Genomic DNA, 48,283 nt, shown 5'->3' on the forward strand with positions numbered 1-48,283 from the left:
GACTGCTTCTGTGAAATGTTCTGCGTTGCCAAATGCTCGGCGCTGCACATGTGAAATGTTTCTGCGTCAGAAAGAGCTGCACCTGCACAAGTCCGCTCCGTCTCGCAGACCGTAAGTTCCATCCGTTCTATAGTTTGCACCTGCAGCGAATGGCGGCTCTGACGGGCCGCGCTGCAGCATCTTGACCTATTGGCTAACGGCAGGAATGGGCCGCTCTTTTCCGACTGGACTTCTACGACACGGGAAGCGTGTTTGGGGGTATGGAAAGCACAGATCGCGAGAAGGTGGCCGAAGCGTTTGCAGAGTTAACTGCCATGCTTGAGGATGCAACGGTGCTTGCGGTGGATGGGCAATCCAACGACCGGTCGCCTAACAGTATAAGAACGAACATTGGTCGCTTGCGCTCTTTGCTAAGCGCCAGCACTGATCAACTGGCAGGCATCGAAAATCTCGTCGGTGACTACGACGGCGTTTGAAACCGGTATCAGCGGATCCCTCCAAATGGCCCGGAAGCCCGGGCTCCACTCGGTAGCAGGCATCGGATGGGCCGATGCTGCACAAGTGGAGACTAAGATGACCAAAGGTACAAATACAGGTACTGCAGCTGTCGGCAGGCAAGACCAGCTGCGCAAACTGTTGAGACGCAAGAACGGCGCGACCATTGCGCAGATTCAGTCGGCATATGGTTGGCAGGCTCATTCTGCAAGGGCAGCGATCTCAAACCTGCGTAGGGCGGGTGAACTGATCGACCGTCAACCAGCTTCCAAAGGTTCCGTCTATCGGATTGTAGTGGCGGAGTTGGAGCGGGTTGATGAGCGCTGAAGTCCGGATACTGAACCGCTGGGATGAATTGTCGGTTTTGGACCGCGTCGCGTTGCGGAAGGAATGGCTCGAGATCTTTGGAGCGCCGCCGGCTCAATTCCTGAGTCTGATTTTCATGCGCAAGGCTCTCATCTGGCAGGCACAGGCTGACGCATATGGCGGGCTCAGGCAGAACTCCAAAAGGATGCTGGCCGCCGCAGCAGATGGTGGGAAGATCAGACCTCCGAAGATGCATTTGCCACCCGGTACCCAGTTGGTGCGCGAATGGAACGGTCGCCGGTATCTGGTCAATGTGACCCAGCCCGGGTTCGAACTCGACGGTTCCGAGTACGCATCGCTCACGGCCGTTGCGCGTCACATCACCGGGGCGAACTGGTCAGGGCCAAGGTTCTTTGGCCTGACATCTGCGAAGCGTAAGGCGGCATGACCCGAACCCGCTGTGCCATCTACACCAGAAAGAGCTCCGAAGATGGTCTCGAACAGGAGTTCAATTCCCTGGATGCGCAGCGCGAAGCCTGTGAGGCCTACATTCTAAGCCAGAAGCATGAGGGCTGGATCTGCCTCGCGGAGAATTATGACGACGGGGGTCTCTCTGGTGGCGCTCTGGATCGACCGGCTCTCAAGCGCCTCCTCACGGATGTTCGTACCGGCAAGGTTGATCAGATTGTTGTCTATAAAATCGACCGGCTGACACGGTCACTGGCAGACTTCTCAAAGATCGTCGATGTGCTGGATGCCGCTGACGCGTCCTTCGTCTCTGTCACACAATCGTTCAATACCGCAACGAGTATGGGGCGTCTGACGCTCAATATGCTGCTCAGCTTTGCACAGTTCGAGCGCGAAGTGACGGCGGAACGCATCAGAGACAAGATCTCCGCCTCAAAACGCAAAGGCCTCTGGATGGGAGGCAACGTCCCGCTCGGATACCGTCCCGATGGACGCACGCTCACCATCCATGAGCCCGAAGCAGATACAGTGCGGCAACTCTACAGTCTGTATCAGGAACACAAGCGGATCCGGCTTGTGAAGAAGCACGCGGATCGCAGGAAGCTTCGCACCGGGATCAGGCACAAAGCGGATGGCACAAATCGAGGTGGTGGCCCGTTCAGTTTTGGTCATATCCATCACATTCTCACGAACCCCATCTATGCGGGACGCATCCGGCACAAGACAAAGGTTTACGATGGCCAACACCCTTCGCTGATCGAGCCTGAACTCTGGGCTGCCCTCCAGGTTGATCTTCAGGCCAACGCGAGATCGTCTCGTCAGGGACGACTACGCAGTCGGGGTGGCCGTAAGACGACCGCCTCTCCACTGATCGGCAAGCTCTTCGATGAGACCGGGGATCGTCTCACGCCCAGTCACACAAAGACGGGCAAAGGGAAACGGTTAAGGTACTATATCTCCCACCGTTTGACGCGTGACCCACGATCTCAGCATCCTTCAGCCTGGCGTTTGCCGGCCCCGGAACTTGAGGCAGCGATAGGTCAGGCGATCTGCGGACATCTGTTGAATCCAGAGACGGTCGCGAACACACTGACGGAGGCTGACGCCTCTAGGATCGCGCGAACGCAAACGCTCTTCGATCAGTACCTGAGCACAGTAGATCATCTTGCTATTTTGGGACTGGTCGCCCGCGTCGATCTGCAAGCGGGCTTTCTTGTGATCGCTTTGGATCGCGCAGCGCTTGCTGAAATGCTTGAAACGCAGCCAGACGCGTTTGTCTCAAATAGCCTACTGTTCACAGCGCCGTTCCAGATGCGTCGCCGCGGAGTTGAGACAAAGCTCGTGATTGGCGGTCAGCAGAAACACCGCGATGAGACGCTTCTGCGCAATCTTGCGAAGGGGCATCGATACTTCGGAATGATCATGACCGGACAAAGCTATGCCCAGATTGCCGAGGCAGAGAATACATCGAAACGTATGGTTCAGCACCTCACGGAGTTGGCCTTCCTGGCTCCGGAAATCGTCGAGCAAATTTGTGAAGGCATCCAACCTCCCGGGCTCACAACCGAATGGCTGAAGCGGCACAAGATCCCGGTGCTGTGGTTCGAACAGTGCGCGCTGATCACACAGCTCTGAACCTGAAGCTTCTCCACCACCCAACCTGCTAGCGTCGAAAGCGCAAAGAGAGACGCGCGGCCATTTGGGCATGGATTCCGGCCCAATGCGTGTCTCGGTACAAAATCCCGCAGGGTAACCGACCGAAAACACGGGAAGAATTACGAAAGTCTCCACCGGGAGGCAAATTCAAGGAAGGTTGGCTGGGATGGTAGGATTCGAACCTACGGTACACTGTACCAAAAACAGTTGCCTTACCACTTGGCTACATCCCAGCAGCGTTGCGCTAGATACTGCGATGATCGGCGCGTATCAAGTACCGATTGTCAAAAATCTCATTCTTTTGGGGCGTCCTCGGACAACAGATCACCGGTTTCGTCGCCTTGGCGTTCGGCATCGATCATTTCTTCCAGTTGCTCATCGCCGGTTGCCGCAACATCGCCGGGTTTCGATGGTTTTGCGGCCTTGGGTGCCGGAGCAACAGGCCGCTCTTCCGTTTCGGTGATCTGAGCCGTCTGCGCCCCCAGCATCTGGATCCGATAGGTCGTGTCAGGCACCTCGACGCCCGCTGCTTCGATCGCTTCCTTTACAAGGCGCAGTGTTTCGCCCCGCGCGCGCAAAAGGTCGGTTTCACGCTGATCAATCCAGCCGGTGACTGTCAGGAAAATGGCACCGTCGCCGATCCGATTGATCCAGACCGCCGGTCCAGGTGCCTCGACCACAAAGGGCTGTGCGGCAACCGTTTCCGCCGCCAAGTCCCGGACCGCCCCCAGATCGGCGTCTGAGGCGACCCCGATCTCGAAATCGAACCGCCGTTCGGGGTTGCGCGAATAGTTGATGATCCGGCTTTTGAAAACGGTCGCGTTGGGGATGCGGATGTGGTTGCCGTCGAATGACAAAAGGATCGTCGCCCGGCTCGTCAGCTTGATCACCTTTCCCGTGTCACCGTTGATTTCCACCGCATCGTTGGGGCTGAACGGTTGCCGGATCGACAGCATGACCGACGCGATATAGTTTTCGACCGTGTCACGGACGGCAAAACCCAGCGCCAGACCAATGATTCCTGCCGCACCAAGGATCGTGCTGAGCAGGGCCGTCGCGTTCAACACATCAAGTGCAACCACAATGCCGATAATGACAAAGGCGATGCGGATGAACTGGCGGTATAGTTCGGCGATAAACGCATTTGGGGCCAACCGGTTCCAGGGTTGGCGCATGCGGGCGATCAGCACACCCACAAAGACGATGGCGATAAAGACGCAAAGGGCGATCAGGGCCAGTGGCAGGAACGCGATCAACTGATCCAGACGCGCCCGGAAACGGTCAACCGCCGGGTCCAGCCGGGCGCCGATATCAGCGGTTTCAACCACATTGTTGCGGACAGCCACGACCCCTTCGACCCGGTTCGCCAGCGGTTCCAGTGCGGCGGCCTCGGCCGCGGAGGTTGTCGTGCCACGCATGGTTACGACGCCCTCGTTCACGATGACGGTCACATCGTCGTAATTTCCCAATTCACGTAGAATCTCCCGCAGTCTTTCGGCGATGGCGGCATCCTGGCTGGCAGAATTTTCAGTCTCAATCATGCCGCCGGCCTCTTGGGCGGCGACAGGCAGGGTAAGAGTCAGCAAAAGGGCGAAAAGGGCAATAAGGCGCATTGGAAACTCAGGCGAATGGCATTGCGCCAACCCTAGTGGCTGGCGGCAGCCTGTCCAAGCCCTAAACCCGCAGCGGGTCGGCCTTTGCCAGCGCATCAAACTTCATCAGGCTTTGCACCAGCGCACCCATCTGATCAAGCGGGATCATGTTCGGCCCATCGGACGGGGCAGTATCCGGATCCTCATGGGTTTCGATGAACACCGCTGCAATGCCAAGCGACACCGCTGCCCGCGCCATGACTGGCGCAAACTCGCGCTGCCCGCCCGAGCTGCTGCCCAAACCGCCCGGCTGCTGTATCGAATGGGTGGCATCCATCACCACCGGATAGCCGGTGCGCGCCATCGTGGGCAAGCTGCGCATATCGGCAACCCAAGTGTTATAGCCGAATGACACCCCCCGCTCCGTCAGCAAAATCCGCTTGTTTCCAGTACTTTCGATTTTGGCTACCACGTTGGGCATGTCCCATGGTGCCAGCCACTGCCCCTTCTTGACGTTGATCACAGCACCGGTTTCGCCCGCAGCCAGCAAGAGATCGGTTTGGCGACAAAGGAACGCCGGGATCTGCATGACATCGCAAACGGATGCGACCGTTGCGCAATGATCGGGCGCATGAATATCAGTCAGCACCGGGCAACCGATACTGTCCTTGACTGATTGCATGACTTTCAGACCCTCATCCATTCCAAGGCCGCGTTTGCCCTCCAGCGAGGTCCGATTGGCCTTGTCATAACTGCCTTTGAACACAAACTGCGCACCGGCAGCGGCACAAACCTCGGCCATATGGCCTGCAATCATCTGGGCGTGATCAGTCCCCTCCAACTGGCAGGGTCCAGCGATCACCAAGAGCGGGCGGTCATTGCTGACCGTCAGCGCGCCAATCTGCACGTCGTGCATCAGGAACTGACCTGTTCGCGCAGGATAGAGGCGGTGAGTGAAATCATCAGATAAATCCCCGAAAAGATAAGAAACGCCAGGATCGTGTTTTCAAAAGCGCGCGGATAGGTCGCCTCGTCCGGGGCGATGGGTCGCACGCTTTGCGACAGGTAGCGGACTTGCCGGTTGGCTTCAATCCGGGCGGTTTCCATCTGTTCCAGGGCCTGCTGGACCAGCACAGTGCGGAAGGCATAGTTTTCCTCGGCCGTGCGTAACTCGGTGTTGCGGGCGGCCAGCGACGTTTCCGATGAGGTCCCGGTGGTCATTTCCGTGCGCTTCTGGGCGATCAGTTCATCGATATTGGCGATCTGATCACGCAGGCTTTGCACCTGCAATTCGCTGGGCCGCGCCACATTCAGGCGTGATTGCAGGATCAGGTTCAACCGCTGCCGTTCGGTTTCAAGCGACGTAATCTGCGCCATCCGGGCCGAGGTTTCGCTGGCCACATCAATCTGCTGAAAATCCTCCTGAATGCGCAAAAGATCACTCAGCGCTTCGGCCCGTTGGCGTTCGGCATCCTCAAAACTTTCGCGCGCCCCGGCCATCTGATCGTCGCGCAGGCGGCTGGTCAGCTGGTCCACCTGTTCTTCGGCATAGCCGATCAGGGCATTGGCAAATTCCACGCTTTTGTCGGGATCAGCGGCAATGACCTCCATCCGGATAATGCCTTCGGTCGGATCATAGCTGATCTTGACGTGGTTGGTGTACAGGTCAAAGGCACTTTCGTTTGTAGCGTCGGCAGGCAGCCGCTGGATTTCGTCGATATCGCCATCCGAAAAATGTGCTTTGAACCCGTGATCCTCGTCCAGACGCAACATGGCCTCGCGTGAGGCCAGATAGGATTGCACCGCAATGCTGTCCTGCTGGGTCGCCATGGATGTCCCTTGAAACAGGCTGGCAAAGCCGCCGACCGGCTTTTGCGACTGGGCCTGCTGAATGACGATTTCGGAATTGGTGGCATACATGGGCGTCGCCATTGTGAAATAATACCAACCAACCAGAAACGTGGGCAGGAAGACGAAAAACGACAGACGGGTGAACAGCAGGGCCAGCTTGCGGCGGCGGCGGCGGGCAATGTCGCGCTGGATTGCAGCCACTTCCGAGATTGGCGCATTCGGGGCCTTCGACGTCACCACCGGCATGGTGCTCTGGTCTTTTTTCAGGGCCTCGGGCAGTTGCGGTTGATCTGGTGCCGCAGTCTTGCCGTCCTTGCCTTCGGTGACAAGCTCGAGCACGGAATTGCGCTGGAACGGATCAATGCCCGCCTTGCGCAGCTGATAGACCGCATCAAAATCCGAACTGACCGCCAGCCCGTTTTTCTGGGCCACACGGCGGGCCATACGCAATTGTCGGGCGGTCAGACCTTCCTTGGTGATCGCCTCGATCTCTGCTTCTTCGGCTGGGGTTGGCGGGGCTTCGGCCTCGGTCACTGTGACATCATCATCCTTCCCGGTCCCGGTCGGGTCGAGCATATTCAACAACCGGCTGCGCCGCTGTATCCGAAATTTCTTAACCCTCGGTTTCGTAGTCATAGAGCCGTTTCGCCTCTTCCAAGGTGTCAAACATATGCAGCTGGCCGTTCTTCAGCACAGCCGCCGAGCGCGCAAATCTTTCTAGTGTCCCAGGCTGGTGCGACACAATGATGATTGTGGTCTTTTCCAGCCGTTCACGCAAAATCTGGCCCGCTTTGCGGTTGAATTCGGCATCCGTCGATGCGGGCATGCCTTCGTCGATCAAGTAAATCTCGAAATCCAGCGCCAGCATCAAGGCAAAGGAAAACCGGGCCGCCATGCCAGCGGAATAGGTGCCGACAGGCATGTCGAAGTATTCTTCCAAACCACAAAGCCAGCGACAGAAGGCTTCGACGTAATCAGGATCAAGCCCGTATAGCCGGGCGATATAGCGGCTGTTTTCCATGGCGGAATGCTTTTGGGTCACGCCGCCCATAAACCCCAGCGGGAATGATATCTTGCTGGTCCGGGTGATGGTGCCCTCATCCGGTTTTTCCAGACCGGCCATCATCTTGATCAGGGTCGTCTTGCCTGTGCCATTGGGCGCCAGAATGCCCAGTGAATTGCCCAGCTCAACCCGAAAGGACACGCGGTCAAGGATCACCTTGCGCTGCGTGCCGGTCCAGAACGACTTGCTGACATTTGCGAACTCTATCATCTTGGTCCAGCTTTGGGCAGTTTCGTCATGACGACAATAGGTTAATACCCTATCACAATCAGCGCATTATCCCTAAAATACGGCAGTAATACAGCGACAATGGCGTGATACGGGGTTTTCGGTGGGACGCCCGGCTGTCTCAGCGCCGCACTACGGTCAGAACCGCGGCGACCGTTCTCTGTAATTCGGGAACCAATTCTGCCTCAAACCAGGGATGTTTGCGCAGCCAGGTATTGTTGCGCCATGACGGGTGGGGCAGCACGAAAGTGCCCGGCGCATGGGCCCGCCAATCGGCGACGATATCTGACAAGGCACCGCGTTTGCCCAGATGCCGCGTAATGGCATATTTTCCTATGATCAGGCGTAGTTGTGGCGGACCGATTTGATCCAGACAGGTCTCATGCCATGTGTCCCAACACACCGGAGGCGGGGGCAAATCGGCGCCCTTGGCGTTGTATCCCGGAAAGCAGAATGCGGTTGGCAGGATCGAGACAAGATCCTCATCATAAAACGTATCGCGATCTACCCCCATCCAGTCGCGCAAGCGGTCCCCGGACCGGTCCCAGAATGATTTGCCTTCGTTATGGACCCGAAGCCCGGGGGCCTGGCTGGCAATCAAGATAGGCGGCTGGCGCTGAAACCAGACAATCGGGCGGGGCCGGTGGCGCGTGGCGGTCTGGGCAAACCGGTCCGCGCAGATCGTGCAATTGCGGATCCGGGATTTCAGCGCATCAAAGCTGTGATCTTCTGTCATGCTTGCTTGTCTTTCACTTGCCTTGCCCATCCCGCCGCCATAGGTCACGGAACATGACCGATCTTGATATAGCCCATGCCGCCATGGAAGCAGCCCCCGAAGACGATACCGCGCGGCTGCGGTTTTATGAACGGCTTGCCGATACGGAACTTTTTATGCTTCTGGGGGCCGAAGCAGCCGGCGACCAGATCACCCCAGAGCTTTTTGAGATTGAAGATCAACGCTTTACACTTGTCTTCGACCGCGAGGAACGGCTGTCGCAATTTGTAGGCCGCGTCGCCCCTTATGCGGGCCTGCCTGGCCGCGCGCTCGCCGAAATGCTGGCCGGGCAGGGCATCGGCCTTGCCCTCAACCTTGAGGTCGCACCATCATCCATGCTGATCCCGGCAGAGGCGGTGGACTGGCTGGTGGCCACCCTTGCCAACGCCCCCGATGAGACCGAGGCGCGGCTGACCGAAGTCGCGGCCCCACATGTGCCAGAGGCGGTCGTGACCGGCCTTGACCGCAAGCTTGCCATTGCCGCAGGGCTGTCGCGCTTTGCCTATTTGGCAGCGGCGACATACGAGAATGGCACGCGCGGGCATGTGCTGGCGTTCATCGACGCAATCCCGGGCGCGGAAACGGCACTGGCGTCAGCCGCCAGTGAAGCGCTGACATTTTCCGGGATCGAGGCCGGGGTGATGGATGTGCTGTTTGTCCGCGCGTCCGATCCGATGGCGGCGCATCTGGCCAAGGTTGGTTTACGGTTCGACCTGCCGGAACCGATCGTGGCGCAACCGCCGGGTGCGCCGGGGATGGACCCTGAAAAGCCGCCGAAACTGCGTTGATAGATGCCTGTCGCGATGCTTCAAGACAAAGTGGCCGGCACCTGCATACTTGGTCCGGTCACCCCAAACCCGGAGCATCCTCATGATTTTCAGATACACCATCCTGTACGTAGCCGATGTCGCGGCCTCGCTTGATTTCTTCGAACGCGCCTTTGGGTTGGAACGTTTGTTTCTGCATGAAAGCGGGGATTACGGTGAACTGGCGACGGGCCAGACCAAGCTTGCCTTTTCATCACAGGCACTGATGCAGCAGTTGGAAAAGACACCAGCCAAGGCGGATCCGGCGGCCCCCACCTTTGAAATTGCCTTTGAAACGGCGGATGTGCCCAAGGCGTTGGCACGGGCGGTAAAGGCGGGTGCCAAGCTCGTTCAGGACGCAAAAGACGAACCGTGGGGGCAGGTCACATCCTATGTCAGCGATCCTGACGGCTACCTGATCGAAATCTGCTCGCCGGTCCAGATCCCCAGCGCAGGCTGACGAAACTCCGCCATCAGGGCAGGGTCGCGGGCGATACGGGCAGGTGTCAGGCCAAACCAGTACCGAAAGGCACGGGTCATATGCGGCTGATCGCTATAGCCGGCATCACTGGCGATACCGGCAAGCGTGTCCCCATTGTGCAAGGCCAGAGCCGCACGCCGCGCCCGCCCAAGAAGCTGCCAGAACAGCGGCGGCGGATAATCATACGCCCGGAACCAGCGTTGCAAGCTGCGTGGCGTGACACCTGCGGATCTGGCGACGCTGGCGACGGTCCCGTCCGGCGCGGCGAGGGCGCTGACAAGATCGCCAAAATCACTGGTTGTCTCGGGCCAAAGGTCCTCCAATCGGCCGCCGCTGGCGATGCATTCCTGCATCGTCTCAGGACGGATCGTGGTACCCGGTCTCAGGCGATAGCCAGTGATAGATGTCCCGGCCGCCAGCAGAGTTTGACGCGGGCGCAGGTCCCAATCGGTCAGCTGCAACGCCTGCCTGCCATTGGGGTCCGTCATGATCAACAGATCGCGGCAACCATCAGGATAGATCACTGCGTGATCAGCGGCCGAAGTGTGAAAATCCCAGCGATGATAGGAGGCGGTGTTCATGGCATTATCAGTCTTGAATAATGCAGGTTGGATTATATGCGTGCGTCAAGACGGTGCTCAATACCCCAGACGCCGATCCACTACATAGAGGAATGGTTGACCGGTCTCACCCCGCAGGATGTTATCGGCGATGACCTGTGATGCGGTTTCCGGTCGCGTGCTGGATGCAATATGCGGTGTCACCGTAACCTGCGAATGCGCCCAGTAAGGGTGGTCGGGGGGCAGCGGTTCGACCCGGAACACATCCAGTGTGGCATGTTCCACCTGTCCGCTATCGAGGGCGGCCAGCAACGCATCGTCGTCGATCAGCGGGCCGCGCCCTGGGTTGATGACAAAGGCCCCCTTGGCCATGAGCGCTAGCGTTTCAGCGTTCAGTATGTTTTCGGTCTGCGGGGTCTGCGGCAGCAGCAGGATCACGATCTGTGCGTCGGTCAGCGCCTGTTTCAGCCCATCGGCCCCATGCAGGCTGCGGATATTGGGCACGGATTTCGGCGACCGGCTCCACCCCGTGACGGGAAAGCCAAGGTTTTGCAGCGCCTGACCGCAGGCCGCCCCGAGCGCCCCGATGCCAAGGATCGTCACCGGGCGCTGGGCGGCGACGGGCGGATAGATCGTGTTGCGCCACACACCGTCCTGCTGGAGAATATGGGCATCCATCCGCAGATGATGACGCAGGGCATGGCCCGTGACCCATTCGACCATGCCATCGGTCAGGCTGTGATCGACCATCCGGCACAGGGGCTGGGTCAGGGTGGCATTGTCCACCACGGTTTCGACACCCGCCCAAAGGCTCATGATCGCCTTGGTGCGCGTGTAGGGCCGGAAATCGGTGACCGGGCCGTTGGGCGCAAAGACAATATAGTCCACGGTCTCGGGCGCATGATCCCGGCGCAGATCGACCTCCAGCCCGCGCGTGGTAAATGCATCCTGCAACGGGGCACGGTATTCATCCCAGCGGTCAGGCTGGGCAGAGAAGAGGACGTTCAGCATCAGCGTGGTTTATGCACATGGGCGCTTTGCACCAGCCCGAAGGCCACGAGCAGCACGAGCATGGCTGATCCGCCATAGCTGACCAGCGGAAGGGGCACGCCCACAACCGGGGCAAGGCCCGTCACCATGGCCATGTTGACCGCGAAGAACAGGAAAAACGTCATCGCAATGCCGAGCGTGAGGAGAGATGCAAACCTGTCCCGGTTGCTGAGGGCAGAGACGACGCAGAATCCCACGATAAGCAAATAAAGCACCAGAAGACCAAATGCTCCGACAAAGCCGAACTCCTCCGCCAATGTGGTGAAGATGAAGTCAGTGTGCTTTTCAGGCAGAAAGTTCAGGCGGCTTTGTGTGCCTTGCATAAACCCGCGGCCCGTCCAGCCGCCGGACCCCAGCGCGATCTTCGCCTGCGTGATGTGATAGCCCGCACCCAGCGGGTCATTGGCGGGGTCCAGAAACGTGTCGATACGGCGGTATTGATAGTCCTTCAGCAATTGCCACGGCGTGCCCCGGCTTTGGAACACAGCGACAATACCGCCGACGCCAGCCCCGATCACCGTGGCGAAATAGGCCCAGTGGACACCGGCCAGAAACATCACAGTCGCCCCGCCCATCAGCAGGAGAAGAGCGGTCCCGAGGTCGGGCTGGTTGAGCACCAGGACTGTGGGTGCGAGGATGAATAAGACGGGCAACGCGACCCAGAACGGGTGCGAGGTTTTGTTATTTGGGAGCCAGTCGTAATAGGCCGCCAGAAACATCACCATGGTGATCTTGGTCAGCTCTGACGGTTGCAAGCGCATGAAACCAAGGTTGATCCAGCGCTGGGCGCCCATATTGACCTCGCCGAAAAACTCCACCGCCAGAAGCAGCAGAAGCGAGCCGCCAAAGGCGACAAAGGCCATGTTGCGCCAGAACCAGATCGGCACCATGGCCACCACGATCATCAGCACCATGCCGGCCGCAAATCGCTTCATCTGCGGTTCCATCCATGGGTTGGTGGACCCGCCAGCAACGGAATAAAGCATCAGGAAACCGGCACAGGCGACCGCTGTCAGCAGCATGATCACTGGCCAGTTAAGATACCAAAGCTTGCGCAGCCCTGTGGGCACAAACTTGGTATTATACTCAAGATAACTCATGCGCGGCCAAGACCCTTTGATCCGGGCGGGATGCGCGCATTGATGCGTTCCTGCTGGGCCGCGATCCGATCACGCACCGAAGACGGATAGGCTTCCAGCGGGGGCGGGCCGCCATATTGCGCCTGCAGGATGATATCGCGGGCGATAGGGGCTGCGGCACGCGATCCGCCGCCGCCATGTTCGACCACGACCGACACGGCATAGCGCGGGTTGTCGAACGGCGCGTAGCCGACAAACAGCGCGTGGTCCCGGCGTTCCCATGGCAGGTCTTCGTTCTTGGTGACCCCGGCCGCCCGTTCCTCTGGCGTGATCCGGCGCACCTGGCTGGTGCCGGTCTTGCCCGCCATCTTGTATTCATCCGCCGTGATGCGTGACCCATAGGCGGTACCACGACGGTGGTTGCACACATCATTCATTGAGGCGCGAATGCGGCGCAGGGTGTTTTCGTTTAGCCCAAGGCTTTCCCCACGACCGCTGGGTTGTTCCACCCCGTCGATCAGGCGGACCAGCCGCGGCTTGATCTCGTGCCCGGTGGCGATACGCGCGGTCATCACAGCCAGTTGCAAGGGCGAGGCCAGCACGTAACCCTGCCCGATGGAGGCATTGACCGTATCCCCGATCCGCCAATCCTCGCCCCGGACGCTGGATTTCCATTCCTTGTCAGGGGCCAGACCCGCTGCAACCGCGGATAGGGGCAGATCATGCTTGATGCCCAGCCCCAGCTTGCGCGCCATGACGGCCATCTTGTCGATGCCCACGCGCTGGGCGATTTCGTAATAATAGCAATCGCAGGACTGTTTCAGGCTTTCATGCAGGTTGATATTGCCATGCCCGCCGCCTTTCCAGCAATGGAAGCGGATGTTGAAAACATCCGTGAAGCCGGGGCAATACACCGTTTCGTCAGAGGCAACGACGCCGTCTTCCATCGCTGCCAGCGCGGCGACCATCTTGAAAGTCGATCCGGGCGGGTAGGTGCCTTGCACGGCCTTTGCGGCCAGCGGGCGGTATTTATCCTCGTTCAAGGCGGTCCAGTCCTTGGTCGAAATGCCGCGTACAAACAGATTTGGGTCAAACGCAGGGGCAGAGGCGACAGCGCGCAAATCCCCGTTTTCAAGATCGATCACGACCGCGCCTGCGCTTTCGCCATCCAGCCGGGCCTGCACATAGGATTGCAAGCGGCTGTCGATGGTCAATTGCACATCCTCGCCGGGCGTGCCTTCGCGCCGGTCCAGTTCGCGCATGATCCGGCCTGCGGCATTCACCTCAATCCGGCGGTCGCCGGCGCTGCCGCGCAATGTGTGCTCCAGTTTGTTTTCGGCCCCGGTCTTGCCAATCTGAAATCTCGGGATTTGCAGCAGCGGATCGGCGTCATCAATCCGGCTGAGATCGTAGCTGCTGACCGGGCCGACATATCCCACCACATGGGCAAGGTCCGCACCCCAGGGGTAAACCCGGCTCAGCCCTACCTCGGCTGAAACGCCGGGCAGGGTAGGGGTATTCAGGTTGATCCGCGCCACATCTTCCCACGACAGCCGGTCCGCAATGGTAACGGGGACGAAGGGTGAGCCGCGTTGCATTTGGGTTTGCATTTCATCCATCGCGCGGGTCAGATCGGCAGGGTCGATCTCTACCAGTTGGGTCAGCTTGGCCAGCACCTCGCCAATGTCACCAGCATCCTCGCTGACCATGACGACCCGGTAGTTCTGCTCATTGGCCGCAATCGGAATACCGTTGCGATCAAAAATAAGACCACGGGCCGGGGGCAGCAGGCGGATATTGATCCGGTTTTCCTCGGCAAGTAGCCGAAACTGGTCGGCCTGCTCGACCTGCATCGCTTGCAGGCGAAGCCCCAGCGCGCCGATGACACCCAGTTGGACACCCCCCATGACAAGCGCGCGGCGGCTGATGGTGCGGGCGCTTTCGGCAACATCTTTGGGGCTGCGTTTCATAGGCGCTGCCCTCTGCTGTCTAATTGACCGGGGGCAGGGCGGCTGATGCCGAACACAAAATGTGCGACCAGCACGACGAGCGGATAGACCAAAATAGTCGATATCATCTGGATCAGTGTCAGGCCCAGGGCCGGTTGCGGCGTCACAACAATGGCGAGCACCAGCCGGTTGGCAAGGGTGATCGCCACGATGCCGACGGCAATCGTGCCCCATTCCAGAAGCAGGGGCATGTTGCGAATTCCGTTGGAGCGTTTGCGCACCCATTCGGTCAGCATAACTACCAGTGCAGCCCAAAGACCCGGCGGACGCTGAAACAGAAGATCGGTCATCAGGAACAACGCCGCCACAACCAGTACCGGCAGATAGGCCGGCCTGCGGGCGACCCAGACCAATGTCGCCACAAGCAATACATCAGGTGCGGCCCAGATGGCGGGGCGCATATCCAGCGGCACCAGTTGAATGACGATGATCACGAAGGCGAGGGCGACAAACACGAGACGGTTCATCCAGACCTTGGTGCTGGCGATCTCAGCCATCGGTGCCCCCCAGACTGGTCAGGGCGGCGGGGCCGAAGAACTCTGTCTCTGGTGTCAGCAAGCTGCCGGGGTCGTTGATTTCTTCATGCGGCTGGGCGCGCAGGACGCGCAGGAACTCCAGCCGCTGATAATCAGCCGCCAGCCGGACCCGCAGGCGCCGATTGTTATCCAGTGCTACCTGACCGACCAACAGATCGGCCGGGAACACGCCGCCATCGCCGGAGGATACAACCCTATCGCCCGGACGGATCAGCGACGTGTCTTCCAGAAATTCCAGCGGCGGCGTCAGGGTGTTGTCGCCCGCCAGGATTGCCTTTTGACCTGATGGCTGGATGGTCACCGGGATACGGCTGGATGTATCTGTCAGCAGCATCACGCGGCTGGTTTCCTGCCCGACGCCAGCAATCCGTCCCACCAGACCGATCCCGTCCATCGTCGGCCAGCCATCAATGATCCCGTCACGCGAACCCACATTGATCAGCACCGACTGGCGAAAAGGCGATCCGCTATCGGTGATCACCACGCCGGTCACATAGGTCAGTTGCGGATCAAGGCTGACATTGTTCAGGCCCAGCAGTTTGGCGTTTTCCTGCTCCAGCTGCAATGCGGCCTCTTTCCAGGCTTTCATCTGCTGCAATTCGCGGCGCAGATCCTGGTTCTGTTCCGACAATTGCTGATAGCTTTGAAAATCGCTGATCAGGTTCGCGATGCCGGTGATCGGCGCCATGGCCCAGTCAAAGGACGGAACGATCTTGTCGATGGCGGCAGCGCGGAACCGCTCGACCCGTGGGCTGTCAATCCGCCAGATCAGGAACAGACCCATCAGCGCAAGGATCAAAACCCCGACCAGCAGGCGGCGGATCGGGCCAAAATAGTCTTCGCTGTTGCGGTCCTTTGCCAAGGCGCTCCTCGGGTCGTTTAGCTGTCGTAGTCTATCACGTGCCGCAGCTGTTTTTCGTACTCTAGCGCCCGACCGGTGCCCAAAGCCACACAATTGAGTGACTCGTCGGCCACAGAAATCGCCAGACCCGTCTGTTCGCGCAAGGCCAGATCAAGCTGGCCGAGGAGCGCGCCGCCACCGGTCAGCATCACGCCACGGTCGACGATATCAGCCGCCAGATCGGGTGGGGTCGCCTCGAGGGCTGTCATCACAGCCTCGCAAATGGATTGGACCGGTTCGGCCAGCGCCTCGGCCACCTGGGCCTGGCTAATCTCGGTTTCCTTGGGCACGCCGTTCAGCAGATCACGACCACGGATATGCATGGATTGTCCGCGCCCGTCGTCCGGCATCCGTGCGGTGCCGATGGAGGTCTTGATCCGTTCAGCAGTGCTTTCCCCGATCAGCAGGTTATGCTGGCGGCGCAGATAGTTGATGATCGCCTCGTCCATGCGGTCACCACCGACGCGGACGGACCGGGCATAGACGATATCGCCAAGCGACAGCACGGCGACCTCGGTCGTCCCGCCACCAATATCGACAACCATGTTGCCGGTGGGGTCAGTGATCGGCATGCCGGCCCCGATAGCGGCTGCGATGGGTTCGGCGATCAAGCCCGCGCGGCGGGCACCAGCGGACAGAACCGACTGACGGATCGCTCGCTTTTCGACAGGCGTGGCACCATGTGGCACGCAGACGATGATCTTGGGTTTCGAGAAGGTGGAGCGGCGATGCACCTTGCGGATGAAGTGTTTGATCATCTCTTCGGCCACGTCGAAATCGGCGATGACACCGTCGCGCATCGGGCGGATGGCCTCGATACTACCGGGGGTCCGGCCCAGCATCAGTTTGGCGTCCTCGCCGACGGCCAGCACTTTCTTCTGGCCATCCTTGACGTGGTACGCGACCACCGAAGGTTCCGACAAAATGATACCGCGCCCTTTGACATAGACCAGCGTGTTCGCCGTGCCCAAATCAATTGCCATGTCAGATGAAAACAACCCGCCGAAGCCTGCCATGCCCTTGGCCTTCCCACTACTCAATTCGAAATTCCGGCGCCGTCCCTCAGCACTGGTTCACGATGCTTATAAAGAAGGCCGGTAAGGGATAGAACCCCTAGTTTTCCAGAACGCGGCGGCATGTTGCCACTTTTACTTTTTCAACCTTTTTGTGATCTTTTTCGCTTTAAACACGAGCTGTTGTATCAATTTTTCGATATTGCGGTCGTCAAGGGCGACATGCGTCATGCCGGGGTCATTCGTACGGCGCCAATTTGGCGTTCAAATCAACAATCGGGACGCGCCGGTTCAGATGCGGATTATTCGAAGGCGATGCCGGAAAACCAGAAGCTGTCTTTGGGGGTGCCGTCCTGATTCAATGGCGTTCGGCCAAGGACAAGACCAAGGTCTGGGGCGTAGTGCACATCCTGAAACAGCAGGGTCTGTCCGCCGACCTGCAATTGGGTCCGGTAGGAAAAAGTATCGTAGCTGCATGACCCAATCACCTGCGGCGATTGGACGGATTTGCCAAGGTACGTGACGTTAATCACACCGTCCGATTTGTTCCAGAACGCCATACCAAACATCCGCCAACTGCCCTGATCGACCGAAATGTCGAATGTGCGTATCTGGCCTTCGATCATGCTGGACAGCAGATCATCAAATAGTGCGTTCACTTGAAAGACGGGATCGTAACCACTGCTGGTGTCGGCATAGAAGCTGTCCATGTAGTAGGTGACGGTCGCATGGCCCTTTGGCCCGTCGAAAACCCCGGGCAAAATGGCGTGTGGTGCGTTCACCGTTAGCCATGAAAGTTCTTCAAAATGCGACGGCTGACCGTCCGCATCGACCGGGCGTTCCGACACACCATAGGCATTCTGCGTAAAGATGCGGGTATGTTGCGGATCGTCTGCGATCAGCCGCAGACCGCGATCAAGATCAATGCGCAGCGGGCAACGGTCTTGCGCGGCAACAGGGTTTGTCATGATGATTAATCCTATTGCCGCACAAAACAGTTTCATCAGGCAGAGTCCTTGTAGCTCACACCCTTCACATCGTACCCCGGCTCGGATTGTTCGCGCCGCACCAGCAGACGGTTGAGCGCGTTGATATAGGCCTTGGCACTCGCCACCACGGTATCGGTATCGGCAGACTGACCAGTGGCGATGCGGCCCTCTTCCTCCATCCGCACGCTGACGGTGGCCTGCGCATCGGTGCCCTCGGTCACCGCACTGACCTGATAAAGCTGCAGACGCGCGCCATGGGGGAACAGCGCCTTGACCGCGTTAAATGTCGCATCGACCGGCCCGTCACCGGTGGCGGATGTGTTCACATCCTTGCCGTCAATGGTCATCACCATCTCGGCCGTTTGTGGGCCTTCGGTGCCGCAGACCACGCGCAGCCATTTCAATTTCAGCCGGTCATCGCCGCTGTCGTTTTGATAGACCAGCGCCATCAGGTCGTCGTCATAGACTTCCTTTTTGCGGTCGGCCAGATCCTTGAACCGGACAAAGACGTCGTTCAGCTGATTATCCGCCAGATCGAATCCCAGCTCAGACAGTTTGGCGCGCAGCGCGGCGCGGCCCGAGTGTTTGCCCAACGGCAGAGAGGTTCCAGCCAGCCCCACATCCTCTGGGCGCATAATCTCGAACGTCTCGCTGTTTTTCAGCATGCCGTCCTGATGAATGCCGCTTTCGTGGGCAAAGGCGTTCTTGCCGACGATGGCCTTGTTGAACTGCACGGGGAAACCGGACACGGTGGCGACCCGGCGCGAGATGTTCATGATCTTGCGGGTGTCGATGCCGGTTGTGTAGGGCATGATGTCGCCGCGCACCTTCAGGGCCATCACGACCTCTTCCAATGCTGTGTTGCCAGCCCGTTCGCCCAGCCCGTTGATGGTGCATTCGATCTGGCGCGCGCCGCCTTCGACGGCGGCCAGTGAATTGGCTGTCGCCATGCCAAGGTCGTTGTGGCAATGGGTGGCGAATATCACCTCGTCAGCGCCGGGCACCTTGCTGATCAGCATGCGGATCAGATCGGCGCTTTCCACCGGGGCGGTGTAGCCGACCGTGTCGGGGATGTTGATCGTGGTCGCCCCTGCCTTGATCGCGATTTCGACGGTCCGGCACAGGTAATCCTCTTCCGTCCGCGTCGCGTCCATGGGTGACCATTGCACGTTGTCGCACAGGTTGCGGGCATGGGTGACGGTGTCGTGGATCCGTTCGGCCATTTCATCCTGATTGAGGTTCGGTATGGCCCGGTGCAGCGGCGATGTACCGATGAAGGTGTGGATGCGGGGCGCCTTGGCGTGCTTCACAGCCTCCCAACAGCGGTCGATATCCTTGTAATTGGCGCGGGCCAGCCCGCAGATCACGGATGATTTCGCACGCTCCGCAATTTCGCTGACGGCTTTGAAGTCACCTTCGGAGGCGATGGGAAACCCGGCCTCGATGATATCGACGCCCATCTCGTCCAGCAGTTCTGCGATCTCCAGCTTTTCTTCATGGGTCATGGTGGCGCCGGGTGATTGTTCGCCGTCGCGCAGGGTGGTGTCGAAGATCAACACTTTGTCTTTGGTCATTGGATTATTCCTTGGTTTCTTAGCAAAAATCCGGCGCTGATCCCCTCTGAGCGGTCGCGCCGAAAGGCACGCTCAGAGGCTGCTAAGAAGTAGGATGTCGCGCAGAAGCAGGCTGCTGGAGCCTGTCCCGGGGATATGTGCGCAATTCATCATGGGGCGCACTATACTAATGTTTTGGGAGAGGGGAAGGATGAAATGCTAGTGGTGCGCCGTTTCCCAGACCGGGCCCCCGGCCCGGGCCGCGCCCGACCCTCCCACCGGGAGGGCGCATCTGCGATGCCCCCTGTGCTGGCGCACCCTCCAGCCTCAAAAGGTCCACTGGACCTTTTGCAAGACGGCCTGCGGCCCAGTGTCGGGCGCACCCCTCCGTCGTGCTAAAACATCAGGCAGTCGGGGCCGGGTGGCAGCGGGTCTGATCCGGCTGGCAGTGTCGGCTGGTAGTCGAATGACGCGATGCTGGCCCCGCTGTCGAAGGCGATGAAGATCTGGTTTGATCCGGGTCGGATGGCCATCCCTTCGGGATCCTTCCCATAGGGCAGCAGCGATGTGGTGCCCAAGAGCGTACCATCGCTGTCAAACTCGTAAAGGCTGTTCGTCCCTTCCCAGTCATCCACGATCAACAGATGCCCGGTCCGCGGGTCGCGGGCGATCCCCTGGGCCTCGGTCAGGGGCGGGTTCAGGTCCATTGTGTTGATCTGGCGGATGATCGTGCCGTCGGGCGACAGCCATGTCATCCGTTCGGGGTCATCCTCGACCATAATGATGCTGCCATCAGCGTCAATCGTCAGCCCTTCGGTATCGGCCCAGGCAAGCCCGATCTGGAACGGGGCGGCCAGGGCGACCCCATCCTTGGTCAGCCGTTGAAAGCCGCCGAACCCGTCCGCCACCAGAAGCGCGTCACCTTCCACCGTGATCGCCTTGATCCGGGACAGGTCGCTGCCGAACCGGCGCAATTCGTCGCCTTGCAGGGTGACCAGCGTCACCTCTGGCCCTTCATTGGCGATCCACAGCCCACAGAATGTCGGGTCATAGTCCAGACTGGCGGGCCGGTTCAGGTCGTAGCTGTCGATATAGGTCAGTTCCAGCGCCAGCGCCGGGCTGGCCAGCAGGGGCAGGCAGGTGAGCAATGCGCGCATGGAAACCTCCTTGTCACCTTATGAGGTGGCGCTAGGTCACGCCAAGTCAAAGGAGAAGGCATGCGCGCATTTATTATCGGGGCAAGTGGGGGCATCGGCGGGGCGATCACCCGGCATCTGGAAGGGCAGAAATGGCAGGTTGCCACGCTGTCCCGGTCCGAGGACGGGTTCGATGTGGGCCGCGCCGACACGGTAGAGCGGTGCATGACCCAGATGGAGGGTCCGTTTGACCTGATCTTTATCGCGGTGGGTATTCTGGCCCCGCTGTGGGGTGCCCCGGAAAAGGCGCTGACGGCGGTGAAGGCTGAAGACATGGCGCGGGTTTTTGCCGTCAATACCATCGGCCCCGCGCTGATCCTGCGCCATGCGGCCCGGCTGTTGCCCAAGGACGGGCGCGGTGTGGTGGCGACACTGTCGGCGCGGGTGGGGTCCATCGGGGACAACCAGATCGGCGGCTGGTATTCCTATCGCGCGTCCAAGGCCGCATTGAACCAGATCATCCACGGCGCGGCGATTGAGCTGGGCCGGTCGCACAAGCAATCGATCTGCGTGGCCCTGCATCCCGGCACGGTCGAAACGCCCTTTACCGCGAAATACGCGGACAGGCACAAGACCGTCCCGGCAGAGGATGCCGCCGCGAACCTGTTGCGCGTGATCAAGCGGCTGACGCCTGAGCAATCGGGTGGGTTCTTTGATTATGCGGGCAAGGAGATCCCATGGTGAGGTTGGTTCTGGTTCTTGGCGATCAGTTGTCGCCGTCGCTGAGCGCCTTGCGCAAATGCGACAAGGACAGTGATGTGGTCGTCATGGCCGAGGTCGCCGATGAGGCGGACTATGTGCCCCACCACCCCAAGAAGATCGCGTTTCTGTTTGCCGCCATGCGCAAATTCGCCGCCAAGCTGCGCGATGATGGCTGGCAGGTCGCCTATACGAAGCTGGATGATCCCGACAATTGCGGGTCGATCACCGGTGAGTTGATCCGCCGTGCGTCGGAATATGATGCCGCCGGTGTTGTCTATACCGAACCGGGCGAATGGCGGCTGATCGAGGCGCTGGGTGACATGCCGCTGAAGACGCATCAATTGCCGGATGACCGGTTCATCGCGTCGCATCAGGAATTCGATGACTGGGCGGATGGGCGCAAGGCGCTGCGGATGGAGTATTTCTATCGCGATATGCGTCGCAAAACCGGCCTGCTGATGGATGGCGACAAGCCGGAGGGCGGCAAGTGGAACTATGACCACGACAACCGCAAACCGGCCCCGGATCAGGTGGATTACGGCGGGCCGATGCAGTTTACGCCCGACGATGTGGTTGCGGAGGTGCTCGACCTTGTCGAAGACCACTTCAGCGACAATTTTGGCACGCTCCGCCCGTTCTGGTTTGCCACCGATACCGGGCAGGCGCGGCAGCATCTGGCGCATTGGATCAAGGGTGGTTTGCCCAAGTTTGGTGATTATCAGGATGCGATGCTGAATGATCATCGGTTCCTCTATCACGCGATCATCGGGCTTTATATCAATGCGGGGCTGCTTGATCCGCTGGAAGTTTGTCAGAAGGCGGAGCAGGCGTATAAAGACGGGCATGCGCCGCTGAACGCGGTCGAAGGCTTCATCCGCCAAATCATCGGCTGGCGCGAATATGTGCGCGGGATCTATTTCCGCGAAGGGCCGGATTATGTGACCCGCAACGCGCTGGGCCATGATCGCAAGCTGCCAGCGATGTATTGGGGTGGTGAAACCAAGATGAATTGCATGGCCAAATCCGTGGTGCAGACGCGGGACGAAGCCTATGCCCATCACATCCAGCGCCTGATGGTGACAGGCAATTTCGCCCTGTTGGCCGGGGTCGATCCGGGCGAGGTGCATGAATGGTATCTGGCCGTTTATGCTGATGCCTATGAATGGGTCGAGGCGCCCAATGTGATCGGGATGAGCCAGTTTGCAGATGACGGGATCATCGCATCAAAACCCTATATCTCGTCCGGCAACTACATCCATAAAATGTCGGATTACTGCGGCTCTTGCGCCTATAGCGTCAAGGACAAAACCGGCGAAAACGCTTGCCCGTTCAACCTGCTCTACTGGCACTTTCTCGACCGGCACCGCGATCGGTTTGAAAGCAACGGGCGCATGGGGAACATGTACCGCGTATGGGACCGGATGGATGAGGAGCGGCAGAAAACCGTGTTGTCAGACGCTGAGGCATGGTTGGAAAAAATGATCAACGGTGCGCCAGTTTAATTCGTGAATGATACCTTACCTGCAATAAAATAAACGCAGTATTATCACGAATGGTTCGGATTTTCCGCCGATCTTTGATGATTGTGCCGCGCATTATGAGCGGGGGGATGTGACCCATCTCAAGATTGAATGGGCTGTTTTGTATCGCGTTACGCGTGATTTGCTATAGTATCAGTTAATATATTTTAGATCGAATTTGGTGCATTATGACTGAAAGAAATAAACAGACTCTTCATATCGCTTGGACGGTCGATGACGGACCAACCAAGCATACCAACGACATGGTCGATGTCTTCAAAGAGCGCGGCATACCAGTCACATGGTACATCCAGCGCAACAATCTGACAAAGCCCTGGCTGCCTATATATCAGAAATTGCAAAACGCCCACGGCCACGAAGTCGCCATTCACGGTATTCATCCAAAGAAGGATCATTTGTCATGGTTCCCATCCAGTAAACTGCCTTCTTTCGAATCGATGGATAGCGCCTTGGAAGATCTTGGTGAATTTTATCACGAGTTGAAAACGGCTGGTTTGCGCGTGAAATTCATTCGCCTGCCATATGGGTTGTTTACTGAGATCAATCAAAGATTGGTCATGGCTGGCGCGAAAACCGGTGTGGCGGATAAGGCGCGCGACATAATCAAGGGGCAGGCCGGTGATAAAGGTCCAACGCAAACCGTCGCCAAGGAATTCAAATCGTTGCAAGCTGAAATCAAGAAACTGGGACTGCACCTGTGGGGCGGTGCCAGTACGGATAAGGTGAGCGTCCAAAGCTGGGAGGCAGAATCCGCCGGGGTTGGCACCGGGCGCACTGACAACATACCCCAGATACCCAAAAAGATGATGGAGGTTTCGTTGCCGAAACGGCCATCAAAAACGGGATCGTTGGTTATTCTGTGTCACGACACGAGTCAGGCCGACGTGAAGGAAGTCAAAAGAGACATCGCCGAGATGGAAACTGTGGCCAAAGCAACGAATACCACCATCAAATATCACACGATGTCGAGCATGTATAAGCAGGTGGTCGGACGTGAACCATAGGAACTTGCCGATCTCGTAAGTTAGACAATGCGAAAGGAACTCAACACGGCAGGTATGAGTGGCGCCTGTCGTCAAGCATGCGCCACATCATTGTTTTTAGGTGATCAGTTCCCGCCGTTTGTCTCGGATACCAGCGCGCCGTCTGACCAGATGCCTGTGCTTTCCTGACCGTTGGCGAATGTCATCGTACCTTCGCCTTCGCGGCGGCTGCGCACGAATGATCCTTCGTAAACGTCACCATTCGAATAGGTGGCGGTACCTTCGCCGCTGATTTCACCGGCCACCCAGTCACCCACATAGCTAAAGCCGTCCGGCATGGTGATCTCGCCTGTGCCGTCGCGCTGACCGTTGGTGAATTCGCCGACATAGATGGTGCCATCGGCATAAGTCGCCCGGCCCGTGCCGTTGCGCTGGCCATCGGCCCATTCGCCTTCATAGACGTAACCATTGTCATAGGTCATCTTGCCCTGACCATGGGTCTTGCCGTTCAGGAATTCGCCCTCATAGACCAGCCCGTTGACATAGGTCGCCCGGCCTTCGCCATTGATGACACCGTTTTCCCAGTTGCCTTCATAAATCGACCCGTCAGGATAGGTGATCTTGCCCGGCCCGTTGGCTACATCGTCGGCAAAGCGGCCTGCATAAACTGACCCGTCAGGGTAAGTCACTTCGCCGGTGCCTTCGATCTTGCCTTCAACCCATTCGCCTGCATAGACATAGCCGTCAGTGCCGCGGAATGTGCCAGTGCCGTGACGGCGATCATTCAGGAATTCGCCTTCATAGACATCGCCATTGGCATAGGTGACCTTGCCCTGGCCTTCGCGACGGCTGTCGATCAGGTTGCCTTCATACACGTCACCATTGGAATGGGTCAGGGTGCCGACACCCTGGATTTTGCCGTCCACCCATTCGCCGGAATAGATGATGCCATCGGCCATGGTCATGGTGCCCACACCGTGGCGTTCACCGGCAACCAGTGTGCCCTCGTAGACAGAGCCGTCGGCATAGGTGACCTTGCCTTCACCTTCCTTGATGCCGTTGATCCAGTTGCCTTCGTAGATATAGCCGTCGGGGCTGCTCATGATGCCCACGCCATTATGCATCGCGTTGCGGAATGAGCCTTGGTAAACAACACCATTGGCATAGGTCATCACACCACTGCCGGTCATATTTCCGTCAACCCAGTCACCTTCATAGGTGCTGCCATCGGTGAATGTGATTCGACCCTGACCTTCGGGCTTTCCGGCGGCGAATTGGCCTTCATAGACCGATCCGTTGGGGAAGCGGGCGGTGCCTTGACCGCGAATCTCGCCTTCGACCCATTCGCCGGTATATTCAAACCCGTTCGGCAGGCGGTATGTGCCGGTGCCATCCTGCTTGCCATCAACAAAAGTACCTTCGTAGATACCCCCGTCATCATATTGTTTTGTTTGGACTGTTTGCGCATGGGCACCGACGGCCACACTGGACGCAATGATCGCCACCGCCACTGTCTTTGGTAATCCAAACATATTCATTCGTTTCTCCGATCCACTCCCCAATGGCGCGCAGCCTAATTCAGGGGTTACAGCCTGACAACGCCTAAGGTCTGCGATTGCCGCATCATCTGCCAATCGACTTTCCACCGCGTTTCTTTCTGCTACATCCATTGCAGCGCATTGGGACAAAACTATGACAAAAATATTTCGATTAACCATGGCACAGCAAAATCCTACGGTGGGGGACATCGCCGGGAATGCTGCTTTGGCCCGTGACGCGTGGGAGGCCGGGCGCGCGGCGAATGCCGATCTGGTCGCACTGCCAGAGATGTTTATCACTGGCTACCAGACCCAGGATCTGGTGGCCCGGCCCGCCTTTGTCGCCGATGCCATGCTGCATATCCGCACCCTTGCGCTCGACTGTGCCGATGGGCCTGCGCTGGCCATTGGCGGCCCAATGTTCGAAGATGACCGTCTGTATAACTGCTACTTCATCCTCAGCGGCGGCAAGATCATCGCCACCATGCGCAAGCATTTCCTCCCCAATTTCAACGTCTTCGATGAGGTGCGGTTGTTCAAAAGCGACGGCATCTCGGGCCCTTATACAATCGGCACGGACGGCCCGCGCATCGGCAGCCCGATCTGCGAAGACGCCTGGTACCCGGACGTCTGCGAGGCGATGGCAGAGAGCGGGGCCGAGATATTACTGGTGCCCAACGGCTCCCCCTATTTCCGCGACAAATTCGCGATCCGCATGAACAAGATGGTCGCACGCGTTGTCGAAAACAACGTGCCGCTGGTCTATCTCAATCTTGTCGGCGGGCAGGATGATCAGGTTTTCGACGGCGGGTCTTTCGTGCTGAACCCGGGCGGTCAGCTGGCCGTCCAGATGTCTGTTTTTGACAGCAATATCGTCCATGTCGATTTCCAGAAAACCGATCAGGGATGGGAGGCGATTGCCGGAAATAAGGCAACGCTGCCAAACAGTATCGAACAGGACTATCGTGTCATGGTTGAGGGTTTGCGCGACTACATGCGCAAAACGGGCTTCAAAAAGGTGCTCTTGGGCCTGTCAGGGGGAATCGACAGCGCCATTGTTGCCACAATCGCAACAGATGCGCTGGGCCCCGACAACGTACGCTGTGTGATGCTGCCGTCCGAATACACATCCCAGAGCTCGCTTGATGATGCGGCGGCGGCGGCCAATGCGCTTGGCGTCAAATACGACACAGTCAGCATCGCTGGCCCCCGCGCCGCCGTAACCGAAGCGCTCGCGCCCCTCTTTGGCGATATGCCGGCGGACCTGACCGAGGAAAATATCCAGTCCCGCATACGTGGCCTCTTGCTGATGGCGCAGTCCAACAAGTTCGGTGAAATGCTGCTGACCACCGGCAACAAGTCAGAGGTCGCCGTGGGCTATGCCACGATCTACGGCGACATGGCGGGCGGCTATAACCCGATCAAGGACATGTACAAAACCCGCGTGTTCGAAACCTGCCGCTGGCGCAACGCCAATCATCGGCCCTGGATGCAAGGACCGAGCGGTGAGGTGATCCTCACCGCAATCATCGACAAACCCCCGTCAGCCGAACTGCGCCCCGATCAGAAGGACGAAGACAGCCTGCCGCCCTATAACATCCTCGACGGTATCCTGAAAATGCTGGTCGATGATGAGGCATCGGTCGCCGAATGCGTCGCTGCAGGCTACGACCGGGACGTGGTCAAAAAGATCGAACACCTGATCTACATCAGCGAATACAAACGGTTCCAATCCGCGCCGGGTCCGCGCCTGTCCAACCGGGCCTTCTGGCTCGACCGGCGCTATCCGATTGTAAACCGCTGGCGGGACAATGGCTGACCCTTTCGAAGTCCGCCAGGTCTGGAGCTTTGGACGGATCGAAAGCTATACAAAGGGCGCGGCGGGTTTGCTGGCCATCTTCGCATTCCCCTTTGTTTTCATCCTGATTGCGCCGGATGGCATTGGCGACGAATTCGCCACTGTTTTCAGTGTGATCGCGACAGGGGTCGTCTTCGCTACGATCCTTTGGGCGATCACAGCCATCCAAAAGGGTGATTTTGGATTTGACCGTCCTGTCCGGCTGACGATCTTTTCCGGCGGCTTCACCATCGTCCCTGACGATTGGGGTAAGGCGCGGATCAACGTGTCCTGGGACCAATTGAAATCAATCGCCCTATTCACAGAAAAGACAAAACGCCGTCGTCTGCATTTCAAGACCACTGATGGAAACTATGACCTCAGAACCCATTTCCTTGACCAGAGTGCCGATGAAATCATACGCCGCATCGAATTGCAGTTGGAACAATCCCGCAGGCATCTGCTGGCTGTAGATGGGGCCGACGCCCCGACATGGGAGGTCCACAAGGGTCTGCCCTATGATCGGGCGACACGACCGGCTTTGAGCCCGATTAACCCGGTACGGTGACGGGGACGTGATTTGCGCCTCGGGTGCCTGACGGAAATACTTGCCAAAATGCATGGGGGTCCGATGAGAGTTTTCGCATATGGTGCTGCAGTCCTGATGTCAGCCGGCAGTGCCGTCGCCTGTAGCGTGCAAACCGACTGCACCGTGCCCGGCGGCACCTACCGGATCGATATGCCAGCAGATGGTCCCACCGGCGCCATCCTTTTCGCTCATGGCTATCGCGGCACGGCAAACGGCACCATGCGCAATGCACGCTTTCGACAGATGGCAACCGATATGGGGCTGGCGTTTGTCGCGCTCGATGCGGGGCCCGGCGATGACTGGCGATTGCCCAATGCGCCGGGGCAGAACGCCGCTGACGGCACCGCAAACCTCAACTACGTGGCCGCCGTCATTGACGATCTGAAAAAAAAATACGGGTTCGGCAATGATCGGGTGATGATCACCGGATTTTCCGCAGGCGGCATGCTGGTCTGGAACCTGGCCTGCGCGCGGCCTGATCTTGCGGGTGGCTTTGCGCCGGTGGCGGGCACGTTCTGGCTGGAACCGCCCGAAACCTGTACCGCCCCGGCGGCCAGCATCATCCATATGCATGGCGATGCCGACCGGACCGTTCCGCTCACCGGGCGACCCATCGGCAACACCAAACAAGGCGACGTGGCCGAGGTGCTCGCATTCTACCGCGATCTGGGTGGGTTCGGCGAAAGCTACAGTCGCCAAGGGCCGGGTCTGGACTGCAAGGGTGACAGAAACGCCTCCGGCGACGTGCTTGAATTCTGCATGTTCGAAGGTGGGCATTCCTTCAGCCGGGCCTATGTGGCCGACGCCTGGGATCGGTTCGTGGCGCTGGGGCAGATTGCGGACGATTGATCGCGGACCGGGCGCGACCTATCCTGCAGCCATGGCCAGCGACGATAGCATCAGAATCTATTTGCATCGCAAGGTGCCGTTTCTGGCCAGCTTGATTCTGATCGTATCGGGTGTGTTTTTCTGCGTGCTCTACACGCTTGTTTGGCCGCCCCGGTTCAACTTTGGTGACCTCCTGTTCCTGATTGCGGGGCCAGGGCAGTTGGGGCTGGGGGTCTGGTCGCTTCTGTATCGACCTTCACCGCAATTGCGGATCGCGATCACTGCGGACGCGATCACCGTCCAACCTGACGGGCGGGCGCAAAAGCCGGTGACGATCCCCTGGGATGATCTGACCAGCGTCACGCAGACGGGTTCGTCCCATCGGGACACCCGCCTGCGCTTCGCGGCCACCACGGGCGACCATGTGGTCCACACACCATTCCTTGATCGGACACCCGGCGACATTCTGCGGCTGATCACCATGCAACTTGAAAACAAGGGAAAACATCTGGCCCAGACCAAAAGCCCGGTTCTGGGGGCCTACACTGGCATCTGGGAAGTGCGCGCAGGCATTCCGTTTCAAACTGAATAGGCGGCCGAGGTTGAAAACTGGTTAATTCATCCGCCCATGATATCCTGACCCAAGGTAAGGAGGCGTCAATGATAGAAAACAAGACCCAACCCACCACCGTCAGTGTCAGCGACTTTATCGCAGGCGTCGAACATCCGACGCGCCGTGCTGATGCCGAAACGCTGGATGCCATGTTCCGGCGGGTCACCGGCTGGCAGCCCCGCATGTGGGGGCCAACGATTATCGGCTACGGGCAGTATCACTATACCTACGAAAGCGGGCGAACGGGTGATTTTCTGGCCACGGGGTTTAGCCCCCGCAAGGCCAACCTCGTCCTTTACATTATGCCCGGCTATGCGGATTTCGGACACATCATGGACCGGCTCGGCAAACACAAGCTTGGCAAATCCTGCCTTTACATCAACAAGCTCGCCGATGTGGACATGGGCGTGGTCGAGGAACTCGTGCAGGCCGGGCTGGATGATCTGGGCAGCCGCTGGCCGGTCAGCGCCACCTGAGCGAACCCAGATGGCGCACTGCTCTTAAAGCAGCTGATAGCTATGCGGCACGTAGTGAAACCCGCCTTCGCCACGCGTGTCGATATAGCCCATGCCGGGGAAGGGCATGTGATAACCGATCAGCGGAACACGATCCGCCGCCGCCATTCCCAGAACGCGTTTTCGGCTCGCCGCGGCAGCGGCCTTGTCCATGTCAAAGCGGACTTCCCAATCCGGATAGGCCACGGACCAGACATAGTGATTGGCAAGGTCCGCCATCAGGAACAACTGTTTGCCCCCGCTTTCCAGCATATAGCCCATGTGGCCCGGCGTATGACCAAAGGCATCGACGGCGGTGATCCCACCGCGCACATCATCGCCAGGCTGGATGAATGAAAACTTCTCGGCCAGCGGGCGCACCTTGGCCTCGAAACCTTCGTTTTCGGCACCAGCCCAGTGATCGAACTCGGCTTGCCCGGTGACATAGGCGGCGTTGGCGAATGTCTCGGCCCCGGCATCATCGGCCAGTCCGCCGATATGGTCGCCATGCATATGGGTGATCACCACATGGGTCACCTGATCGGCGGTGTAACCGGCAGCCTCCATCGCGCTAAGGGTGCCTGCGGGGCTCAGCCCGGTATCAAACAGGATCACCTCTGACCCGGTATTGACCACCGTGGGCGTGAAAAAGAACTGGGCTGCATCGGTGGGAATGAAATTGGCGGCACTGACCTCGGCAAAAGTATCGGCATCCACGTTCATCCCGAAAATCTGCTGCGGGTTCTCCACATTGCGGCTGCCCGCTAGCAGGGTCGTGACGCGAAAATCGCCCAGGGTAAAGTTGCGGTGGGTCGGCATGGCCGGGGCAGTATGACCATCTGCGATCGCAAGGGAAGGGGCAGCGGCAAGCGGCAATGCCGCACCGGATAGCAGGGTTTGGCGACGGGTCAGCTTCATCGGATCAACCTTTCATGTATTGAGGTGACGTAAGGGTAGCGCCTGCAAGACCTGCGGCAAGGAACGGTTACGTGAGCGGGCGCAAAGATGAACGCCGCCTTAACCTTTGCACCGCACGTTGTGTTAAACCCGCCGATTTGTCCTCAGGGGTCCGACGCAAGTCCGACGTTTTGCCGACGCGATGCCGATCGGTCATTTTGGCCAAAAGCCCTGTGTTAACTGGCGATCATGCGATTCGCCCAAACCGGGGTGTTGCGCAGCCCAAACTGGACATCCGAACGTTGCCATGCTCAAAGCCCTGCAACAAAGGAATGTCCGCATGACCACCACAAGATTCGCCCCATCCCCCACCGGCTATCTGCATATCGGCAACCTGCGCGCCGCGTTGTTCAACTATGCCATCGCCCGGCAAAACGGCGGCACCTTTATCCTGCGCATCGACGATACCGATCAGGAACGCTCCAAAGACGAATATATCGCCGGGATCGAAGAAGATCTGACCTGGCTGGGCCTCACCTGGGACCGGATGGAATACCAGTCCAAACGCATGGACCGCTACGAGGCAGCCAAGCAGAAGCTGATCGACATGGGCCGTCTTTACGAATGCTTCGAAACGCCGACGGAACTGGACCTGAAGCGCAAGAAACAGCTCAATATGGGCAAACCGCCGGTCTATGACCGGGCGGCGCTGGCCTTATCAGAGGACGAAAAAAACTCGCTCCGGGCCGAGCGTGGATCGCATTGGCGGTTCAAGCTCGATCACGAACGGATCGAATGGACCGACGGGATCATCGGCGACATTTCCATTGACGCTGCATCCGTCAGCGACCCGGTTCTCTTCAAGAATGACGGACAGATTTTGTATACGCTGGCATCGGTCGTGGATGATACCGAAATGGGGATCACGGATATCGTGCGCGGATCCGATCACGTGACAAATACCGCGACACAAATCCAGATTATTCAGGCACTTGGCGGCGCTGTGCCACGCTTTGCCCACCATTCCCTGCTGACCGGTCCACAGGGCGAGGCGCTGTCGAAACGGCTCGGCACCTTGGCGCTGCGCGACTTGCGCAGACAGGGGATCGCGCCGCAGGCGATCCTGTCGCTGATGGCGCGGCTGGGGTCATCGGACCCGGTGGAATTGCGGGCCGATGTGCAAAAGGTCGTGGACGGGTTCGACCTATCGAAATTCGGCTCTGCCCCCACCAAATTCGATGCCGAAGATCTCAAACCGCTCACCGCGCGCTATCTTGGCACCCTCAGCAGCGGCGACGTGGCCGATGTTTTAACATCGGCTGGCGTGCCGGATGAATTGGCAGAACCTTTCTGGAACGTGGTGCGTGACAACATCACCACGCTTGATGACGTGGCCGGGTGGTGGAAGATGTTCCGCGACGGGGCGACCCCGCTGGTGGCAGATGAAGACAAGGATTTTGTGGCACAAGCTTTCTTCCTGCTCGACAGCCCGCCCTATACCGCAGACACATGGGGCAGCTGGACGGCTGCGGTGAAAGAGGCGACGGGCCGTAAAGGTAAGCAATTATTCATGCCCTTGCGCAAGGCTGTCACCGGGCGCGAACGGGGGCCAGAAATGGCCGATGTGATGCCGCTTTTGCAAACAAAGCCCGGTGTCTGACGGTAGCAAATCCTTCACCATCCGCCGCGAACGCGGCTTCTATGGCATATTCCGCAAACTGATCGTGCAGGTCGACGGGGCGGAACTGCTGCGGATCAAAGCAGGCGAGACGTTGGAGGCCAAGCTACCGGCAGGCGCGCGCCATCTGGATATGCGGATGGACTGGATCACCGCGCCGCCCTTTGACTTGGCAGATGTCCGGACGGGCGATACGCTGGTCATCTACGTCCAACGCCGGAGCTTTCACCAGATGTCGAGCCTCAAGGAAATTCCATTCGGTATCCGGATCGACCGCCCGTAAATGGCTGATAATAAAGCCATATTTACCAAGGGCAACCTGTTTCGCCATATCTCGGTCATGTCATTCACAGCCTCTATCGGGCTGATGGCCGTGTTTCTGGTCGATTTCGTCGACATGATCTTCATCTCGATGCTGGGCAAGGCAGAACTGGCGGCGGCAGTGGGCTATGCCGGGGCGATCCTGTTTTTTACAACCTCTTTTGGCATCGGCATGGCGATCGCCGCGGGGGCGCTGGTGGCCCGTGCGCTGGGCGCTGACGAGGCGGAAGAGGCGCGTCGCCGAGCGACCAACTCGCTGATCTACGGCGTTGTTTTCGGGGCACTTTTTGCCGCTGCGGTCTGGTGGAACCTCGGGTTCTTTGTGACCCTGCTCGGGGCAGAGGGCGAAACAAAAGCGCTCGCCGTTCATTACCTGCAAATCATCGTCCCGTCCCTGCCGTTTCTGATGATCGGTATGATCGGCGGGGCGATCCTGCGCGCCCATGGTGATGCCCGCAGGGCAATGATGGCCACGATCTGGGGCGGGTTGGTCAATGCCGTGCTGGATCCAATCCTGATCTTCGGGCTGGATCTGGAATTGACCGGGGCGGCACTTGCCAGCGTGGCCGCGCGGCTGGTCATTGCCGTGGTCGCGTTGATCCCGCTGATCCGCCATTATGATGGGTTCGACAGGCCAACACCACAAAGCCTGACGGTTGATCTGCGGCCCATTCTGGCCATAGCCGTGCCTGCCATATTGACCCAGCTAGCTACGCCTGTTGGGCAGGCTTATGTCACCCGCGCCATGGCCGAATTTGGCGAAGATGCCGTGGCAGGCATGGCCATCGTCGCCCGTATGACGCCCGTCGGCTTTGGTATCATCTTTGCGCTCTCTGGCGCCATCGGGCCGATCATAGGGCAGAATGCCGGGGCGAACCTGCCCCACCGGGTGCGCGGGGCGTTCCGCGACGGGCTGATCTTTACGGCCCTTGTCGTCATTGTCGTTTCAACCCTGTTTTTTCTGTCACGCCCGCTGCTTGTGATGCTGTTCCAGCTGGACGGTATGGCGCTGACGCTGGTGTTCCTATTTGCCGGGCCGCTGTCGCTGATGTTCTTTTTCAACGGGGTCATCTTTGTGACCAACGCGGCCTTCAACAATCTGGGCCACCCGTTCTATTCGACAATTGTCAACTGGGGGCGGCACACGGCAGGCACGATCCCGTTCGTGATGGTGGGGGCCGCATGGTATGGCGCGCCGGGTGTACTGATCGGTCAGTATGTGGGCGGTGCGGTCTTTGCCGGTGTCGCTCTCATTCTGGCGCGCCGGGTGATCGCCGTTCAGGGTCAAGCGCCTGACAGTGAACCCTTCGCGCGGCAGGCGCGCCTATTCAGCCTGTTCCACCACCGCCGCTAAATGCCTGTCCACCAGCGCCCGCTCGTTGTCTGACAGCGGCTGGTGACGCGGATAGACCGGAGCGGCGCGGTCATTCAGCACAGGGGTGTTCCAGCCTACTGTGGTGCGAAAGAAATCGGTAACGCCCTGATGGCCGTAGACCCGCAGATAGCCCTGCACGACCACATCCAAGTAACTCAGCAGGATGGGGTGGTCGCCTTCATCGGCGGCATGTTCCGGCTTGACCTGATAGACGGCGGTAGGCGCTTTGGGCCCATTGTGATGCACGACCGGCGTGACATCGTGGCGGTGGTAAGCCGCCTCGCGGGCGTCCAACAGCGCCCAGTCAGCACCGGGCACCCGGGCGATCAGCCCGCACAGGCTCGTGTCATTGGCAGGCTCTACCGACAGATACGCCGCCTCGCGCAGGTTGGTCTTGCGCCAGACACGCCGCCAGCCATGCAGCATGGCCGGGCGCGGATCGGCATAGTCATGGGTCGCCACATTGACCAGACTGCCATAGCCAAAGAATGCGGGGTCGCTCATTCTCGTGCTCTTAGCACCTGCGCCGGCTTTGCGGCAAGGGGACGCCAGGCAAAGGCAAGCCCTGCAAGCAGCGACGCCATGACGCCGCCCCCGATGATGGCCAGCGCGTTGGACCAGATCACGGTATAGCCGGTTTCCATGATATAGGTGGCCACCGCCCAGCCGCCCAGAATGCCCGCGCCAAGCGCCACGATCCCGGCAGCCAGCCCCACCAATGCGGCCCGCAACGCAAAGCTAGTCATGATCCGGCGGCGCGAAGCCCCCAGCGTCTTCAGCACCGCCGATTCAAAGGTGCGCGCCCGTTCACCGGCCGCTGCGGCCCCGATCAGCACCAGAAAGCCGGTGACCAAGGTGATCAGCGCGCCATAGCGTGTCGCCGCCGAAATACCGCCGACCAGTTCGATCACTTGATCAATCGCGTCACGGATCCGGATCGCGGTGATGTTGGGATAGGCGCTCGCCAGATCGCGCAAGATCGCGGCCTCGGCCTCTTCTTCGGCATAGACCGTTGAAATCCAGCTATGCGGCGCGCCTGCCAGCGCGCTTTCGTTCATCGCCAGCACAAAGCCGATCCCGGCGTCTTCCCAACTGACATTACGGAAACTTGTGACCTCGCCGGTAATGTCGCGGCCCAGCACGTTGATGGTCAGCGTATCGCCCAGTTCAAGCCCCATCTCCAGCGCTTCTTCCTCAGCAAAGCTGATCTGGGGCGGGCCGGTATAGCCTTCGGGCCACCATGCGCCCTGGGTGATTTCAGTCCCCTTGGGCTGCACACCGGCATAGGTGATACCCCGGTCGCCCTGAACGACCCAGTGGCCACCTGCGACCTCTTCGGCGGGGCGTCCGTTGATCTGGGTTATGATGCCGCGCAGCATCGGCGCTGTGTCAACGCGGCTGACGGCAGGGTCGCCATCCAGACGCGCGCGGAACCCGTCGATCTGGTCAGGCTGGATATCGACAAAGAAATAGCTGGGAGCGACAGCTGGCAGATCATCAGAGAATGAACTGCGCAGGTTGCCGTCAATCTGGCCGACAGCGGCCAGCACGGTCAGACCAAGGCCAAGCGACAAGACGACCGATGTCGTTTCACCCCCACGCGCACCAATCGCGCCAAAGGCCAGCCGCAGGGCAGGGCGGCCGCGGGCCGGGCGCCGGAATCGCCGTGCGGTCCAGCGGATAATGAATGCAGCGATCACCAGAACAAACAGCGCGCCCGCAATCCCGCCCGCTGTCCAAAGGGTCAGGAAGGCGGTGCCGGAAAACCAGATTGCAGCGCCTATCAGCAGGGCAATCAGTGCGACGATAGCAATCAGATAGCGCAGACCGGGCAGTGTTCGCGACCCGGCAAAGGCATCACGGAAAAGGGTGGCGGCGCGGATATCTTCGGTCTTGGCCAATGGCCAGAGAGTAAAGATGAGGGCGGCCAGCAGACCATATATCGCGGCCTCGACCAGCGGTCGCGGATAGATCGCGAACTCTGCCGGGATGGGCAGGCGCGCCTCGATCAGAGGGGCGAAAAGAACCGGCAGACCGGCCCCGAGCAGCAGCCCCAGCGCGACCCCGGCCAATGTCAGCACACCCACCTGTATGAAATAGGTCAGAAAGATGATCCGGCGGGTGGCCCCGAGCGTTTTCAGCGTGGCAATCACACCGGTCTTACCCGCCAGATAAGCACGTACTGCGGCAGATACGCCCACGCCACCGACGGCAAGGCCAGACAGCCCCACAAGAATCAGGAACGCCCCGATCCGGTCCACGAATTGCGCGACACCGCCGGCGCCACGCCTGCTATCGCGCCAACGTAAACCGCTGTCGCGAAACTCTGCTTCGGCCTGATCTTCAAGCGCCTGCAGATCGGCATCGGGGGGCAGATCAAGCCGGTATTGCGTGGAAAACAGCGTGCCTTCGGCGAGCAATCCTGATTGTGCCAGATCGTCGGTTAGTATGATGGTGCGCGGGCCCAGCCCGAAACCACCGGCGGCATTGTCGGGGTAGCGGTCCAGAATGGCGCGCAGTGTGAATTCTTGCTCGCCCAGCCGGAATGTATCGCCGGGGGTCAGACCCAACCGGTCCACCAACACCCGCTCCATCACCCCGCCATAATCAACCAGTGCCTGATCAAGCGGCATGTCCGGGTCCAGCTGCACCGCACCAATCAGCGGATAGGCATCATCGATGGCCCGGATCTGGGTCAGCCCGCGTTCATCACCCACAACGGCCATGGACCGGAAATCAACCGTTTCCGAGATATCCTCGGCAATGGATTGCAACCATGCCAGCTCATCCTCGCGGGCAAAGCGGTAGGTGAATTCCACCTCGGCATCGCCGCCCAGCAAGGCGGCACCGTCGCGTTGCAGCCCTGCCTCGATCCCGGCGCGCACGGTGCCCACAGCGGCAATCGCGGCGACACCCAGTGCCAAACAGGCCAGGAACACACGAAACCCGCGCAGGCCCCCGCGCAATTCGCGCAGGGCAAACCGGAACGCGACATTCATTCGGCAGCCTTTGCCAGCGGCGTATCAATGCGCCCGTCGCGCAGGCGGATCACCCGGTCACACCGCGCGGCCAGTTCACCCGAGTGGGTCACCATGATCAGGGTCGCCCCATGGCGGTCACGCAGATCGAACAGAAGTTCGATGATCGCCTGCCCGTTGGCTTCGTCCAGATTGCCGGTGGGTTCGTCCGCCAGTAGCAGGCGGGGCCGGGGGGCCGAGGCGCGGGCAAGGGCAACACGCTGCTGTTCGCCGCCTGACATCTGGCTGGGGTAATGATCAATCCGGTCGCCCAGCCCGACGGCGCGCAATTCGGCCTCGGCCCGATCAAACGCATCCTTCGCCCCCGCCAGTTCCAGCGGGGTTGCCACGTTCTCCAATGCAGTCATTGTCGGGATCAGGTGGAAAGATTGGAAAACCACCCCCATATTGTTCCTGCGAAAGCGGGCTAGCTGGTCCTCGTTCATATCCGTAAGATCCTGGCCGAGTGCCCTGATCGTGCCGGATGTGGCCTGTTCCAGCCCGCCCATCAACATAAGGAGTGACGATTTGCCCGACCCGCTTGGCCCGACAAGGCCCAATGTCTCGCCCCCCGCCACATCCAGTGAGATATCGTGCAGGATGTCCACGCGACCTGCATTGCCGTCGAGTGACAGGTTGGCGTCAGAGATCGAAAGAACGGGGTCGGTCATGCAGGCTGCCTCGGGTCGGTTTGTTTCATTTGCATATGGGGCGCTTTGTCATATCAGCAAGCTGGTTATCGCGGTTTTGATAACAACCGGTATCGCCCGGGCAGAAACCGTCACGGTTGCGGCCTTGGGCGACAGCCTGACTGCGGGGTACGGGCTGGCCCAGGGTGAAGGTTTCGTGCCGCAATTGCAGGCATGGCTGCAGGGGCAGGGGGCCGATGTGACGGTGATGAACGCGGGTGTCTCCGGCGATACGACGGCTGGGGGGCTGTCGCGCGTGGACTGGACCCTGACGCCGGATGTGGATGCGATGATCGTCACGCTGGGCGGCAATGATTACCTGCGCGGGATTGATCCTGCCGTCAGCCGGGCCAATCTGGATGGTGTTCTGGCCGCAGGGCAAGAGGCCGGGGTCGAGATGCTGCTGGTCGGCCTGAAGGCGGGCACCAATTACGGGCTTGATTACAAAACAGAATTTGACGCGATCTATACCGATCTGGCGGCCAAATACGATGTGCCACTCTATGCCGGTTTCTTTGACGGGCTGCGGGCGGTCGCAGGAATGCAGGAGGGCATGGCAGAGTTCATGCAAGCCGATGGCATCCATCCCAACAAGGAAGGTGTAGCGGTGATCGTCGCGGCCATTGGGCCGAGCATTCTGGAACTGGTCGAGGCGGTGGATTGAATGCCGGGCCGGTTTTTCCTGACGCGCCCCGCCGCAGGGATCACCGACCCACCAAGGATGAACATCGCGCCGGGACAAGAGGTGATCACCCTGACGAAGGCCGGCGCGCAGCACATGCGCTGGGGGCTGATCCCCGTGGGCCGGGTCAATGCTAGAGGACGCCCTGTCATGGAAACCATCGTCAACGCGCGCTCCGAAACGGTCTTTGACAAATCCGCCTTTCAGGATGTGAAACGGGCCGCCGTCCCGGTGGAAGGCTGGTACGAATGGACCGGAGAGAAGCGGCGCAAGCAGCCGTGGCGGATCAGCCGCAAGGATGGCGCGTTGCTGTGGTTTGCCGCGATCTATGACATCTGGAACGGACCGGGCGGGGTGCAGGTGTATCAGGTTGCGACCATCACCTGTGAACCCTCAGCGGATGTGCGCGATATCCATCACAGAATGGGTGTGATCCTTGAAGAAAACCAGTTGGATCAGTGGTTTGGCTGCGACGAGGTGACTGCCAAAGAAATGATGAAACCCTATCCTGACGGCACCCTGCAGGTCGAAAAGGCTGATGAGGTTGATTGGGACGGGGCGTGATGGCGGCCTGTCATTCATTGGCGATGCGATCAAGAAACGAGCAGGAATCCTCATCCCCATCTTCACATCCATAGCGCAACAATTCCTTGGCGACCTCAATATCCTTCGGCAAACCGTTGCGGCCTGCCCGGTAGTCACCTGCCAGAAATTCGCAGGCCAGCCCATCGGCATTCAAACAGGCGCGCAACCGGTATTCAGCGATCAGCGCGTCATCCGGAATGTCATTGATGCCTGACAAGCTGTCACAGGCATATACATCACACAGATCGCAGCCCTTGGAATAGAACAGCCCGGCGGTCGCCTCGTCATCCTTGTCCAATTCATGGATATAGCCCGCACTCTGGCAGGATAGGCCATGGTCCGCGTCGCAGCCTCTGGTGAAATAGGTCAGGGCCGTATCGTAATCCGTTTCGTCACCGATGCCGGTATGACTGTCAGCATAGGTCCAGCAGCCCATCGGGTCGCCCAATTCGCAGGCCTGCAGATAAAGCGCACGGGCAAGTTCGCGGTCGGACGCGTTGTGCAAAAGGCCCCAACTGCTACCCGATGCATAGTCCCGGTAATAGTAGTCACCCAGCAAGATGCAATCATGGCCCTGACCTGCGGCACAGCCACGGCGGGCGCGGCGGACACGTCCGTGATAGGGTGCCACAAAATCATCGTAGCGTTCCAGCAGGGCCGCCCCCAACATGCCATGTTCCGCCTTCAGTTCCGCGCGGTCGCGCATGATGGCCGCGCGCTGCATGTCCTCGCAATCACCTGAAAGCATGCAGGACTTGCGATAGGTGTGATAGGCCGCATCCCATTCCGCCGGGGTCGTTGCGCTTTCAGATTGGGCATAACCCAGCATCTGGCAGGCCCGGCTATCGTCCAAGGCACATCCTCGTTCATAAAGCGCAAGGGCCGCTGCAGCATCCTTTGGAACATGGCCCCACTCGTCATTATTGATGTCGGGATCTTTGCTAAGGCCCAGCGTTGCGCAGCCTCCACCATGTCCGCCGTCGCAGGTCTGGGCGGCAAGGGCCAACGCGAGGTCAACATCAACTGGCACGTTATGGTCAGAATACCGCCCGCCATACAAACGGGCGATGCCAAGGCGATCACATAAAGCGAGCTGACCGGCCGCACAGCCGTCCTCGAGCAAGGCAAAACGCTCTGCCCCGTCCAGCGTTTGGTCGAAACTTGCGATCCATAGGCAACCCGCCTCAACACCTGCGTCGCAAAGCTGCGTGGCAAGCGCGCGAGCTTCTTCACCGCGCAATCCGCGCAGGTGATTGGCGCACCCATCCGCATCGCCCAGCGTGCAGGCATGATCAAACAGGCCGGCTGCAACATGGGCGGATGTTTCCGCGAACGACGCCCGATGCATCTTGCCAAGATCGGTACATGCAGCAGCATCACCATCGGTGCATGCCTGTCGCTTTCCGGCGGCATCTGGATTATCGGCCAACGGCGCGTCGGCTTCAGCGGAAAGGACATCGACCGAGGCCATGTGAATTCTACGCTGCTGTGCGCAGCCTTCGCCATCGTCACTGACCGTGCAAAACTGGCCAAACATCGCTTCCGCGCGTTGAAGGTCCACCGGCGTGCCATCACCCGTCTCATATTGCCCGGCTGCGGCCAGGCAACCAGACCGCTGACCCAGATCACAGGCCCTCAGCCGATAATCAAGCGCCCGCGCGGCATCCTGTGCCACGCCGTTGCCCTCGGCATATCTTTCGGCAATATCGCGGCACATCTGTCCTGATCCAAGATCGCAGGCCTTCAACGCCGCTTCCAGGCTTTGCCCATCCTCGCCATTCTGACGGAGTTTGCGGGACAGACCGGCACATGCGGCGGCATCATCCTGCGCGCAGGACGCCTGAAAGATGGCAACGGCGGCGGCAGTTTCACCAATCTGGTCACATGATCCGGCATCGCCCAGATCGCAGGCCTTGCGATAGAGGGTTTCGGCCAAGTCTTCGTCCTTCAGGACGTTTTCGATCCCAAATCTGTGGCGCAAGGCCATTGCCGCGCAACTTTCGGCGTGATCCTCTGCGCACCTCTTCTCGAAATGCGCAACGTGCGGAAATGAACCAGCATAGCCGTAAGTCTCGATCACGGGGGCCCTGCTGAACTGCACGCAGCCTTGATCCGATCCGGCCTGACAGGCCAGAAAACTCAGCGAAACAGCGAGCGGTGCGTCGGACCACACCCCGCCGCCATCTTCATACATCCGGGCCAAACCGGCGCAGGCATCTGGATCAGCATTGGCACAGCCTTCGCGCAGTGTCGCCGCAATGGCGCGCCGATCTTCGGTGAAATCCTGATCGCGCTCCGGCAGCAAGACATTATTAGCATGGGATTGATGCATCGCGATTTCGGCGGCAAGGGCCGCCTCTGCCGCGACCTGGCGTCTTTCCAGAACATCAGCGCGACGGGCGCGCAGCGTATCAAGTGTCAAAGGGGGGATGTCTGCCACAATAGGTGCAACGGGCGCAGGCGGCTCTGCAGGCGCCTGCTCGGCTACCGGAACCGGCTCATTAATCTCTTTGACAATCGCGGTCGGCGGGCTGGGTTCTGCGGCATCAACAACAACTGTATCGTCCGCTGGCGTTCCCAATAATGCCAACCCGACGCGGCCAATGACCAATACCAGCCCAATGGCGGCAACAGCGCCTGTCAAAAAGGTCTTCATATTAATACCGTTAAAGTTGCATGGATGACATGTCCGAGAAATCAAACAAGCGCGTCCCATGCAAGACCGCAGCGTTGTGTTTTCGCAAAAAACCCTGCCACGGGTTACAACAGGCGGGATGACGTCGCGAGAAGTTGGGCGCAGCGAAAGGATTGGCCATACAAGGCCGTTCAGGTAAGCTGGATCATCAACACTGGTGGGAGGAAACCAAATGTCAGTCGCAAAAGTCACCGAAATCATCGCATCTTCGTCGAAATCCTTTGATGACGCGGTCGAGAACGGGATCAAAAAGGCATCCAAAACGCTCAAGGGGATCACCGGGGCCTGGGTTGCCGATCAGAAAGTGACGGTCAAGGATGGTGAGGTGGACGAATATCGGGTCGTGATGAAAGTGACCTTCGTCCTGCAGGATTGAACGCAAAAGGGCGCCCTGCGAGGCGCCCTTTTCGCAGCATATGATCGCCGAATTTAGTCGGCCAACGTCAGGTTCACAGCGCTTTCGCGACCATCGCGACCTGCTTCGATGTCAAAGTTGACCTTCTGATCATCTTTGAGGCCGGTGAGACCCGATCGCTCCACAGCAGAAATATGAACGAAAACGTCCTTCGTTCCGCCATCGGGTGCGATAAAGCCGTAGCCTTTTGTGGTGTTGAACCATTTGACAGTGCCTGAAGCCATGTCCTTGTCTTCCTTACTTAGTTTCCGCTCGCGGGACTGCAGCGGACCGGCTCGGTCAAACTTGGATCGAAAGACTGGGCCGTAGAAGGAGACAGTGGTCGATAGATTTAACGTCGCAGTTGCAGAATGGCATCTGCGGCAACAAAATCAAGAAAATTACATAATTGTAATAGAATCAGCGATTAAACGCCGGTCAATTGTGGCGCCCATGAAAACGCGCGCCACATTCTTCAAATTTGCAGGCTTACGCCAGGGCGAGGTTGATCGCCGATTCGCGGCCGTCACGGCCTGCTTCGATGTCGAAAGTGACCTTCTGGTCGTCTTTCAGACCGGTGAGGCCAGAACGCTCAACAGCAGAGATATGAACGAAAACGTCCTTTGATCCGCCATCAGGTGCGATAAAGCCGAAGCCTTTGGTTGCGTTGAACCATTTCACGGTGCCAGTAGCCATCGTGTTTTCCTTTGTATTTGTGCTGCCCACATGATTGCGGCAGCCCGGCTTAGTCAGTGCAAATTCGAGAGACTGTGGCCGAAAGGAGAACAGTGGGTCGAGTTGGATAACGTCTGCACCGCTCATGTGGGGCCAGTTGCAACAAAAAGCAAGATAAATCGTACCACACCCGCATCCGGGCGACAAAACAGCGGAAAAATGGGCTCCTACCAGTGTGGCGGGCGTTGATCACCTAAAGGGACAGTGCCGCCCGCATCCAATTCGCGGGTCGCTTCCCGCTCCATCAGCATCGCCAGACGGCGCATCGCCAGCGCCAGCTCTGTTTCCTGACGGGCAACAATATCAGATAATTCCTCGACCGTGCGGGTCAGATGGGCAATTTGTTCTTCCAGATGTGTGGTGTCGGTCATGGCACCTTCTAGCTGGCTTCCTTCGCTGCGAAAAGGGTGGGCAGATCGCCGCGCGTCTTTGCCAGATCAATGAGCGCGGCAAAATCGGCCTCCAGCGTTTCGGCCAGCTGATCAAAGCTGTCGATCACGAAGTAAGTCGGCTGCACGATGTCGATGCGGTACGGCGTGCGGAACACGGTCAACAGGTCGAAATCCTGCATCAACGCATCACCTGACATCGCATGCGCGGCCTCAGCGGGCGACGACACGATGCCCGCCCCATAGGCGCGCAGCCCGTCGGGCGTACGGATCATCCCGAATTCGACCGTGAACCAGAACAGCCGGAACATGTGCCAGCTATAGCCCTTGCCCAGTTCCCGAGCCTGTTTGCCGAACCCTTCGATGAAATCGGCATATGGCGCGTTGGTCAGCATCGGGCAATGGCCGAACACCTCGTGAAACAGGTCGGGTTCTTCGATGTAATCCATATGCTCGCGCCGCCGCAGGAACGTGGCGACGGGGAACTTGCGCTGGCTGAGCAAGGCATAGAATTGCGATGGGGGGATGATTGCGGGCACACCCTCGGCGCCAGCCCCGGTGAGGGCATGCAGACGGGCGTCAATCTCTTTCACCTGCGGGGTTTTGTCTGCGTTCAGGCCCAGTTTGGCTACGCCGTCCAAATATTCCGGGGCCACCTTGCCGGGCAGAAAATCCATCTGCCGCGTAAACAACTCACCCCAGACGGCATCATCTTCGGCGGTGTAGGGAAAAAACCCGTCTTCGTCGGGGTGTAGCGAAGTATAGGTCGTATCTTTGGGCATCGGAAAGCTCCTTTTGCCCAGTATCGCCCAACCCTGCGGAAATTTCCTGTCAATCACGTCGTGTTTTGAGTATTTTTGGAAGAAAGAAGTCGAAAGAAATGGGATTATGAAATTTTCTGATCAGGAAAGGGTGCTTTTGGGCGCATTGCAGACCGACGCCGCCGCGTCCCTCGCCGAATTGGCGGACCGCGCAGGCATGGCCACATCAACCGTCTGGCGCAAGCTGCAGGAGTTCGAAAACCTCGGTTTGCTGAAAGGCCGCGTGGCCCTTCTGGACCCCGCCAAGGCCGACGTGCGCCTTTGCGTCTTTGCCACCGTGCGCCTATCGGACCATGCCGAAACTTCCATCGCCGGGTTCGCCAGCGTCATTCGCAGTCACCCGGAGATTATGGAGGCGCACGCCATTTCGGGCACCGCCGACTATATCTTGAAAATCCGCTGTAAGGATGTGGAGGCTTACGAAGGCTTCATGACCCACACCCTCCTCCGCTCACCCTTTGTCAAATCCGTCGTGTCGTCTTTCAGCCTGAAAGAGCTGAAATACACGACCGCATTGCCCCTGTGACATTGCCGCGTTAAACGGCCCACGACCATAAAGGACAGGACCATGGCGAAGGACAAAAAACAGCCCCGCCCCAAGGCCGTAACGCCCAAGGGGTTCCGCGACTATTTCGGCGCAGAGGTGACAGCCCGCACCGAAATGCTGACCAAGATCGCCGGGGTCTATCATCGCTATGGGTTCGACGCATTGGAGACGTCAGCCATCGAAACGGTGGAGGCGCTGGGCAAGTTCCTGCCCGACGTGGACCGCCCCAATGAAGGGGTTTTCGCCTGGGAAGAAGATGGCGATTGGCTGGCTCTGCGCTATGACATGACAGCACCGCTCGCCCGCGTCGCCGCGCAATACCGCAACGACCTGCCATCGCCCTATCGCCGTTATACGATGGGGCCGGTCTGGCGGAACGAAAAACCCGGGCCGGGGCGGTTCCGGCAGTTCTATCAATGCGATGCGGATACGGTGGGGTCGGCTTCTGTGGCCGCCGATGCCGAGATCTGCGCAGTGCTGGCCGACACATTAGAGGCCGCAGGGATCGAGCGCGGCGACTACGTGATCCGGGTGAATAACCGGAAGGTGCTGAACGGGGTTTTGGAGAACGTATTCGGCGGCCATGAGAGTGTTGCCCAAGCTCTTGATCCGGATTTCAATCTTGAGGCGCGTCGCAATGCCATCCTCAGAACAATCGACAAATTTGACAAAGTCGGCAGAGACGGTGTTCGCGAATTACTGATGGAAGGGCGTCGAGATGCCTCTGGTGCCTTTATCGATGGCGTTGACTTGACGATGCAACAGGCGGCGCCGGTGCTGTCGTTCTTAACTTCTAAGGGAAATGATAACGCCGAAACTCTCAAAAATCTGCTTGCTGCGGTTGGGAGCAGTCTGATTGGGAATGAAGGTACCCGCGAACTGGAACAGATGGCGAAATTGCTAGAAGCCCAAGGCTACGGCCCCGACCGCATCGTCATCGACCCTTCCGTCGTCCGTGGCCTCGGCTATTACACCGGCCCCGTCTACGAGGCCGAACTGACCTTCGAAATCAAAGACGAAAAGGGCCGCCCGCGCAATTTCGGCTCCGTCGCTGGCGGCGGGCGTTATGACGACCTCGTCAAACGCTTCACCGGACAATCCGTCCCGGCCACCGGCATCTCGATTGGTGTTGACCGCCTGCTCGCCGCGCTGCACGCGAAAGGCCGTATCGACAGCACCGCCCAAGGCCCCGTCGTTGTCACCGTGATGGATCGCGACCGCATGGCCGATTACCAGACCATGGTCGCCGAACTGCGCAACGAAGGCATCCGGGCGGAGGTTTATCTGGGCAACCCCAAAAACTTCGGCAACCAGTTGAAGTACGCGGACAAACGGCACTCTCCCATCGCCATCATCGCAGGCGGGGATGAGTTCGACAAAGGCGTTGTGCAGATCAAGGACCTTATACTTGGGGCCAAGATTGCCAAGAACGCCACGCTGGAAGAATGGAAAGACCGACCCAGCCAATACGAGGTGCCGCGCGATCAGATGCTCGCTAAAGTGCGTGAGATCTTGGACGGGCAAGGGTAATGCCAACCGCCCCCGCCACGTTGAAAGAGGCGCGCCGCCTGCGTGACCATTTCGCGGCCCAAGGCGCGCTGGTGGTCAAGGCCGACGTCCTGCAATCTGCTGACACATTGCTCGACCTTTATGGCGAGGATATCCGCGCGCGCGCCTACCTCACCTCCGACCCCCTGCGCGGTGAAATGGTGCTGCGCCCCGACTTCACCGTTCCCGTCGTGCAGATGCATATGGAAAGCCACGCGGAACCCGCCCGCTACACCTATTCCGGCAAGGTTTTCCGCAAGCAGGAAAGCGATGAAACCCGTGCCAACGAATATGTGCAGGTCGGCTACGAGGTCTTCGACGGCCAGAACCCGGCAGGCGCGGATGCAGAGGTGTTCGCCACCATCGCCGCCGGGCTGGACGGGCTGCCGGTGCGGGCGGCCACAGGCGACATCGGCATCCTGACGGCGGCCGTGCGCGGGCTGCAGACCACCGACGCGCGCAAGTCGGCCTTGCTGCGCCATATCTGGCGACCCGGGCGGTTCAAGGCCCTGCTCAAACGCTACGGATCGGGCACGGTGCCTGCCGCGCGTGCCGCCCTGCTGGCTGCTGATGATCCCTTTGCCGACGCCGGCCCCGATATCGGACTGCGCGGCCGGGAAGAGGTCGCGGCCCGGATCGACGCGCTGCGCGCCGATGCCACCGCCAGCCCCATCGCATCAGAAGAAATCGCCCTGATCGACGCGATCCTGTCCTTGCGCGAAACCTGCCCCAATGTGCTCAGCGCGCTGCGCGACATCGCCGTCGATATGCCTGCCGTGCGGGACGCGGTGGCGCGCATGTCCGCCCGGCTTGATGCGATGGCAGGGCGGGGGATCGACATAGAGACGCTGGAGTTCGAAGGCAGCTATGGCCGCACATCGCTGGAGTATTACGATGGTTTCGTATTTGGCTTTTACGCAACCGACCGACCCGACCTGCCACCCGTTGCCACAGGCGGGCGCTATGACGCGCTGACCACCCGGCTGGGGCAGGGCAGGGTGGTGCCTGCGGTCGGCGGTGTGATCCGGCCCGATCTGGCGCTGGAGGTCGACAGATGCTGAAACTCGGCGTGCCGTCCAAGGGACGGCTGATGGACAAGACGTTCCAATGGTTCGGGCAGCGCGGGGTCACCTTGCGCAAATCCGGGTCCGACCGGGAATATGCGGGTGCAGTGGATGGGATCGACGGGGTTGAACTGGTGCTGCTCTCGGCCGGGGAAATCCCGCGCGAACTGGCAGCGGGGAACATCCATCTGGGTGTGACCGGTTCGGATCTGGTGCGCGAAAAGCTGGCCAACTGGGATGCAAGGGTGGCCGAACTGGCGCCGATGGGGTTCGGCGGGGCCGACCTGATCATCGCTGTGCCGCAGGCCTGGGTCGATGTGGACACGCTGGACGATCTGGATGCGGCAGCAGCGGCGTTCCGGGCGCGACACGGGTTCCGGTTGCGGATCGCCACCAAATATCACCGGCTGGTCCGCGATTTCCTGCGCGACCACGGGGTTGCCGATTACCAGATCGTCGACAGTCAGGGGGCCACCGAAGGCACCGTCAAAAACGAAACGGCAGAGGCCATCGCCGACATCACCTCAACCGGTGAAACGCTGCGGGCGAACGGTCTGAAGATCCTTAGTGACGGGCTGATCCATGCCTCACAAGCGACCCTGTTTCGGGGGCGGCGGAAAGACTGGACCGATGAACAGCGCAGCAAACTGAAAGCACTGCAAATGGTGCTGGGGATTTGATGGGAAGGATTGCGGCGCAGGACTTAGCAAACATCCACTGACGCACAGACATGGCTGCCTGGTAGAACTGGCACTACAAAACGCACGGCCATATGATGCGCAGATAAGACGCCTCATTCGGAACAATCTGGAAATGTCCAGCAAAGAAAGTTTCTACAACGCACTATTCGAAGGCGACGTCGAGCTCTTGGAAAAGCTATCAGATGCAGAAACAGATTTGCCTTGGGCCGCTGGCGAGATTGGGCAGGATGTTCTTGTCACCGCAATACAATTGTCGAACTTGAATTCGCTGACTTGGGTCTTAAGCAAGAAACCCGAAATCAACTTTGTCGATGATACCTGGCCTGCTGCCGGTTTCGTGGACACCGAGATAAGGTGTTTATGAAACTGGAGAATCTACATGACGAGAAGAGTGTTCAGCCGCGAGTTCAAGC

At 59.3% G+C, this 48,283-nt stretch carries 50 protein-coding genes and 1 tRNA gene; 25 read left to right on the top strand and 26 right to left on the bottom strand.

Annotated features, from left to right (window positions below; all coding sequences use genetic code 11):
* The first annotated feature begins 260 nt into the window (after nt 1–260).
* The 4 genes from ACFWW4_RS19955 (at nt 261) to ACFWW4_RS19970 (ending at nt 2,904) form a co-directional block, all read left to right on the top strand.
* Nucleotides 261–476 (top strand): hypothetical protein, encoded by a 216-nt coding sequence (locus ACFWW4_RS19955; RefSeq protein ID WP_411892447.1) that lies wholly within the window; start codon nt 261–263, stop codon nt 474–476.
* Nucleotides 477–573: 97 nt separating this feature from the next.
* Nucleotides 574–822 (top strand): DUF3489 domain-containing protein, encoded by a 249-nt coding sequence (locus tag ACFWW4_RS19960; protein WP_411892448.1) that lies wholly within the window; start codon nt 574–576, stop codon nt 820–822.
* Nucleotides 812–1,249: a DUF2924 domain-containing protein gene (locus ACFWW4_RS19965; protein WP_411892449.1), complete on the top strand. Its 438-nt coding sequence runs from the start codon at nt 812–814 to the stop codon at nt 1,247–1,249. Before ACFWW4_RS19960 ends, ACFWW4_RS19965 begins: the two co-directional genes overlap by 11 nt.
* Entirely contained in the window at nt 1,246–2,904 is a 1,659-nt protein-coding gene (locus tag ACFWW4_RS19970) for a recombinase family protein (protein WP_411892450.1), read from the top strand. Before ACFWW4_RS19965 ends, ACFWW4_RS19970 begins: the two co-directional genes overlap by 4 nt.
* Nucleotides 2,905–3,083: 179 nt before the next feature.
* Here ACFWW4_RS19970 and ACFWW4_RS19975 read toward each other — a convergent pair.
* The 6 genes from ACFWW4_RS19975 to ACFWW4_RS20000 form a co-directional block, all read right to left on the bottom strand.
* A tRNA-Gln gene (locus ACFWW4_RS19975) sits at nt 3,084–3,158 on the bottom strand.
* A 60-nt stretch (nt 3,159–3,218) separates the two neighbouring features.
* Nucleotides 3,219–4,538, bottom strand: coding sequence for a mechanosensitive ion channel domain-containing protein (locus tag ACFWW4_RS19980; protein WP_411892451.1), 1,320 nt, complete (start codon nt 4,536–4,538; stop codon nt 3,219–3,221).
* A 61-nt stretch (nt 4,539–4,599) separates the two neighbouring features.
* On the bottom strand, nt 4,600–5,433 hold the full coding sequence (kdsA, locus tag ACFWW4_RS19985) for a 3-deoxy-8-phosphooctulonate synthase (protein WP_411892452.1): 834 nt from the start codon (nt 5,431–5,433) through the stop codon (nt 4,600–4,602).
* The gene (locus tag ACFWW4_RS19990; protein ID WP_411892453.1) at nt 5,433–6,944 is read right to left on the bottom strand and encodes a capsule biosynthesis protein; all 1,512 of its coding nucleotides are present in this window, start codon (nt 6,942–6,944) and stop codon (nt 5,433–5,435) included. The genes kdsA and ACFWW4_RS19990 overlap by 1 nt, the downstream gene beginning before the upstream one ends.
* A gap of 37 nt (nt 6,945–6,981) precedes the next feature.
* The gene (locus ACFWW4_RS19995) at nt 6,982–7,641 is read right to left on the bottom strand and encodes an ABC transporter ATP-binding protein (RefSeq protein ID WP_393927092.1); all 660 of its coding nucleotides are present in this window, start codon (nt 7,639–7,641) and stop codon (nt 6,982–6,984) included.
* 139 nt (nt 7,642–7,780) lie between these two features.
* Entirely contained in the window at nt 7,781–8,395 is a 615-nt protein-coding gene (locus ACFWW4_RS20000; protein ID WP_411892454.1) for a uracil-DNA glycosylase family protein, read from the bottom strand.
* 53 nt (nt 8,396–8,448) lie between these two features.
* Here ACFWW4_RS20000 and ACFWW4_RS20005 point away from each other — a divergent pair, with 53 nt between their 5' ends.
* Nucleotides 8,449–9,222: an SseB family protein gene (locus tag ACFWW4_RS20005; protein ID WP_411892455.1), complete on the top strand. Its 774-nt coding sequence runs from the start codon at nt 8,449–8,451 to the stop codon at nt 9,220–9,222.
* Nucleotides 9,223–9,304: 82 nt separating this feature from the next.
* On the top strand, nt 9,305–9,700 hold the full coding sequence (locus tag ACFWW4_RS20010) for a VOC family protein (RefSeq protein WP_411892456.1): 396 nt from the start codon (nt 9,305–9,307) through the stop codon (nt 9,698–9,700).
* On the opposite strand, the gene ACFWW4_RS20015 is transcribed toward ACFWW4_RS20010, so the two are convergent.
* From ACFWW4_RS20015 to ACFWW4_RS20060, 10 genes are all read right to left on the bottom strand, one after another.
* Entirely contained in the window at nt 9,652–10,302 is a 651-nt protein-coding gene (locus tag ACFWW4_RS20015; protein ID WP_411892457.1) for a helix-turn-helix transcriptional regulator, read from the bottom strand. The genes ACFWW4_RS20010 and ACFWW4_RS20015 overlap by 49 nt on opposite strands.
* A gap of 57 nt (nt 10,303–10,359) precedes the next feature.
* Nucleotides 10,360–11,292 (bottom strand): 2-hydroxyacid dehydrogenase, encoded by a 933-nt coding sequence (locus tag ACFWW4_RS20020; RefSeq protein WP_411892458.1) that lies wholly within the window; start codon nt 11,290–11,292, stop codon nt 10,360–10,362.
* Nucleotides 11,292–12,431 carry a rod shape-determining protein RodA gene (gene rodA, locus ACFWW4_RS20025; RefSeq protein WP_411892459.1) on the bottom strand — a complete coding sequence of 380 codons (1,140 nt, stop codon included), beginning with the start codon at nt 12,429–12,431 and terminating at the stop codon, nt 11,292–11,294. Before rodA ends, ACFWW4_RS20020 begins: the two co-directional genes overlap by 1 nt.
* Entirely contained in the window at nt 12,428–14,380 is a 1,953-nt protein-coding gene (mrdA, locus tag ACFWW4_RS20030) for a penicillin-binding protein 2 (RefSeq protein WP_411892460.1), read from the bottom strand. The genes rodA and mrdA overlap by 4 nt, the downstream gene beginning before the upstream one ends.
* A complete protein-coding gene (locus ACFWW4_RS20035) occupies nt 14,377–14,916 on the bottom strand; it encodes a rod shape-determining protein MreD (RefSeq protein WP_393927609.1) in 540 nt (179 codons plus the stop codon). The genes mrdA and ACFWW4_RS20035 overlap by 4 nt, the downstream gene beginning before the upstream one ends.
* On the bottom strand, nt 14,909–15,817 hold the full coding sequence (gene mreC, locus ACFWW4_RS20040) for a rod shape-determining protein MreC (RefSeq protein WP_393927610.1): 909 nt from the start codon (nt 15,815–15,817) through the stop codon (nt 14,909–14,911). The genes ACFWW4_RS20035 and mreC overlap by 8 nt, the downstream gene beginning before the upstream one ends.
* 17 nt (nt 15,818–15,834) lie before the next feature.
* Nucleotides 15,835–16,872, bottom strand: a complete 1,038-nt coding sequence (locus ACFWW4_RS20045; RefSeq protein ID WP_393927611.1) for a rod shape-determining protein — start codon at nt 16,870–16,872, stop codon at nt 15,835–15,837.
* A gap of 299 nt (nt 16,873–17,171) precedes the next feature.
* Nucleotides 17,172–17,837, bottom strand: a complete 666-nt coding sequence (locus tag ACFWW4_RS20050; RefSeq protein ID WP_411892461.1) for a hypothetical protein — start codon at nt 17,835–17,837, stop codon at nt 17,172–17,174.
* A 35-nt stretch (nt 17,838–17,872) separates the two neighbouring features.
* Nucleotides 17,873–19,432, bottom strand: coding sequence for a 2-isopropylmalate synthase (locus ACFWW4_RS20055; protein ID WP_411892462.1), 1,560 nt, complete (start codon nt 19,430–19,432; stop codon nt 17,873–17,875).
* Nucleotides 19,433–19,806: 374 nt separating this feature from the next.
* Nucleotides 19,807–20,568, bottom strand: a complete 762-nt coding sequence (locus ACFWW4_RS20060) for a hypothetical protein (protein ID WP_411892463.1) — start codon at nt 20,566–20,568, stop codon at nt 19,807–19,809.
* Nucleotides 20,569–20,628: 60 nt separating this feature from the next.
* Between ACFWW4_RS20060 and ACFWW4_RS20065 the strand changes: the two genes are divergently transcribed.
* From ACFWW4_RS20065 to ACFWW4_RS20075, 3 genes are all read left to right on the top strand, one after another.
* The gene (locus ACFWW4_RS20065; RefSeq protein ID WP_411892464.1) at nt 20,629–21,291 is read left to right on the top strand and encodes an SDR family NAD(P)-dependent oxidoreductase; all 663 of its coding nucleotides are present in this window, start codon (nt 20,629–20,631) and stop codon (nt 21,289–21,291) included.
* Nucleotides 21,285–22,811, top strand: coding sequence for a cryptochrome/photolyase family protein (locus tag ACFWW4_RS20070; RefSeq protein ID WP_411892465.1), 1,527 nt, complete (start codon nt 21,285–21,287; stop codon nt 22,809–22,811). Before ACFWW4_RS20065 ends, ACFWW4_RS20070 begins: the two co-directional genes overlap by 7 nt.
* A 206-nt stretch (nt 22,812–23,017) precedes the next feature.
* Complete coding sequence (locus ACFWW4_RS20075; RefSeq protein ID WP_411892466.1) at nt 23,018–23,854, top strand: polysaccharide deacetylase family protein; 837 nt, start codon at nt 23,018–23,020, stop codon at nt 23,852–23,854.
* Nucleotides 23,855–23,958: 104 nt separating this feature from the next.
* On the opposite strand, the gene ACFWW4_RS20080 is transcribed toward ACFWW4_RS20075, so the two are convergent.
* Complete coding sequence (locus ACFWW4_RS20080; RefSeq protein WP_411892487.1) at nt 23,959–25,365, bottom strand: MORN repeat-containing protein; 1,407 nt, start codon at nt 25,363–25,365, stop codon at nt 23,959–23,961.
* Between the two features lie 160 nt (nt 25,366–25,525).
* On the opposite strand from ACFWW4_RS20080, the gene ACFWW4_RS20085 reads away from it, so the two are divergent.
* From ACFWW4_RS20085 to ACFWW4_RS20105, 5 genes are all read left to right on the top strand, one after another.
* On the top strand, nt 25,526–27,190 hold the full coding sequence (locus tag ACFWW4_RS20085; protein WP_411892467.1) for an NAD+ synthase: 1,665 nt from the start codon (nt 25,526–25,528) through the stop codon (nt 27,188–27,190).
* The gene (locus tag ACFWW4_RS20090; RefSeq protein ID WP_411892468.1) at nt 27,183–27,776 is read left to right on the top strand and encodes a hypothetical protein; all 594 of its coding nucleotides are present in this window, start codon (nt 27,183–27,185) and stop codon (nt 27,774–27,776) included. Before ACFWW4_RS20085 ends, ACFWW4_RS20090 begins: the two co-directional genes overlap by 8 nt.
* A 63-nt stretch (nt 27,777–27,839) precedes the next feature.
* The gene (locus ACFWW4_RS20095; protein ID WP_411892469.1) at nt 27,840–28,646 is read left to right on the top strand and encodes an alpha/beta hydrolase family esterase; all 807 of its coding nucleotides are present in this window, start codon (nt 27,840–27,842) and stop codon (nt 28,644–28,646) included.
* Nucleotides 28,633–29,217, top strand: a complete 585-nt coding sequence (locus tag ACFWW4_RS20100) for a hypothetical protein (protein ID WP_411892470.1) — start codon at nt 28,633–28,635, stop codon at nt 29,215–29,217. The genes ACFWW4_RS20095 and ACFWW4_RS20100 overlap by 14 nt, the downstream gene beginning before the upstream one ends.
* A 68-nt stretch (nt 29,218–29,285) precedes the next feature.
* Nucleotides 29,286–29,714 carry a DUF1801 domain-containing protein gene (locus tag ACFWW4_RS20105; protein ID WP_411892471.1) on the top strand — a complete coding sequence of 143 codons (429 nt, stop codon included), beginning with the start codon at nt 29,286–29,288 and terminating at the stop codon, nt 29,712–29,714.
* A 24-nt stretch (nt 29,715–29,738) separates the two neighbouring features.
* Here ACFWW4_RS20105 and ACFWW4_RS20110 read toward each other — a convergent pair whose 3' ends face one another.
* A complete protein-coding gene (locus ACFWW4_RS20110; RefSeq protein ID WP_411892472.1) occupies nt 29,739–30,650 on the bottom strand; it encodes an MBL fold metallo-hydrolase in 912 nt (303 codons plus the stop codon).
* Nucleotides 30,651–30,969: 319 nt separating this feature from the next.
* Between ACFWW4_RS20110 and gltX the strand changes: the two genes are divergently transcribed.
* The 3 genes from gltX to ACFWW4_RS20125 are packed head-to-tail and all read left to right on the top strand — an operon-like array spanning nt 30,970 to nt 33,982.
* The gene (gene gltX / locus ACFWW4_RS20115; protein WP_411892473.1) at nt 30,970–32,289 is read left to right on the top strand and encodes a glutamate--tRNA ligase; all 1,320 of its coding nucleotides are present in this window, start codon (nt 30,970–30,972) and stop codon (nt 32,287–32,289) included.
* Entirely contained in the window at nt 32,282–32,590 is a 309-nt protein-coding gene (locus ACFWW4_RS20120; RefSeq protein ID WP_411892474.1) for a hypothetical protein, read from the top strand. Before gltX ends, ACFWW4_RS20120 begins: the two co-directional genes overlap by 8 nt.
* Entirely contained in the window at nt 32,591–33,982 is a 1,392-nt protein-coding gene (locus ACFWW4_RS20125; RefSeq protein ID WP_411892475.1) for an MATE family efflux transporter, read from the top strand.
* Here ACFWW4_RS20125 and ACFWW4_RS20130 read toward each other — a convergent pair.
* The 3 genes from ACFWW4_RS20130 to ACFWW4_RS20140 are packed head-to-tail and all read right to left on the bottom strand — an operon-like array spanning nt 33,953 to nt 37,691.
* A complete protein-coding gene (locus tag ACFWW4_RS20130; RefSeq protein WP_411892476.1) occupies nt 33,953–34,507 on the bottom strand; it encodes a gamma-glutamylcyclotransferase in 555 nt (184 codons plus the stop codon). The two genes, ACFWW4_RS20125 and ACFWW4_RS20130, sit on opposite strands and share 30 nt — an antisense overlap.
* Nucleotides 34,504–37,002, bottom strand: a complete 2,499-nt coding sequence (locus ACFWW4_RS20135) for an ABC transporter permease (protein ID WP_411892477.1) — start codon at nt 37,000–37,002, stop codon at nt 34,504–34,506. Before ACFWW4_RS20135 ends, ACFWW4_RS20130 begins: the two co-directional genes overlap by 4 nt.
* Nucleotides 36,999–37,691, bottom strand: coding sequence for an ABC transporter ATP-binding protein (locus ACFWW4_RS20140; RefSeq protein ID WP_411892478.1), 693 nt, complete (start codon nt 37,689–37,691; stop codon nt 36,999–37,001). Before ACFWW4_RS20140 ends, ACFWW4_RS20135 begins: the two co-directional genes overlap by 4 nt.
* Here ACFWW4_RS20140 and ACFWW4_RS20145 point away from each other — a divergent pair.
* Nucleotides 37,690–38,373: an arylesterase gene (locus tag ACFWW4_RS20145; protein ID WP_411892479.1), complete on the top strand. Its 684-nt coding sequence runs from the start codon at nt 37,690–37,692 to the stop codon at nt 38,371–38,373. The two genes, ACFWW4_RS20140 and ACFWW4_RS20145, sit on opposite strands and share 2 nt — an antisense overlap.
* Nucleotides 38,374–38,955 (top strand): SOS response-associated peptidase, encoded by a 582-nt coding sequence (locus ACFWW4_RS20150; RefSeq protein ID WP_411892480.1) that lies wholly within the window; start codon nt 38,374–38,376, stop codon nt 38,953–38,955.
* Between the two features lie 10 nt (nt 38,956–38,965).
* Here ACFWW4_RS20150 and ACFWW4_RS20155 read toward each other — a convergent pair whose 3' ends face one another.
* The gene (locus ACFWW4_RS20155; RefSeq protein WP_411892481.1) at nt 38,966–41,632 is read right to left on the bottom strand and encodes a tetratricopeptide repeat protein; all 2,667 of its coding nucleotides are present in this window, start codon (nt 41,630–41,632) and stop codon (nt 38,966–38,968) included.
* A 211-nt stretch (nt 41,633–41,843) separates the two neighbouring features.
* On the opposite strand from ACFWW4_RS20155, the gene ACFWW4_RS20160 reads away from it, so the two are divergent.
* Nucleotides 41,844–42,047: a dodecin family protein gene (locus tag ACFWW4_RS20160; RefSeq protein ID WP_393927634.1), complete on the top strand. Its 204-nt coding sequence runs from the start codon at nt 41,844–41,846 to the stop codon at nt 42,045–42,047.
* Nucleotides 42,048–42,100: 53 nt separating this feature from the next.
* Here ACFWW4_RS20160 and ACFWW4_RS20165 read toward each other — a convergent pair whose 3' ends face one another.
* The 4 genes from ACFWW4_RS20165 to ACFWW4_RS20180 all read right to left on the bottom strand — a co-directional run bounded on the left by ACFWW4_RS20165 (nt 42,101) and on the right by ACFWW4_RS20180 (nt 43,971).
* Complete coding sequence (locus ACFWW4_RS20165) at nt 42,101–42,310, bottom strand: cold-shock protein (protein WP_393927635.1); 210 nt, start codon at nt 42,308–42,310, stop codon at nt 42,101–42,103.
* A gap of 244 nt (nt 42,311–42,554) precedes the next feature.
* Nucleotides 42,555–42,761, bottom strand: a complete 207-nt coding sequence (locus tag ACFWW4_RS20170; RefSeq protein WP_393927636.1) for a cold-shock protein — start codon at nt 42,759–42,761, stop codon at nt 42,555–42,557.
* A gap of 206 nt (nt 42,762–42,967) precedes the next feature.
* Nucleotides 42,968–43,171, bottom strand: a complete 204-nt coding sequence (locus ACFWW4_RS20175) for a SlyX family protein (protein WP_393927637.1) — start codon at nt 43,169–43,171, stop codon at nt 42,968–42,970.
* Nucleotides 43,172–43,179: 8 nt separating this feature from the next.
* A complete protein-coding gene (locus ACFWW4_RS20180; protein ID WP_411892482.1) occupies nt 43,180–43,971 on the bottom strand; it encodes a phenylalanine 4-monooxygenase in 792 nt (263 codons plus the stop codon).
* Nucleotides 43,972–44,077: 106 nt separating this feature from the next.
* Here ACFWW4_RS20180 and ACFWW4_RS20185 point away from each other — a divergent pair, with 106 nt between their 5' ends.
* The 5 genes from ACFWW4_RS20185 to ACFWW4_RS20205 all read left to right on the top strand — a co-directional run bounded on the left by ACFWW4_RS20185 (nt 44,078) and on the right by ACFWW4_RS20205 (nt 48,234).
* Nucleotides 44,078–44,536, top strand: coding sequence for an Lrp/AsnC family transcriptional regulator (locus ACFWW4_RS20185; RefSeq protein WP_411892483.1), 459 nt, complete (start codon nt 44,078–44,080; stop codon nt 44,534–44,536).
* Between the two features lie 42 nt (nt 44,537–44,578).
* The gene (hisS, locus tag ACFWW4_RS20190; protein WP_411892484.1) at nt 44,579–46,087 is read left to right on the top strand and encodes a histidine--tRNA ligase; all 1,509 of its coding nucleotides are present in this window, start codon (nt 44,579–44,581) and stop codon (nt 46,085–46,087) included.
* Nucleotides 46,087–47,166: an ATP phosphoribosyltransferase regulatory subunit gene (locus tag ACFWW4_RS20195; RefSeq protein WP_411892485.1), complete on the top strand. Its 1,080-nt coding sequence runs from the start codon at nt 46,087–46,089 to the stop codon at nt 47,164–47,166. Before hisS ends, ACFWW4_RS20195 begins: the two co-directional genes overlap by 1 nt.
* Nucleotides 47,160–47,849: an ATP phosphoribosyltransferase gene (gene hisG, locus ACFWW4_RS20200; protein ID WP_393927642.1), complete on the top strand. Its 690-nt coding sequence runs from the start codon at nt 47,160–47,162 to the stop codon at nt 47,847–47,849. Before ACFWW4_RS20195 ends, hisG begins: the two co-directional genes overlap by 7 nt.
* 133 nt (nt 47,850–47,982) lie before the next feature.
* Nucleotides 47,983–48,234 carry a hypothetical protein gene (locus tag ACFWW4_RS20205; protein WP_411892486.1) on the top strand — a complete coding sequence of 84 codons (252 nt, stop codon included), beginning with the start codon at nt 47,983–47,985 and terminating at the stop codon, nt 48,232–48,234.
* The last annotated feature ends 49 nt before the right edge of the window (nt 48,235–48,283 follow it).

Origin of the sequence: Yoonia sp. SDW83-1 (assembly GCF_046762885.1) — a bacterium.
Classification (GTDB): domain Bacteria; phylum Pseudomonadota; class Alphaproteobacteria; order Rhodobacterales; family Rhodobacteraceae; genus Yoonia.

What these genes read in the sequence shown, in the direction of transcription:
- ACFWW4_RS20160 (WP_393927634.1), top strand. Translation starts at nt 41,844, where the DNA reads ATGTCAGTCGCAAAAGTCACCGAAATCATCGCATCTTCGTCGAAATCC.
- ACFWW4_RS20020 (WP_411892458.1), bottom strand. Translation starts at nt 11,292, where the DNA reads ATGCTGAACGTCCTCTTCTCTGCCCAGCCTGACCGCTGGGATGAATAC.
- ACFWW4_RS20150 (WP_411892480.1), top strand. Translation starts at nt 38,374, where the DNA reads ATGCCGGGCCGGTTTTTCCTGACGCGCCCCGCCGCAGGGATCACCGAC.
- mrdA (WP_411892460.1), bottom strand. Translation starts at nt 14,380, where the DNA reads ATGAAACGCAGCCCCAAAGATGTTGCCGAAAGCGCCCGCACCATCAGC.
- rodA (WP_411892459.1), bottom strand. Translation starts at nt 12,431, where the DNA reads ATGAGTTATCTTGAGTATAATACCAAGTTTGTGCCCACAGGGCTGCGC.
- ACFWW4_RS19990 (WP_411892453.1), bottom strand. Translation starts at nt 6,944, where the DNA reads ATGCTCGACCCGACCGGGACCGGGAAGGATGATGATGTCACAGTGACC.
- ACFWW4_RS20180 (WP_411892482.1), bottom strand. Translation starts at nt 43,971, where the DNA reads ATGCCCAAAGATACGACCTATACTTCGCTACACCCCGACGAAGACGGG.
- ACFWW4_RS20185 (WP_411892483.1), top strand. Translation starts at nt 44,078, where the DNA reads ATGAAATTTTCTGATCAGGAAAGGGTGCTTTTGGGCGCATTGCAGACC.
- ACFWW4_RS19965 (WP_411892449.1), top strand. Translation starts at nt 812, where the DNA reads ATGAGCGCTGAAGTCCGGATACTGAACCGCTGGGATGAATTGTCGGTT.
- ACFWW4_RS20125 (WP_411892475.1), top strand. Translation starts at nt 32,591, where the DNA reads ATGGCTGATAATAAAGCCATATTTACCAAGGGCAACCTGTTTCGCCAT.
- ACFWW4_RS20000 (WP_411892454.1), bottom strand. Translation starts at nt 8,395, where the DNA reads ATGACAGAAGATCACAGCTTTGATGCGCTGAAATCCCGGATCCGCAAT.
- ACFWW4_RS20035 (WP_393927609.1), bottom strand. Translation starts at nt 14,916, where the DNA reads ATGGCTGAGATCGCCAGCACCAAGGTCTGGATGAACCGTCTCGTGTTT.
- ACFWW4_RS19955 (WP_411892447.1), top strand. Translation starts at nt 261, where the DNA reads ATGGAAAGCACAGATCGCGAGAAGGTGGCCGAAGCGTTTGCAGAGTTA.
- ACFWW4_RS20005 (WP_411892455.1), top strand. Translation starts at nt 8,449, where the DNA reads ATGACCGATCTTGATATAGCCCATGCCGCCATGGAAGCAGCCCCCGAA.
- ACFWW4_RS20065 (WP_411892464.1), top strand. Translation starts at nt 20,629, where the DNA reads ATGCGCGCATTTATTATCGGGGCAAGTGGGGGCATCGGCGGGGCGATC.
- ACFWW4_RS20135 (WP_411892477.1), bottom strand. Translation starts at nt 37,002, where the DNA reads ATGAATGTCGCGTTCCGGTTTGCCCTGCGCGAATTGCGCGGGGGCCTG.
- ACFWW4_RS20055 (WP_411892462.1), bottom strand. Translation starts at nt 19,432, where the DNA reads ATGACCAAAGACAAAGTGTTGATCTTCGACACCACCCTGCGCGACGGC.
- ACFWW4_RS20165 (WP_393927635.1), bottom strand. Translation starts at nt 42,310, where the DNA reads ATGGCTTCAGGCACTGTCAAATGGTTCAACACCACAAAAGGCTACGGC.
- ACFWW4_RS19970 (WP_411892450.1), top strand. Translation starts at nt 1,246, where the DNA reads ATGACCCGAACCCGCTGTGCCATCTACACCAGAAAGAGCTCCGAAGAT.
- ACFWW4_RS20175 (WP_393927637.1), bottom strand. Translation starts at nt 43,171, where the DNA reads ATGACCGACACCACACATCTGGAAGAACAAATTGCCCATCTGACCCGC.
- ACFWW4_RS20140 (WP_411892478.1), bottom strand. Translation starts at nt 37,691, where the DNA reads ATGACCGACCCCGTTCTTTCGATCTCTGACGCCAACCTGTCACTCGAC.
- hisG (WP_393927642.1), top strand. Translation starts at nt 47,160, where the DNA reads ATGCTGAAACTCGGCGTGCCGTCCAAGGGACGGCTGATGGACAAGACG.
- ACFWW4_RS19960 (WP_411892448.1), top strand. Translation starts at nt 574, where the DNA reads ATGACCAAAGGTACAAATACAGGTACTGCAGCTGTCGGCAGGCAAGAC.
- ACFWW4_RS20170 (WP_393927636.1), bottom strand. Translation starts at nt 42,761, where the DNA reads ATGGCTACTGGCACCGTGAAATGGTTCAACGCAACCAAAGGCTTCGGC.
- ACFWW4_RS20080 (WP_411892487.1), bottom strand. Translation starts at nt 25,365, where the DNA reads ATGTTTGGATTACCAAAGACAGTGGCGGTGGCGATCATTGCGTCCAGT.
- ACFWW4_RS20110 (WP_411892472.1), bottom strand. Translation starts at nt 30,650, where the DNA reads ATGAAGCTGACCCGTCGCCAAACCCTGCTATCCGGTGCGGCATTGCCG.
- ACFWW4_RS20205 (WP_411892486.1), top strand. Translation starts at nt 47,983, where the DNA reads ATGTCCAGCAAAGAAAGTTTCTACAACGCACTATTCGAAGGCGACGTC.
- ACFWW4_RS20095 (WP_411892469.1), top strand. Translation starts at nt 27,840, where the DNA reads ATGAGAGTTTTCGCATATGGTGCTGCAGTCCTGATGTCAGCCGGCAGT.
- ACFWW4_RS20050 (WP_411892461.1), bottom strand. Translation starts at nt 17,837, where the DNA reads ATGACAAACCCTGTTGCCGCGCAAGACCGTTGCCCGCTGCGCATTGAT.
- ACFWW4_RS19980 (WP_411892451.1), bottom strand. Translation starts at nt 4,538, where the DNA reads ATGCGCCTTATTGCCCTTTTCGCCCTTTTGCTGACTCTTACCCTGCCT.
- ACFWW4_RS20105 (WP_411892471.1), top strand. Translation starts at nt 29,286, where the DNA reads ATGATAGAAAACAAGACCCAACCCACCACCGTCAGTGTCAGCGACTTT.
- ACFWW4_RS20045 (WP_393927611.1), bottom strand. Translation starts at nt 16,872, where the DNA reads ATGGCAGGCTTCGGCGGGTTGTTTTCATCTGACATGGCAATTGATTTG.
- ACFWW4_RS20130 (WP_411892476.1), bottom strand. Translation starts at nt 34,507, where the DNA reads ATGAGCGACCCCGCATTCTTTGGCTATGGCAGTCTGGTCAATGTGGCG.
- ACFWW4_RS20060 (WP_411892463.1), bottom strand. Translation starts at nt 20,568, where the DNA reads ATGCGCGCATTGCTCACCTGCCTGCCCCTGCTGGCCAGCCCGGCGCTG.
- ACFWW4_RS19995 (WP_393927092.1), bottom strand. Translation starts at nt 7,641, where the DNA reads ATGATAGAGTTCGCAAATGTCAGCAAGTCGTTCTGGACCGGCACGCAG.
- kdsA (WP_411892452.1), bottom strand. Translation starts at nt 5,433, where the DNA reads ATGCACGACGTGCAGATTGGCGCGCTGACGGTCAGCAATGACCGCCCG.
- ACFWW4_RS20155 (WP_411892481.1), bottom strand. Translation starts at nt 41,632, where the DNA reads ATGAAGACCTTTTTGACAGGCGCTGTTGCCGCCATTGGGCTGGTATTG.
- gltX (WP_411892473.1), top strand. Translation starts at nt 30,970, where the DNA reads ATGACCACCACAAGATTCGCCCCATCCCCCACCGGCTATCTGCATATC.
- ACFWW4_RS20010 (WP_411892456.1), top strand. Translation starts at nt 9,305, where the DNA reads ATGATTTTCAGATACACCATCCTGTACGTAGCCGATGTCGCGGCCTCG.
- ACFWW4_RS20145 (WP_411892479.1), top strand. Translation starts at nt 37,690, where the DNA reads ATGCAGGCTGCCTCGGGTCGGTTTGTTTCATTTGCATATGGGGCGCTT.
- ACFWW4_RS20015 (WP_411892457.1), bottom strand. Translation starts at nt 10,302, where the DNA reads ATGAACACCGCCTCCTATCATCGCTGGGATTTTCACACTTCGGCCGCT.
- ACFWW4_RS20090 (WP_411892468.1), top strand. Translation starts at nt 27,183, where the DNA reads ATGGCTGACCCTTTCGAAGTCCGCCAGGTCTGGAGCTTTGGACGGATC.
- ACFWW4_RS20070 (WP_411892465.1), top strand. Translation starts at nt 21,285, where the DNA reads ATGGTGAGGTTGGTTCTGGTTCTTGGCGATCAGTTGTCGCCGTCGCTG.
- hisS (WP_411892484.1), top strand. Translation starts at nt 44,579, where the DNA reads ATGGCGAAGGACAAAAAACAGCCCCGCCCCAAGGCCGTAACGCCCAAG.
- ACFWW4_RS20085 (WP_411892467.1), top strand. Translation starts at nt 25,526, where the DNA reads ATGACAAAAATATTTCGATTAACCATGGCACAGCAAAATCCTACGGTG.
- ACFWW4_RS20075 (WP_411892466.1), top strand. Translation starts at nt 23,018, where the DNA reads ATGACTGAAAGAAATAAACAGACTCTTCATATCGCTTGGACGGTCGAT.
- ACFWW4_RS20195 (WP_411892485.1), top strand. Translation starts at nt 46,087, where the DNA reads ATGCCAACCGCCCCCGCCACGTTGAAAGAGGCGCGCCGCCTGCGTGAC.